General features: G+C 45.0%; 53 protein-coding genes, 2 tRNA genes and 1 riboswitch (2 of these 56 only partly in view). Of the genes, 27 read left to right on the top strand and 28 right to left on the bottom strand.

Annotated features, from left to right (window positions below; genetic code table 11):
• The 3 genes from ACYJZR_RS05165 to yfbV all read right to left on the bottom strand — a co-directional run.
• A protein-coding gene (locus tag ACYJZR_RS05165) for an ABC transporter permease (RefSeq protein ID WP_005461508.1) crosses the window boundary here: on the bottom strand, positions 1 to 349 show its start. Its footprint begins 587 nt before the window's first position; the window shows 349 of its 936 coding nt (coding positions 1–349); it begins with the start codon at positions 347 to 349; the stop codon falls past the left edge of the window.
• A 189-nt stretch (positions 350 to 538) separates the two neighbouring features.
• The gene (locus ACYJZR_RS05160; RefSeq protein WP_015297048.1) at positions 539 to 1504 is read right to left on the bottom strand and encodes an ABC transporter substrate-binding protein; all 966 of its coding nucleotides are present in this window, start codon (positions 1502 to 1504) and stop codon (positions 539 to 541) included.
• Positions 1505 to 1871: 367 nt separating this feature from the next.
• Positions 1872 to 2324 carry a terminus macrodomain insulation protein YfbV gene (gene yfbV, locus ACYJZR_RS05155; RefSeq protein ID WP_005461479.1) on the bottom strand — a complete coding sequence of 151 codons (453 nt, stop codon included), beginning with the start codon at positions 2322 to 2324 and terminating at the stop codon, positions 1872 to 1874.
• A gap of 345 nt (positions 2325 to 2669) precedes the next feature.
• Between yfbV and ACYJZR_RS05150 the strand changes: the two genes are divergently transcribed.
• Together ACYJZR_RS05150 and pta are read left to right on the top strand one after the other, a co-directional pair.
• Complete coding sequence (locus ACYJZR_RS05150; RefSeq protein WP_005461478.1) at positions 2670 to 3866, top strand: acetate kinase; 1197 nt, start codon at positions 2670 to 2672, stop codon at positions 3864 to 3866.
• Between the two features lie 135 nt (positions 3867 to 4001).
• A complete protein-coding gene (pta, locus tag ACYJZR_RS05145) occupies positions 4002 to 6146 on the top strand; it encodes a phosphate acetyltransferase (RefSeq protein ID WP_005461502.1) in 2145 nt (714 codons plus the stop codon).
• A 90-nt stretch (positions 6147 to 6236) separates the two neighbouring features.
• Here the strand turns inward: pta and ACYJZR_RS05140 are convergent, their stop codons facing one another.
• Positions 6237 to 7511, bottom strand: a complete 1275-nt coding sequence (locus tag ACYJZR_RS05140) for an MgtC/SapB family protein (RefSeq protein ID WP_025510080.1) — start codon at positions 7509 to 7511, stop codon at positions 6237 to 6239.
• 284 nt (positions 7512 to 7795) lie between these two features.
• On the opposite strand from ACYJZR_RS05140, the gene ACYJZR_RS05135 reads away from it, so the two are divergent.
• Positions 7796 to 8218, top strand: a complete 423-nt coding sequence (locus ACYJZR_RS05135; RefSeq protein WP_017447836.1) for a DUF7282 domain-containing protein — start codon at positions 7796 to 7798, stop codon at positions 8216 to 8218.
• A gap of 113 nt (positions 8219 to 8331) precedes the next feature.
• Here ACYJZR_RS05135 and ACYJZR_RS05130 read toward each other — a convergent pair whose 3' ends face one another.
• The 11 genes from ACYJZR_RS05130 to moaA form a co-directional block, all read right to left on the bottom strand.
• Entirely contained in the window at positions 8332 to 9279 is a 948-nt protein-coding gene (locus ACYJZR_RS05130; RefSeq protein WP_089203002.1) for a glutathione S-transferase family protein, read from the bottom strand.
• Between the two features lie 211 nt (positions 9280 to 9490).
• Positions 9491 to 10483 carry a murein tripeptide/oligopeptide ABC transporter ATP binding protein OppF gene (gene oppF, locus ACYJZR_RS05125; protein ID WP_017447834.1) on the bottom strand — a complete coding sequence of 331 codons (993 nt, stop codon included), beginning with the start codon at positions 10481 to 10483 and terminating at the stop codon, positions 9491 to 9493.
• Positions 10480 to 11451 carry an ABC transporter ATP-binding protein gene (gene oppD, locus ACYJZR_RS05120; RefSeq protein WP_015297053.1) on the bottom strand — a complete coding sequence of 324 codons (972 nt, stop codon included), beginning with the start codon at positions 11449 to 11451 and terminating at the stop codon, positions 10480 to 10482. Before oppD ends, oppF begins: the two co-directional genes overlap by 4 nt.
• Positions 11452 to 11478: 27 nt before the next feature.
• Positions 11479 to 12381, bottom strand: coding sequence for an oligopeptide ABC transporter permease OppC (gene oppC / locus ACYJZR_RS05115; protein ID WP_005482423.1), 903 nt, complete (start codon positions 12379 to 12381; stop codon positions 11479 to 11481).
• Between the two features lie 15 nt (positions 12382 to 12396).
• A complete protein-coding gene (gene oppB / locus ACYJZR_RS05110; protein WP_005461536.1) occupies positions 12397 to 13317 on the bottom strand; it encodes an oligopeptide ABC transporter permease OppB in 921 nt (306 codons plus the stop codon).
• Positions 13318 to 13449: 132 nt separating this feature from the next.
• Positions 13450 to 15123 carry an ABC transporter substrate-binding protein gene (locus ACYJZR_RS05105; protein WP_005461499.1) on the bottom strand — a complete coding sequence of 558 codons (1674 nt, stop codon included), beginning with the start codon at positions 15121 to 15123 and terminating at the stop codon, positions 13450 to 13452.
• 561 nt (positions 15124 to 15684) lie between these two features.
• Positions 15685 to 16140, bottom strand: a complete 456-nt coding sequence (moaE, locus tag ACYJZR_RS05100) for a molybdopterin synthase catalytic subunit MoaE (protein ID WP_025521919.1) — start codon at positions 16138 to 16140, stop codon at positions 15685 to 15687.
• Between the two features lies 1 nt (position 16141).
• Positions 16142 to 16399 carry a molybdopterin synthase sulfur carrier subunit gene (gene moaD / locus ACYJZR_RS05095; protein ID WP_005461535.1) on the bottom strand — a complete coding sequence of 86 codons (258 nt, stop codon included), beginning with the start codon at positions 16397 to 16399 and terminating at the stop codon, positions 16142 to 16144.
• Complete coding sequence (gene moaC / locus ACYJZR_RS05090; protein ID WP_005461493.1) at positions 16396 to 16875, bottom strand: cyclic pyranopterin monophosphate synthase MoaC; 480 nt, start codon at positions 16873 to 16875, stop codon at positions 16396 to 16398. Before moaC ends, moaD begins: the two co-directional genes overlap by 4 nt.
• Before the next feature lie 26 nt (positions 16876 to 16901).
• Positions 16902 to 17414, bottom strand: a complete 513-nt coding sequence (gene moaB / locus ACYJZR_RS05085) for a molybdenum cofactor biosynthesis protein B (protein WP_005461494.1) — start codon at positions 17412 to 17414, stop codon at positions 16902 to 16904.
• Between the two features lie 103 nt (positions 17415 to 17517).
• On the bottom strand, positions 17518 to 18507 hold the full coding sequence (moaA, locus tag ACYJZR_RS05080; protein ID WP_005461510.1) for a GTP 3',8-cyclase MoaA: 990 nt from the start codon (positions 18505 to 18507) through the stop codon (positions 17518 to 17520).
• Positions 18496 to 18629, bottom strand: a riboswitch (molybdenum cofactor riboswitch). Its footprint overlaps the gene before it by 12 nt.
• 173 nt (positions 18630 to 18802) lie before the next feature.
• On the opposite strand from moaA, the gene ACYJZR_RS05075 reads away from it, so the two are divergent.
• Positions 18803 to 19696 (top strand): YvcK family protein, encoded by an 894-nt coding sequence (locus ACYJZR_RS05075; protein WP_017447831.1) that lies wholly within the window; start codon positions 18803 to 18805, stop codon positions 19694 to 19696.
• 76 nt (positions 19697 to 19772) lie between these two features.
• Here ACYJZR_RS05075 and luxU read toward each other — a convergent pair whose 3' ends face one another.
• From luxU to uvrB, 3 genes are all read right to left on the bottom strand, one after another.
• Complete coding sequence (luxU, locus tag ACYJZR_RS05070) at positions 19773 to 20111, bottom strand: quorum-sensing phosphorelay protein LuxU (protein WP_025521817.1); 339 nt, start codon at positions 20109 to 20111, stop codon at positions 19773 to 19775.
• Between the two features lie 2 nt (positions 20112 to 20113).
• Complete coding sequence (gene luxO / locus ACYJZR_RS05065) at positions 20114 to 21517, bottom strand: quorum-sensing sigma-54 dependent transcriptional regulator LuxO (RefSeq protein ID WP_005461534.1); 1404 nt, start codon at positions 21515 to 21517, stop codon at positions 20114 to 20116.
• 288 nt (positions 21518 to 21805) lie between these two features.
• Entirely contained in the window at positions 21806 to 23836 is a 2031-nt protein-coding gene (gene uvrB, locus ACYJZR_RS05060; protein ID WP_005494496.1) for an excinuclease ABC subunit UvrB, read from the bottom strand.
• Between the two features lie 584 nt (positions 23837 to 24420).
• Between uvrB and ACYJZR_RS05055 the strand changes: the two genes are divergently transcribed.
• From ACYJZR_RS05055 to ACYJZR_RS05010, 10 genes are all read left to right on the top strand, one after another.
• Positions 24421 to 24496: transfer RNA gene (locus tag ACYJZR_RS05055), tRNA-Asn, on the top strand.
• 327 nt (positions 24497 to 24823) lie between these two features.
• Positions 24824 to 25402, top strand: a complete 579-nt coding sequence (gene rsxA / locus ACYJZR_RS05050) for an electron transport complex subunit RsxA (RefSeq protein WP_005380762.1) — start codon at positions 24824 to 24826, stop codon at positions 25400 to 25402.
• Positions 25403 to 25405: 3 nt separating this feature from the next.
• Positions 25406 to 26002: an electron transport complex subunit RsxB gene (gene rsxB / locus ACYJZR_RS05045; RefSeq protein WP_005494493.1), complete on the top strand. Its 597-nt coding sequence runs from the start codon at positions 25406 to 25408 to the stop codon at positions 26000 to 26002.
• Positions 26003 to 26010: 8 nt separating this feature from the next.
• Positions 26011 to 28620 carry an electron transport complex subunit RsxC gene (rsxC, locus tag ACYJZR_RS05040; RefSeq protein WP_406965992.1) on the top strand — a complete coding sequence of 870 codons (2610 nt, stop codon included), beginning with the start codon at positions 26011 to 26013 and terminating at the stop codon, positions 28618 to 28620.
• The gene (gene rsxD / locus ACYJZR_RS05035; RefSeq protein WP_005480820.1) at positions 28620 to 29666 is read left to right on the top strand and encodes an electron transport complex subunit RsxD; all 1047 of its coding nucleotides are present in this window, start codon (positions 28620 to 28622) and stop codon (positions 29664 to 29666) included. The genes rsxC and rsxD overlap by 1 nt, the downstream gene beginning before the upstream one ends.
• A gap of 7 nt (positions 29667 to 29673) precedes the next feature.
• Entirely contained in the window at positions 29674 to 30309 is a 636-nt protein-coding gene (gene rsxG, locus ACYJZR_RS05030; protein WP_005494487.1) for an electron transport complex subunit RsxG, read from the top strand.
• Positions 30306 to 30998, top strand: a complete 693-nt coding sequence (locus ACYJZR_RS05025; RefSeq protein WP_005480817.1) for an electron transport complex subunit E — start codon at positions 30306 to 30308, stop codon at positions 30996 to 30998. The genes rsxG and ACYJZR_RS05025 overlap by 4 nt, the downstream gene beginning before the upstream one ends.
• Before the next feature lie 79 nt (positions 30999 to 31077).
• Positions 31078 to 31719 carry an endonuclease III gene (gene nth / locus ACYJZR_RS05020; protein ID WP_021484873.1) on the top strand — a complete coding sequence of 214 codons (642 nt, stop codon included), beginning with the start codon at positions 31078 to 31080 and terminating at the stop codon, positions 31717 to 31719.
• Between the two features lie 32 nt (positions 31720 to 31751).
• Complete coding sequence (gloA, locus tag ACYJZR_RS05015; protein WP_005480812.1) at positions 31752 to 32168, top strand: lactoylglutathione lyase; 417 nt, start codon at positions 31752 to 31754, stop codon at positions 32166 to 32168.
• A 143-nt stretch (positions 32169 to 32311) separates the two neighbouring features.
• The gene (locus tag ACYJZR_RS05010) at positions 32312 to 32746 is read left to right on the top strand and encodes a DUF2753 domain-containing protein (protein WP_005490627.1); all 435 of its coding nucleotides are present in this window, start codon (positions 32312 to 32314) and stop codon (positions 32744 to 32746) included.
• Between the two features lie 212 nt (positions 32747 to 32958).
• On the opposite strand, the gene motY is transcribed toward ACYJZR_RS05010, so the two are convergent.
• Positions 32959 to 33840: a flagellar protein MotY gene (gene motY / locus ACYJZR_RS05005; protein WP_005494483.1), complete on the bottom strand. Its 882-nt coding sequence runs from the start codon at positions 33838 to 33840 to the stop codon at positions 32959 to 32961.
• A 348-nt stretch (positions 33841 to 34188) separates the two neighbouring features.
• Between motY and rnt the strand changes: the two genes are divergently transcribed.
• Positions 34189 to 34833: a ribonuclease T gene (rnt, locus tag ACYJZR_RS05000; protein ID WP_005490636.1), complete on the top strand. Its 645-nt coding sequence runs from the start codon at positions 34189 to 34191 to the stop codon at positions 34831 to 34833.
• A 28-nt stretch (positions 34834 to 34861) separates the two neighbouring features.
• Positions 34862 to 36187 (top strand): Na+/H+ antiporter family protein, encoded by a 1326-nt coding sequence (locus ACYJZR_RS04995; RefSeq protein ID WP_005490613.1) that lies wholly within the window; start codon positions 34862 to 34864, stop codon positions 36185 to 36187.
• A gap of 94 nt (positions 36188 to 36281) precedes the next feature.
• Here ACYJZR_RS04995 and ACYJZR_RS04990 read toward each other — a convergent pair whose 3' ends face one another.
• Together ACYJZR_RS04990 and ACYJZR_RS04985 are read right to left on the bottom strand one after the other, a co-directional pair.
• Positions 36282 to 36911: a DsbA family protein gene (locus tag ACYJZR_RS04990; RefSeq protein WP_005494474.1), complete on the bottom strand. Its 630-nt coding sequence runs from the start codon at positions 36909 to 36911 to the stop codon at positions 36282 to 36284.
• 75 nt (positions 36912 to 36986) lie between these two features.
• The gene (locus ACYJZR_RS04985; protein ID WP_005494473.1) at positions 36987 to 37322 is read right to left on the bottom strand and encodes a Grx4 family monothiol glutaredoxin; all 336 of its coding nucleotides are present in this window, start codon (positions 37320 to 37322) and stop codon (positions 36987 to 36989) included.
• Between the two features lie 317 nt (positions 37323 to 37639).
• On the opposite strand from ACYJZR_RS04985, the gene sodB reads away from it, so the two are divergent.
• From sodB to ACYJZR_RS04970, 3 genes are all read left to right on the top strand, one after another.
• Entirely contained in the window at positions 37640 to 38224 is a 585-nt protein-coding gene (gene sodB / locus ACYJZR_RS04980) for a superoxide dismutase [Fe] (protein WP_005485383.1), read from the top strand.
• A gap of 154 nt (positions 38225 to 38378) precedes the next feature.
• On the top strand, positions 38379 to 38882 hold the full coding sequence (locus tag ACYJZR_RS04975) for a VC2046/SO_2500 family protein (RefSeq protein WP_005494471.1): 504 nt from the start codon (positions 38379 to 38381) through the stop codon (positions 38880 to 38882).
• Between the two features lie 134 nt (positions 38883 to 39016).
• Positions 39017 to 39760: an SDR family oxidoreductase gene (locus ACYJZR_RS04970; RefSeq protein WP_005494469.1), complete on the top strand. Its 744-nt coding sequence runs from the start codon at positions 39017 to 39019 to the stop codon at positions 39758 to 39760.
• 149 nt (positions 39761 to 39909) lie between these two features.
• Here the strand turns inward: ACYJZR_RS04970 and adhE are convergent, their stop codons facing one another.
• The gene (gene adhE / locus ACYJZR_RS04965) at positions 39910 to 42612 is read right to left on the bottom strand and encodes a bifunctional acetaldehyde-CoA/alcohol dehydrogenase (RefSeq protein WP_005461748.1); all 2703 of its coding nucleotides are present in this window, start codon (positions 42610 to 42612) and stop codon (positions 39910 to 39912) included.
• Between the two features lie 803 nt (positions 42613 to 43415).
• Here adhE and ACYJZR_RS04960 point away from each other — a divergent pair.
• Positions 43416 to 44054: a YchE family NAAT transporter gene (locus ACYJZR_RS04960; protein ID WP_005461786.1), complete on the top strand. Its 639-nt coding sequence runs from the start codon at positions 43416 to 43418 to the stop codon at positions 44052 to 44054.
• 35 nt (positions 44055 to 44089) lie between these two features.
• Positions 44090 to 44947: an ion transporter gene (locus tag ACYJZR_RS04955; RefSeq protein ID WP_005461750.1), complete on the top strand. Its 858-nt coding sequence runs from the start codon at positions 44090 to 44092 to the stop codon at positions 44945 to 44947.
• A 62-nt stretch (positions 44948 to 45009) separates the two neighbouring features.
• On the opposite strand, the gene asd is transcribed toward ACYJZR_RS04955, so the two are convergent.
• Positions 45010 to 46125: an aspartate-semialdehyde dehydrogenase gene (asd, locus tag ACYJZR_RS04950; RefSeq protein ID WP_005479551.1), complete on the bottom strand. Its 1116-nt coding sequence runs from the start codon at positions 46123 to 46125 to the stop codon at positions 45010 to 45012.
• A 434-nt stretch (positions 46126 to 46559) separates the two neighbouring features.
• Between asd and nhaC the strand changes: the two genes are divergently transcribed.
• Positions 46560 to 47993, top strand: coding sequence for a Na+/H+ antiporter NhaC (gene nhaC, locus ACYJZR_RS04945; protein WP_406966003.1), 1434 nt, complete (start codon positions 46560 to 46562; stop codon positions 47991 to 47993).
• A gap of 87 nt (positions 47994 to 48080) precedes the next feature.
• On the opposite strand, the gene ACYJZR_RS04940 is transcribed toward nhaC, so the two are convergent.
• The 3 genes from ACYJZR_RS04940 to yejK all read right to left on the bottom strand — a co-directional run bounded on the left by ACYJZR_RS04940 (position 48081) and on the right by yejK (position 51749).
• Positions 48081 to 49244, bottom strand: coding sequence for a hypothetical protein (locus ACYJZR_RS04940; protein ID WP_021449865.1), 1164 nt, complete (start codon positions 49242 to 49244; stop codon positions 48081 to 48083).
• 108 nt (positions 49245 to 49352) lie between these two features.
• Positions 49353 to 50543, bottom strand: coding sequence for an Hpt domain-containing protein (locus ACYJZR_RS04935; RefSeq protein ID WP_021449866.1), 1191 nt, complete (start codon positions 50541 to 50543; stop codon positions 49353 to 49355).
• A gap of 207 nt (positions 50544 to 50750) precedes the next feature.
• Entirely contained in the window at positions 50751 to 51749 is a 999-nt protein-coding gene (yejK, locus tag ACYJZR_RS04930) for a nucleoid-associated protein YejK (RefSeq protein ID WP_017447825.1), read from the bottom strand.
• Between the two features lie 85 nt (positions 51750 to 51834).
• On the opposite strand from yejK, the gene ACYJZR_RS04925 reads away from it, so the two are divergent.
• The 3 genes from ACYJZR_RS04925 to ACYJZR_RS04915 all read left to right on the top strand — a co-directional run bounded on the left by ACYJZR_RS04925 (position 51835) and on the right by ACYJZR_RS04915 (position 54138).
• Entirely contained in the window at positions 51835 to 52062 is a 228-nt protein-coding gene (locus ACYJZR_RS04925; protein WP_005461743.1) for a YejL family protein, read from the top strand.
• 23 nt (positions 52063 to 52085) lie between these two features.
• The gene (locus ACYJZR_RS04920) at positions 52086 to 53894 is read left to right on the top strand and encodes a DUF3413 domain-containing protein (protein WP_140282825.1); all 1809 of its coding nucleotides are present in this window, start codon (positions 52086 to 52088) and stop codon (positions 53892 to 53894) included.
• 153 nt (positions 53895 to 54047) lie between these two features.
• Positions 54048 to 54138, top strand: a tRNA-Ser gene (locus ACYJZR_RS04915).
• A gap of 168 nt (positions 54139 to 54306) precedes the next feature.
• On the opposite strand, the gene ACYJZR_RS04910 is transcribed toward ACYJZR_RS04915, so the two are convergent.
• On the bottom strand, positions 54307 to 55215 hold the full coding sequence (locus ACYJZR_RS04910) for a histone deacetylase family protein (RefSeq protein ID WP_193288470.1): 909 nt from the start codon (positions 55213 to 55215) through the stop codon (positions 54307 to 54309).
• Positions 55216 to 55483: 268 nt separating this feature from the next.
• Here ACYJZR_RS04910 and ACYJZR_RS04905 point away from each other — a divergent pair, with 268 nt between their 5' ends.
• Positions 55484 to 56173: an SDR family oxidoreductase gene (locus ACYJZR_RS04905; protein WP_193288471.1), complete on the top strand. Its 690-nt coding sequence runs from the start codon at positions 55484 to 55486 to the stop codon at positions 56171 to 56173.
• 121 nt (positions 56174 to 56294) lie between these two features.
• Positions 56295 to 56501, top strand: coding sequence for a hypothetical protein (locus tag ACYJZR_RS04900; protein ID WP_005461782.1), 207 nt, complete (start codon positions 56295 to 56297; stop codon positions 56499 to 56501).
• A gap of 50 nt (positions 56502 to 56551) precedes the next feature.
• Here ACYJZR_RS04900 and ACYJZR_RS04895 read toward each other — a convergent pair whose 3' ends face one another.
• On the bottom strand, positions 56552 to 57671 hold the 3' portion of the coding sequence (locus tag ACYJZR_RS04895; protein ID WP_406966008.1) for a DNA topoisomerase III. 845 nt of this gene lie beyond the right edge of the window; the window shows 1120 of its 1965 coding nt (coding positions 846–1965); its start codon lies beyond the right edge, outside the window; the stop codon is at positions 56552 to 56554.

The raw sequence follows: 57671 nt of genomic DNA, 5'->3' as shown, positions 1-57671 counted from the left end.
CTTCACCCAAAAGAGCCATATTGGGTTTGCCCATGATACGAATGTTGATAGAAAACGCGGCAATCATAGTGAGGATGGACGCTAAGAGATGCAAAATTCCACAGCGTACAGCGAGAAATGCGGTGACCCAGCCTGTCATGCCACCAGCAATAATCGCCATACCGGTTGCAATCCAAGGGTTGATGCCTGCAACGATAGCTGTCGCAGCAACCGCGGCTCCCATAGGGAAACTACCATCAACACTTAAGTCAGGAAAATCAAGAACACGAAACGTAAGATAGACGCCCAAAGCAACCAAGCCATAAATCAAGCCGATCTCAAGCGCGCCAAAAAAAGCAAATGCAGACATAACTGCTCCTTTCTGCATGTTCAGATCGCTAGCAGCGATCTGACGTTACAACTTTCAACTTAGGTCGAGGTAAAGAGAGCAATCCGCTCAGAAAAAACTTTGCTCTCATAAACTTACGATTACGAGCCCATTTTTCTTGCTGAGACAAATGGGCCTGAGAGAAAGAGTCCTTACCTCAAGATAAGTGATTTACTGCATGCTAGTCGCACGTTGAACAACAGAACTCGGCAGTTGGATGCCCAACTTAGAAGCGGCGCTCTCATTGATGACCAAATCCGAACCCGTTGCGACTTTTACATCCAACTTTCCTGGCTCTTGACCATCAAGTATGGCTGCTACGTAATCTGCCGTTTGCACACCGACTTGGTAGTAGTCAAAACCAAGGCCAGCAATCGCACCTTTTTCAACATAAGATGTTGCACCGCCAAAGACTGGCTTTTTCGCTTGGTTCGCCGCGACAATCATGCCTTCGATCGCACTCGCTACAGTGTTATCTGTAGGCGCGTAAAGGATGTCTGATTTTGCTGCGATGGCTTGCGTAGCAGATTGAACATCGGCACTTTTCAAAGCAGTGGCTTCCACCACTGTAATGCCTTTCGCCTCTGCACTTTCTTTTAGAAGATTAACCAGCGTCACCGCATTCGCCTCGCCAGGGTTGAAGACGACACCAATGCTTTTGACTTGAGGAAGGATTTCTTGAATGAGCTCCACGTGCTGAGCCACTGGAGACAGGTCTGATAAACCTGTTACGTTTTTGCCCGGCTGCTTCATCGATTTAACCAACTTGGCTCCTACCGGGTCAGTCACCGCAGTAAACACAACAGGAATAGTACGAGTCGCAGAAACCAGTGCCTGCGCTGACGGCGTTGCAATACCGACTAGCACGTCTGGGCTCTCTCCCACGTATTGACGCGCAATTTGCACCGCAATTGCAGGGTTACCTTGTGCTGTTTTGTAGTCGAATTCTAGGTTTTTACCCTCTTCATACCCTTTTGCTTTCAATCCATCTAGCAAACCTTGGCGAGTGGCATCCAAAGCTGGATGCTCAACGATCTGAGAAACCGCAACTGTTGCGGTATTAGCAAATACATGGGTGGAAGAAAGAATAGCAGTAGCGGATAGAACGGCAGTGGCTAATAAACGTTTCGTTTTCATCATAACTCCTTGATGTGTCTTCGTCCTTGTTTCACGAGCTTCAGCAATATGTGGATACTCATGAGATCAAATGTGAGAAGGCGTAATGTTGTGTTTGCGTATCTGTGCACTTCTTGTGCATCTTATTTTTATTATTACTACTAAGTCTTAGTAAAGAAAAGAAACATTTAACACTAAGGCAACATTTGTGATCGCAAGATCGCATTCTATTACGCAACAATGTAATGCACTCAAACGTAGCTAGAGGATGGTTGCGGGCTAAAGGCTTAACCCCACTGCGCATACTGCGCGATGAGGATATAGACAAAACAAAAAATGGAGTGGCAATTGCACACTCCATTTAAAAATTGTTGAACGCTAAAATGAGTTAGAACCAGCGCTCTAGTGAGGATTTATCAAGCTGGCGGAAAGCACGATTTAAAATTATTGCGAGCTCTTTATAACGAGGTCGCGCTTTAACTGGCTCTAAGGCAAAGCCTGTTTCCACGATTTTTTGATGAAGTTCGCGATACCAAGAAGCCAATGATGGCGGTAATTTGGTGTTTGAGCGAGCACCGAGCCACCAGATACCTTGCAAAGGCAAGCTGATAGCAAACAGGGCTACGACGATAGATTGAGGTAACGCGTTGTAATTGTTGAACGCCATTTGAGTGAGAACACTGATAGCAGCGACAGCTGGCATGACTTTAATGCCAAAACGAGTCGCTTTGATAATACGTTGCTCAGGAAATATGGCACCCAGCTCTTTACGAACTGGCCAGATCTCCATGTAACTTTGGCCGTCTTTCAGGCTATGGATCAATCCGACTTTATTACTCATACCGCTCTCTCACTAAAAAATAGTTGAACATTTCAACTAAAGGTGCAAAAAATTGATGAAAGTTAATATTCTTTCAAATTTTTTTTGTTATCATTGCCTATTATCGCTATCCTTTGCAGACCCTCAATCTCATTGTTGCTGTTATTTACAATTTAAGCAACTCCGAGATATCTATCTGCACGGATCGCATCATAGTGATGGATGGGTTCATCACTATTTCTTTATATGGAATTAGAACGATTTTTGACCAAGATTAGTACGCAGCATTGCTGGTATCGGCTATTCTTGTGATTAATTTTTCATCCTTTAACTGATTTTGATCAGACGAATAACAGGTAGTCACACATGTCTAAGCTAGTTTTAGTTTTAAACTGCGGTAGTTCTTCTCTTAAATTTGCTGTTGTTGATGCCGAGAACGGCGAAGAGCATCTATCAGGTCTTGCTGAATGTCTTCACCTTCCTGAAGCACGTATCAAGTGGAAACTTGATGGCAAACACGAAGCTCAACTTGGTAACGGTGCAGCACACGAAGAAGCACTAGCGTTCATGGTAGAAACTATTCTTGCTTCTAAGCCAGAGCTTTCTGAGAACCTAGCTGCTATCGGTCACCGTGTAGTACACGGCGGCGAGCAATTCACTCAGTCTGCACTTATCACTGACGACGTACTAAAAGGTATCGAAGACTGTGCAACTCTAGCACCACTTCACAACCCTGCACACATCATCGGTATCAAAGCAGCTCAAAAATCTTTCCCAGCACTTAAAAACGTTGCTGTGTTCGATACTGCTTTCCACCAAACAATGCCTGAAGAGTCTTACCTATACGCTCTTCCATACAACCTATACAAAGAGCACGGTATCCGTCGTTACGGCATGCACGGTACTTCACACCTATTCATCACTCGTGAAGTTGCAGGCCTACTAAACAAACCAGTTGAAGAAGTAAACATCATCAACTGTCACCTAGGTAACGGTGCTTCTGTATGTGCAGTTAAGAACGGTCAATCTGTAGATACTTCAATGGGTCTAACGCCACTTGAAGGTCTAGTAATGGGTACTCGTTGTGGTGACATCGACCCTGCGATCATCTTCCACCTACACGACACACTTGGTTACTCTGTTGAGAAAATCAACACAATGCTAACTAAAGAGTCTGGCCTTCAAGGTCTAACTGAAGTGACTTCTGACTGTCGTTTCGTTGAAGACAACTACGGTGAGAAAGAAGAAGCAACTCGTGCAATGGACGTGTTCTGTCACCGTCTAGCTAAGTACGTTGCTGGTTACACTGCAACTCTAGATGGTCGTCTAGACGCAATCACTTTCACTGGCGGCATCGGCGAAAACTCTGCACCTATCCGTGAAATGGTTCTAAACCGTCTAGGTATCTTCGGTATCGAAGTAGACAGCGAAGCTAACCTTAAAGCTCGTTTCGGCGGCGAAGGCGTTATCACTACTGAAAACAGCCGTATCCCTGCAATGGTTATCTCTACTAACGAAGAGCTAGTTATTGCTGAAGACACTGCACGTCTAGCAGGTCTTTAATTGAATTTTCTGGCTAGCCACTCGGCTAGCCAGATTTTCATCCAACGAATTTCTTAGGGGCTCAACTCCTATTCTTCGAGCGTCATGGAATAAGAGTTGAGCTTTTATCCCCCAATAGCTAAAGGTACTCTACGAATGTCTCGTACTATTATGCTTATCCCTGCAAGTGCTGGTGTTGGTCTAACTAGCGTAAGCATGGGTGTTCTTCGCGCAATGGAGCGCAAAGGCGTTAAGGTTTCTTTCTACAAACCAATTTCTCAACCACGTTCTGGTGGTGATCAACCTGATCTGACTTCTACTATCGTTGGCCACAACAGCGATATGAAGATCGGTGAACCTATGGCGATGTCTGTTGCTGAGAGCCTAATCGGTAACGACAACATGGACGAGCTACTAGAAACTGTTGTTGAGCGTTACAACCAAATCAATAAAGATGCGGATGTAACACTTATCGAAGGTCTAGTACCAACTCGTAAGCACCCATTCGCTAACCAAGTGAACGCTGAAATCGCAGCAACACTTGGCGCAGAAATTGTTCTAGTGGCTACTCCAGGCACTGATAACCCAGCTCAACTTAAAGAGCGCATCGAAGTAGCATGTTCTAACTTCGGCGGTACTAAGAACAAAAACATCTCTGGCGTTATCATCAACAAGCTAAACGCACCTGTTGACGAAGCTGGCCGTACTCGCCCTGACCTATCTGAAATCTTTGACGATGCAGACAGCGCGAAGCAAAACGAAATGAAAGTGATGGAAATCTTCAACACTTCTCCAATTCGTGTACTAGGTTGCGTGCCATGGAGCATCGATCTTATTGCTACTCGTGCAATCGACATGGCGAAGCACCTGAAAGCAGATATCATCAACGAAGGTGACATCAACACTCGTCGCATCAAGAGCATCACGTTCTGTGCACGTTCTCTGCCAAACATGATTGAGCACTTCAAACCAGGTTCTCTACTTGTTACTTCTGCAGACCGTCCAGACGTAATCGTTGCAGCTTCTCTAGCGGCAATGAACGGCGTTGATATCGGTGCTGTACTGCTAACTGGCGGTTACGACATCCCACGTGAGATCGAAGGTCTATGTAAGCCAGCATTCGAAACTGGTCTACCTATCTTCAAAGCACAAGGTAACACTTGGCAGACTTCTCTAAACCTACAGAGCTTCAGCATTGAAGTACCTGCAGACGACAAAGAGCGTATCGAGTTCATTAACGAGCACGTTGCTGGTCACATCGACGGTAACTGGATCGAGTCAATGACGGAAGGTACTCAAAAATCTCGTCGTCTAAGCCCACCAGCATTCCGTTACCAGTTAACTGAACTTGCTCGTAAAGCTGGTAAGCGCATCGTTCTTCCTGAAGGTGATGAGCCACGTACAGTGAAAGCAGCGGCTATCTGTGCAGAGCGCGGCATTGCAGAATGTGTGCTTCTAGGTAACCCAGCAGAAATCAAACGCGTTGCAGCGCAGCAAGGTGTTGAGCTAGGTGCTGGCGTTCAAATCATCGACGCTGATGCTATTCGCGAAAACTACGTTGCTCGTCTGGTTGAGCTACGTGGCGCGAAAGGTATGACTGAAGTTGTAGCTCGTGAGAAACTACAAGATTCAGTATTCCTTGGCACAATGATGCTTGAGAACAACGAAGTTGACGGCCTAGTTTCTGGTGCTGTTCACACTACGGCGAACACTATCGTTCCTCCGTTCCAAATCATCAAGACTGCACCAAACGCGTCTATCGTATCTTCAGTATTCTTCATGCTTCTGCCTGATCAAGTACTAGTATACGGTGACTGTGCAATCAACCCAGATCCAACAGCTGAACAGCTTGCTGAAATCGCTATCCAATCTGCTGACTCTGCAGCAGCATTCGGTATCGAACCACGCGTTGCAATGATCTCTTACTCTACTGGTGAATCTGGTAAGGGTGCAGACGTTGATAAAGTACGTGAAGCAACAAAACTGGCTCAAGAGAAACGTCCTGATCTTATCATCGACGGTCCTCTACAGTACGACGCTGCGATCATGGAAAACGTTGCTGCTTCTAAAGCACCAAACTCTCCAGTTGCAGGTAAAGCGACAGTATTCGTATTCCCAGACCTAAACACTGGTAACACGACTTACAAAGCGGTACAACGTTCAGCAGACCTAGTATCTATCGGTCCAATGCTGCAAGGTATGCGCAAGCCAGTAAACGACTTGTCTCGTGGCGCGCTAGTAGACGATATCGTGTACACCATCGCTCTAACAGCAATCCAAGCAACTCAAGAACAGAAGTAATTCTTTTCTTTGCTTGAATGAATAGTCAAAGCCCTCGATTCGTCGAGGGCTTTTTTGTTGTTCAAGACATACGGTTTAGAAAACAGATACTCAATACAAGACAAAGAACATCAGTGCCCCAACGGCAACACATCCCACCATCACAGGCGTGACCCTAAGCCATAATTTTTTGTCTCCTATCGCGACAACCATACTCATCTTAACAATGGTATTGACCGATGCGGCAATTAAGATACCCAGCGCGGCGGTGGTTACGCTCAATATTTGGATGCTCTGACGACCGAGCGCCAAGGAAATCGCGTCTACATCCGTAATCCCTGAAAGGGCCGATAAAATTAAGACACCCGCATTACCGAACCACTCAGCAAGCGCATGTGACAGCAGCATAATCACCGCCAGCATCATCCCAAAAAACAGCGCCGATTGCAGTGCGAGTGGGTTGCTCTGTTTGTTCGATTGTTCGATCTGTTCCACTTCGCTCCGCCGCCATATCCACCAAGCAGGCAAATACAGCGCCGCCATCATGGCCATCACAATCGGCCATAGTAACGAGACAAGTTGAGGATTAATCACAAACAGAATAATCAACAGCCGAGGAAACATGGTGCCGCAACTCAAGAGTATGCCACTGGCGAGCAATGGGCTGATATTGGCTTGCTCCCGAGAAAGATGGGAAAACTGCAGCGTTAACGCCGTCGAAGAACTTAAACCTGCAAAAATGGAGGTGAACAATATGCCACGTTTCGCCCCACCGATTTTGATTGCGAAATAGCCCACAAACGAAATACTGGCAATCAATACGACCATCCACCAAATCTCGTAAGGATTAAGAGCGTTCCAAGGGCCATAGGATTGATTTGGAAGAAGCGGCAATAACACGATGGAGATAATCAGCAACCGGAGCGCTGCATCCAGCTCGTATTCCTGTAATTTTTGCAACGCTTGGTGAAGTTCTCGTTTGTTGTCGAGCACCACTGCGGTAATCACAGCTGCAGATGCCGCAAGCACCGCTTCTCCCGACACAGCTAAACTGCCCAACACAAACGTCACCAACAAGCTAACCACGCCAGTAATACTGATATCGCGACTCTTCTTCTGCTGCATGACAAACGCGATACACGCCAATATCACCAACGCAATCAAGGCAAAACCAAGCAATAAAGGAGAATAGAGATCCGCAAGAATCGCGACAAGACCACCAAGTAACCCGACAAGAGAGAACGTACGAATACCAGCAACACGACTACCTTCAACACTATTTCGCATCACCCAGCCGCGCTGTGTCCCGATAATCGCACCCAATAGCAAGGCAATAAGCAGATTCCAGATAAGATGCTCGCCAGTCGCAAACTCGTTGATATCCATGCATCACCCCGTTAAAAAGCGGTTGTCATATCATTAGTTTATTTGAATATTGGTAAGAAGCTGTGACGACAAGAAGATAATCTGAAACTGGCCACCGTCCTGCCTTACCAGCGGGTCTTGTCCTGGCTTTTAACTATCACCAGAGCTCAATAATACAGAGCGATTTCCCCGATCCCGTTCAATTTATCGGCATTATTTTCATATCATCTGAACTTTCTTACGAGAAACTACGTAACGAAGATGGAATGCAATTACGCAATCTCACACATAAGTAAGGAATACATATGAACAACTCCATCAACAACTCATTCCTAAAGTTTGGTTTAGCTGCATGTCTGTTCAGTTTTTCTGCGTTTAGTTTTTCCTCCCCAAGTATTGAAGGCGCAGATCAAGATATGTCCGCGGGCACGGTAACGGCAAAAATGGCTCATGCTGACGAAAACGGCTGGATGGTTGTACACCGAACAGATGAATCGATGAAGCCAGGCCCCGTGATCGGCTATGCTCCGCTTAAAATGGGACAAAATGAGAACGTGAATGCAATTTTGATGGAACCGGTTGAGTCTGGTGACATGCTGATGCTAATGGTCCACGGAGAAAAAGGTGGAATGAAGACGGGCGTATTTGAGTACTCACTCGGAGCCAAAGAAGATGGTCCAGTAAAGGTTGACGGTAAGTTGGTGATGGACATCGTCCGCGCTAAATAAGGCGAGCATATATTTAAAAATTGCCCCTCTATCTCCCAGTACTTAGCGTGAATAAAAGCCCTTAACAACGCAGTTCGTCGTTAAGGGCTTTGTATTGGATGAACCGTTACAAACTAACCGATCATTTCTCTTTGGTGAGGAGAACTAAAGTCTAAATCAGGCCCTTTAGGCACCACTTGCGTTGGATTAATCCCTGTGTGACTGAAGTAATAATGGCGCTTAATATGATAGAAATCGGTGGTATCGGCGATACCGTCAATCTGATACAGCTCTTTCAGATAACCCTGAATATTGACGTAATCGGCAATGCGTTGTTTATTACACTTGAAGTGCCCAACGTACACGGCATCAAAACGCACTAACGTGGTGAACAAACGCCAATCGGCTTCCGTAATTTTATTGCCTGCTAGATAGCGATGGGTCGCCAGATGAGCATTAATTTTATCTAAGGCCGAAAACAATGATTCAAAAGCCTCTTCATACGCTTCTTGCGAAGTAGCAAAACCGCAACGGTACACCCCATTATTCACGTTTGGATAGATGTAATCATTCCATTCATCAATCACACCGCGTAGTGGCTCGGGATAATAATCGTCATGATTGCCCGTGAGATCGTTAAATGTGGAGTTAAACATACGAATGATCTCTGACGATTCATTCGACACGATCGTGTTGGTCTTTTTGTCCCACAGAACTGGCACCGTAACACGCCCTGTGTAGTCAGGTTTCGCTTGAGTGTAGATTTGGTACATACGTGTATGACCAAACAGCGGCTCGGGTAAACCCATTTGCCAACCTTGACTGAGCATATCAGGGCAAACAACCGTCACATCAATGTGTGGCTCTAGACCTTTCAACTTACGGAAGATAAGCGTTCGATGGGCCCAAGGGCACGCGAGAGAAACATACAAATGGTAACGGCCAGATTCTGGTTGAAATACCGCCTCTGAATCATTTTTAATCCAGTCACGAAATCCAGCGTCTTCACGAACGAACTTCCCGCCATTCGCTTTTGTGTCATACCACACATCGTGCCATACGCCTTCGACCAACTTACCCATGATTGCTCTCCTATTTCTTATGTCTCCCTTTATATTAGAGATTCATAAGAAACAGAAAATCATCACGCTTAGGACATCTTGTTCAAGAAATTCGAATGAGCATTGAAATTCATGTTCAACGAAAGTGAGCATAAAAAAAGCGCGACCCTATTAAAAGGAATCGCGCTTAAGCCCGTCACAGGCTGAATTTACTTAACCTAACATTTGGTGGTTACACGCTCACGTGAATACAAGAAACCGCGTGAATGTCTGTACCTTCAATCGTAGGTTTGGTTTTTGCACACTCTTCTGTCGCTTGAGGGCAACGAGTACGGAACACACAACCTGAAGGAGGATTGATTGGTGATGGCAGATCCCCTTCCAACATTTGGATGGTTTTATTGCGTTCTAACTCTGGGTCTGGGATTGGAACCGCCGACATCAGCGCACGCGTATAAGGGTGCTTAGGGTCTGCAAATAGCGCATCCGCTTCGCCTAACTCTACCGCGTTACCCAAATACATCACGAGAACACGATCAGAGATATGTTTCACCACTGACAAATCGTGCGCAATAAACACCAAAGAAAGTCCTAGCTCTTTTTGCAGCTCTTTCAGAAGGTTAACGACTTGAGCCTGAATCGATACGTCTAGCGCCGAAACTGGTTCGTCACAGATGATCATTTTTGGCTTAAGGATAAGTGCGCGTGCGATACCGATACGCTGACACTGACCACCTGAGAATTCATGCGGGTAACGGTTGATTACGTTTGGCAATAGACCAACTTTCGCCATCATCTCTTTAACGCGGTCTTTCACTTCTTGCTTAGACAGTTCTGGATAGAACGTTTCTAGCGGCTCTGCGATGATGTCACCAACCGTCATACGCGGGTTAAGAGAAGCCAAAGGATCTTGGAAAATCATCTGGATTTCTTTACGTGTTTCACGGCGCTGTACATCTTTCATTTTTGTGAGGTCTTGGCCTAACCAAACCACTTCGCCATCGGTCGCTTCAACAAGTCCAATGATGGCACGTGCGAAGGTCGATTTACCACAACCTGACTCACCTACTACGCCAAGCGTTTCCCCTTCGTAGAGGCGCACATTTACGCCATCTACCGCTTTTAGGCTAGAAGGTTTTGACCAAGGCCACGCTGATTTCGATGCGATGCTGAAGTGAACTTTCAGATCAGATACATCCAGAATTAACTTTTTATCTGCGCTCATTTGTTCCAAGCCTCCCATTCAGAAAAACATGCACGCTGACGACCATCACCAAATGGCGTCAAGATTGGTGCTTCACGCTTACAGCGGTCCATCACACGATGACAACGCTCTTGGTAAGGGCAGCCCGGTGGTAGACGCAGTAAGTTTGGTGGATTGCCAGGAATGGTTGGCAGAATTTCACCTTCTGTATCCAGACGAGGGATCGCCTTTAAAAGACCTTCCGCATAAGGGTGGCTTGGGTTGTAGAAAATTTCGTTTACGTTGCCGTACTCCATCGTACGACCTGCGTACATCACAAGCACTTTGTCACATGAACCAGCAACAACACCTAGGTCGTGGGTGATCATAATGATTGCCGTGTTGAACTCGGATTTCAGCTCGTTCAACAAGTCCATGATCTGCGCTTGAACCGTTACGTCTAGTGCCGTGGTTGGTTCATCCGCAATCAGCAGTTTAGGACGGCACAATAGCGCCATCGCAATCATTACACGCTGACGCATACCGCCAGAGAACTCGTGCGGATACATGGTAATACGCTTACGTGCTTCAGGGATTTTTACTGCTTCCAGCATACGTACTGATTCTTCAAACGCTTCTGCTTTGCCCATGCCTTTGTGCAGCATTAGCACTTCCATCAACTGGTCACTGACTTTCATGTAAGGGTTCAGTGACGTCATTGGGTCTTGGAAGATCATCGCGATCTGTTCAGCACGAACTTTGTTCAGCTCTTTTTCTGGAAGGTTAAGAATTTCTCGACCTTCAAATTTCGCGCTGCCTGAGATCTTGCCGTTTTTCGCCAGTAGACCCATGATTGCGAATACAGTTTGTGATTTACCTGAACCAGATTCACCCACGATACCGAGAGTTTCGCCCTGCTTCAGAGAGAAGTTCAAATCGTTTACTGCGGTTACGATACCATCTTGGGTGGTAAATTCGACACGCAGATCTTTGACATCTAATAAGCTCATCATTGCTTCCTTAATCTTATCTTTTAATTATCTGTCTTTTGGATCCAGCGCGTCGCGCAGGCCGTCACCAACGTAGTTGAAGCAGAATAGAGTCACAACCATGAACGCCGCTGGGAATGCCAACTGCCAAATTGCTACTTCCATTGTCTGTGCACCTTCTTGTAGAAGTGCGCCCCAACTTGTCATTGGTTCCTGAACACCAAGACCAAGGAATGATAGGAATGATTCGGTCAGAATCATGCTCGGAATTAGAAGCGTAGAGTAAACCGCTACAATACCTAATACGTTCGGTACAATATGGCGAGTAATGATCTTCCAATTACTTACACCACAAACATGCGCCGCTTCGATGAACTCTTTACTACGTAGGCTGAGTGTCTGACCACGTACGATACGCGCCATATCCAACCAAGCGATTGCACCAATCGCAACGAAGATAAGAATGATGTTACGGCCGAAGAAGGTAACAAGTACGATAACTAGGAACATGAACGGTACAGCGTACAAGATTTCTAGAATACGCATCATAATGCGGTCAACTTTACCGCCAATGAAGCCAGAAGCCGCACCGTAAAGTGTACCAATCAATACCGCTACGAACGCACCCATCACGCCAACCATTAACGAGATACGGCCGCCGATTAGAGTACGCACGTACAAATCTCGGCCTAGACTGTCGGTACCAAACCAATGTTCAGAGTTTGGCGCAACGTGCATTGCATACCAGTCAGTATCGTCAAACGCGTAAGGAGCGATCATCGGCAGAACAATTACCGCCAACGTCATTAAAACAAGAATAAATAAGCTCACCATCGCCGCTTTGTTACGCATAAAGCGGATACGAGCATCTTGCCAAAGACTGCGACCTTCAATCTCTAGGTTCTCAGAGAATTTTTCAATCGCTTCTAGGTTTTCTTTTTTCGTCAACATAACCAAACTTCCCTGTTAGTAGCGAATTTTCGGGTCAATCATTGCAAGTAGAATATCTACAATCGCGTTGAATAAGATAAACAGGAAACCAATCAGAATGGTTACACCCATTACTAGCGAGTAGTCACGGTTAAATGCAGCGTTAACGAATAGCTTACCGATGCCCGGCAAACCAAAGATGGTTTCGATAACAACAGAACCCGTGATGATGCCTACGAAAGCAGGACCCATGTATGAAACAACAGGAAGAAGTGCTGGTTTAAGAGCATGTTTGATGATGATGTAACGGTAACTCAGACCTTTAGCACGAGCGGTGCGGATAAAGTTACTGTTTAGTGTCTCAATCATTGAACCGCGAGTAATACGGGCAAACGTTGCAACGTAAAGCAATGACATACCAATAACCGGCAACACTAAAAACTGCCAGCTACCATCTTGCCAACCACCCGCAGGGAAAATGTGCCAATGTAGAGAGAATAGGTAAATCAGAGCTGGCGCCAATACGAACGACGGCATAACCACACCAAGCATCGCGGTCGACATTATGGTGTAGTCAACCCACGTATTCTGCTTGAGAGCCGCTATCGTCCCGACCGTCACGCCCATGATCAACGTAAAGATGAAGGCGATAAAACCCACTTTCGCTGACACTGGCAGAGCAACGGCAATCAACTCGTTGACGGTGTAATCTAGGTATTTAAACGATGGACCAAAATCACCTTGCAGAACGTTGGTCAAATACGTTGTGTATTGCTCGAATACTGGCTTATCAAGGCCGTATTTCGCTTCAATGTTCGCCATAACTTCTGGCGGTAGTGGACGTTCTGTCGAGAAAGGGTTTCCCGGTGCAAAACGCATAAGAAAGAAAGATACGGTGATCAAAACCAACATTGTTGGGATCGCCTCAAATATCCTTTTTGCGATGAATTTAAGCATAAACTCACTCTTTCAGTCTGTGACAATTTAAATGAAAAAGAATAGTCCGATTTATTTTGGACTGAACATAGGCGCCACATGCAATTTCTCACATGCAGAGCCTAATTTTTATAGTTCTATCTGATTGAAGATTTACTCAGTGATGTAGAGATCTTTAGAGTAGATCTTTTCTTCCGCGTTGTTTGATGGGAAGCCACCCACTTTCGTAGATAGTAGACGTGATTTCACGTACTGGTAGATAGGTGCAATTGGCATATCCTTCGCCATTAGCTTCTCAGCTTCTAGGTAAAGCGCCTGACGCTCTTCGTTTGACGTAGAGCTGAACGCTTTATTCATAATTGCATCATATTCTTTGCTGTCGTAGTGAATACCACCAGTGGTGTTGTTGCTCATCATTAGAGTCAAGAATGACGAAGCTTCGTTGTAGTCACCACACCAACCAGCACGAGCAACTTCGAAGTTACCTGAGTCTTTTGTTGATAGGTATGTTTTCCACTCTTGGTTTTCTAGCGTTACATCTAGACCAAGTGTTTTCTTCCACATAGAGCCTAGAGCAACCGCAATTTTCTTGTGGTTCTCAGACGTGTTGTAAAGAAGGTTAAACTTAAGTGGATTATCTGCGCCGTAGCCTGCTTCTTCCAATAGACGAGCCGCTTCTGCGTTACGCTCTTCTTGCGTCATCTTGCCGTAAGCAGGAATTTCTGGGTTGAAACCTGCTGTGATTTCTGGCGTTAGGAAGTAAGCTGGTTTTTGACCTTGAGCTAAAATCGCATCAGTTACGATGTTACGGTCAATCGCGTAAGAGATAGCTTGACGAACACGTACATCATCAAACGGAGCTTTCTTCGTGTTGAAGATGTAGTAGTAAGTACATAGGTTACCCGTCACAGATACTTCTTGTGGGTGCTCTTTCTTCAGACGCTTGAAGTGCTCTGTTGGCAGTTCGTTCGTGAAGTCGATTTCACCCGCTAGGAAGCGGTTCATTTCTGCAACTTGGTTTTCAATCGGTAGGAAAGTAACTTTCTCTAGTGTGGTGTTTTCGTTGTCCCAGTATTGCTCGTTACGCTTCAATACTAGACGCTCGTTCACAACCCAGTTGTCAACAACATAAGCACCGTTACCAACAAAGTTCTCTGGCTTCGTCCATTGATCGCCGAACTTCTCTACTGTCGCTTGGTGAACAGGCTTCACTGTTGTGTGGCCCATCATCATCACGAAGTAAGGTACAGCTGTATCTAGCTCTACCACTAGAGTGTGGTCATCCACAGCTTTAACACCCAGCTCGCTCTTGTCTTTTTTGCCAGCAACGATGTCTTTCGCATTCTTCATCTTGGTGTATTCCATGTACCAAGCGTATGGAGAAGCCGTTGCAGGGTCGACAGCACGTTGGAAACTGTAAACGAAGTCACCTGCTGTTACAGGATCGCCGTTTGACCATTTCGCGTCTTTGCGCAGGTGGAAAGTGTATGTTTTGTTGTCTTCAGTTTCCCAAGACTCTGCAACACCTGGGATAGTGTTACCGTCTGCGTCTTGGTTTACTAGGCCTTCAAGTAGGTCGCGAATCACGTGAGATTCAGGAACACCTTGAGATTTGTGAGGGTCTATTGTCGCAACTTCTGTACCGTTACCACGCACCAATTCTTGAACTGCTGCTAGTTTCGGTTCTGAAGAATCAGTTTTTGCTTCTGGTGCAGGTGCCGGCTGAGCCGCCTGTTTTTCTTCTGGCTTATTGTCGCCACAACCCGCTAGGGCAAGAGAAAGACCAGCACCAATAAATAAAGCGCGCGTGATTTTATTCTTATACATGCGTAAAACTCCAAGTTTTTTCGTTAGCATCCATGACTTCTCTATAAGGGACTGGAACGGTCAGCGTTTTAGATTTTTTTAGTGCACTTTCTGAGCACAAAAGCCTAAAACCTTACAGAGACTGCGGCACACATTAGCAATCATTGAAGTAATTTGCCATAAAAATGTAGCAAAAAAACTAATAATTCTGTAATAACCGCACATATCTAGCAATAAACTCCAATACAAAAGCATTCACTAGTAAAATGAAGACTGTAACTGACATTTATCAGCCAAAACTTTCGATTGCTCTGAATTTAAACTATTTGATAGCATCTTATGCTAGATATTTGCATATCATTTAACATTTGTGACAAACGAAGTCTAACAAATAATCGTTTATATATTGCTCGATATTTTTTATTGTGAACAATGTCACCGAGATAAAACACGGGTGTTTTCGAAGATAAGAATCGCAGTATTGAACCGTTTCAATATGGTTGAACAAATCGCGAAATACAAAAAAAGCTAAGTGCGATTAACACTTAGCTTTTTATTTTTTGTCAAAACGAGTGGCTGGTTCTATTTTTCCCAGCGCTGCGCTGCTTGATGATCGGTGTCGCGCGATTCAATCCAACGATCTTCGTTAGTTGTGCGCTCTTTTTTCCAAAACGGTGCTTTGGTTTTCAGGTAGTCCATAATGAACTCGCACGCATCAAATGCCGCGCCGCGATGCGCACTAGAAACGCCCACAAATACAATTTGGTCGCCGCTGTCCATATCACCCACACGATGAATCACGCGCACGCCAAGCAGAGGCCAGCGAGCTTCAGCTTCCTCACAAATATCGCTCAAGCTCTTTTCCGTCATGCCCGGATAATGCTCTAGATGCAGGCCAATCACGTTGTCACCAAGGTTCATATCTCTGACTTTACCGATAAAGGTCACGACCGCACCAGCAGCAGTGCCTTCCGACAAGCGTTGATATTCTTGATCAACAGAAAAGTCTTCAACTTGTACAGAAACACGAGGATCCATCTTAGCCTCCCGTTACCGGTGGGAAAAACGCGACTTCGTCACCCGCTTTTACTTGTGTATCCAGTGGGACGATCGATTGGTTCACTGCTGCAAGAAGCTTGCCTGGCTCAAGCGCCAAATCCCACTTGCCTGCTTTTTCTGCGCCCGCTTCGACAAGATGTGCGCGAACGGCTTCGACCGTATCGAACTGGCCGTCCAAATCAACGCTGTCGATACCCACTAGCTCGCGGGTTTGAGCAAAGAAAAGTACTTTAATCATGATTCCGCCTTGAAATGTCCAGATTTGCCACCCGTCTTCTCTAATAGACGAACTTGACCAATGACCATGTCTTTTTGTACTGCTTTACACATATCGTAAATCGTTAGTGCAGCGACGGAAGCTGCAGTGAGCGCTTCCATTTCGACACCAGTTTTACCCGCAAGTTTACATACAGACTCGATGCGAACTTTGTTTTCTGCTTCGATAGCTTCCAGTTGAACTTCAACTTTAGAAAGCAGTAGCGGATGACAAAGCGGAATCAAATCCCATGTTTTCTTCGCTGCTTGAATACCAGCAATACGAGCCGTTGCGAACACATCACCTTTGTGGTGCTGGCCAGAGACAATAAGTTGCAAGGTTTCTGGAGCCATGTGTACAAATGCTTCAGCGCGAGCTTCACGCACGGTTTCTGCTTTTGCAGACACATCGACCATGTTCGCTTCGCCAGATGCATTAATGTGTGTAAATTGGGTCATTGTTTTTCCTTCGCTTTTAGGAAAGGTTATACAGATAGGTGTGGCATGAAGTTACAAGGGCGATGACTTGCATCCAACTGCTGTTTAATAATTTTTGTCCAACCTGTACGACACGCACCCGTTGAACCTGGCATTGCGAAGATCACGGTGTGGTTAGCAAAACCTGCAATCGCACGAGACTGAATGGTAGACGTACCGATCTCTTCATACGACACCATGCGGAACAACTCACCAAAGCCTTCAACTTCTTTATCAAATAGAGGCTTAAGTGCTTCTGGCGTGCTATCGCGTGAGGTAAAACCTGTACCGCCAGTGATCATGATCGCTTGGACGTTTTCATCGGCAATCCATTGAGAAACGATCGCGCGGATCTTGTACATGTCATCAATAACGATTTGTTTGTCTACCACGTTGTGCCCCGCTTCTTGAGCGTGTTCAACAAGGTAACGACCAGAGGTATCATTTTCTTCAGTACGCGTGTCAGATACCGTTAGAACGGCAATATTTGCAGGTTGAAATTTGCTTTCAGCGTGACCCATTTGTTCACCTATTCTCTAAATTTAGCTTTGATACGCTTGGTATCGATTCGGAAAAAGTTAGAGCCAGCTTAGCACTAAGCTCTCTCTAAAAATTTGAATAAAGTTAGCCGCCGATAGACGCAAGATGCGGCGTCATACCAGTATTGCCATCGTGTAAGAAGTGGCTTACGGACTTTGTTTGCAGCTGCGATTGGATACGTTCAATCAACTCGTTTTCTTGGTCATCACGTTCCAGCAAATCACGCAGTTCAACGCCATGTTCACCAAATAAGCAAAGGTGCAGCTTACCCAGCGCAGAAACACGCAGACGGTTGCAGCTTTCGCAAAAGTCTTTTTCATAAGGCATGATAAGACCGATTTCACCTTTATAATCTGGGTGAACAAACACCTGAGCGGGGCCATCATTGTGCGAACGCACTTTCAGTAACCAGCCGTTCGCAATCAGTTGATTACGAATCGCAACACCAGAAACATGATGCTTTGAAAACAGGTCATCCATCTCGCCCGTTTGCATTAGCTCAATAAAGCGCAATTGGATTGGACGGTCTTTGATCCAGTTAAGAAATGCGGGTAGCTCGTGATGGTTCAGATCTTTCATCAACACCACATTAACTTTGACCTGCTCATAACCGACTTCGAACGCACGCTCGATACCATTCATGACTTCAGTGAACTTATTTTCACCAGTAATCTGATGGAACATTCGAGGGTCGAGGCTATCTACACTCACGTTGATGTTTGTTAAACCGGCTTCACGCCAGTCTGCAACTTGCTTCGCCATTCTGTAGCCGTTAGTCGTCGTCGCCACCTTTTTGATGCCTGGCGTCGTTGCGACAGAATGAATGATGTCAGTGAAATCTTTGCGTAAGCTTGGCTCACCGCCAGTAATGCGCACTTTTGACGTGCCACAATCAGCAAACGCTTTTACGACCCGTTTGATTTCAGGAAGAGATAAAAAAGACGAGTTTTTGTTGCCCGATGGTTTATAACCATCAGGAAGGCAATAGGTACATTTGAAATTACATACGTCGGTCACAGACAGACGCAAGTAATAAAACTTACGATGAAATTTGTCTTCGAATTGTTGCGCCACGGAACACCTTTCCAAACACGGGAGGCATGGCCATTTCCAATCATGCCCTTGTGACAGTATGTCACTGGCTCAAAATGCTTATCCTCGGACTTAGCATAGTGAGCTCGGAGTTATGGCAACCAGAGGGATAACCCCTGATAGCTTTGCGGAGTAAAATACTTAATATTTGTAATGGAATCCAGACTTGAGTGATAAAAAACTCTCTAGAGACACAAATTACCGCTTAGTGAGTACCGTTAGGACACTCATTAAGTTAAATTGTAGCCGTTTTTTACAACATTATTAGAAGAACGTAATGAATATCTATACGGATAAGAAAGTGGTCGCAGTTGGCGGTGGTCATGGCTTAGGTCGAATGTTAGCCGCTTTAAAAGACTTTGGCAGCAATGCTACGGGCATTGTAGCCACAACCGACAATGGTGGTTCAACTGGACGTATTCGTCATTGCCAAGGTGGTATCGCTTGGGGAGACACTAGAAACTGCATCAACCAGCTAATCACTGAACCATCTATCAGTTCGATGATGTTCGAATACCGCTTTAAAGGTACGGGAGAGCTGGACGGCCACAACCTTGGCAATTTGATGCTAACAGCATTGGATAACTTGTCGGTTCGACCGCTGGATGCAATCAATCTGATCCGAAACATGCTTAAGGTTGATGTCAATATTCTGCCAATGTCAGAGCACCCTTCGGATTTGTCTGCGCTTTCAGTGAACGGTCAATGGGTCACAGGTGAAACCAATGTGGATGAGATGGAAACCGACTTACGTCGCTTAGATCTTTCACCAGAAGTTCCAGCCACTAAAGAAGCCGTTACTGCTCTGGCAGAAGCCGATGCAATCATTCTTGGCCCAGGCAGTTTCCTCACCAGCATTATGCCGCCATTGTTATTGCCAGAGCTGGGCAAAGCCATTGCAGCAAACCGAAAAGCGAAGGTGATATTCGTTGCTAACCTCAGCCCTGAATACGGCCCAGCAGGTCGAATGTCGATGGCGCAAAAGCTGGAATGGTGTGAACGTGCGTGCCAAGGACGAAGAATCGATGTCGTCCTTGCCGAAGAAACGGACCAGAAAGTGTTGGAACAATGGAACGTCGTTACCGAATCATTAGCCTCAACCAACCGAGATTGGCGTCACGACCGAGATAAGTTGAAAGCAGCGATAGAAAACCAACTACTCGCTAAGTAGCCACTTGAGACTGCCAACGTTGATACGACAAAGCCCTTCCAATATTGAAGGGCTTTGTGTTTAAAAAGTAAAGGCTTTATTGAGTCCAAGAGCGATACGCGTCGCGTGTTTCATTCAAGCGATCAAGCATAGTGTTAACCTCACTACCCTGTTCAACTAACTCACCAGATTTGGCTTTTTTATCGATAGACATCGCTAACTCACACAAACTGTCGGCTCCGAAACTCGCAGCACTGCTTTTTAGTGCGTGGCTGATCTCTTTCAAATACACTAACCGCTCTGAACCTTCTAACTGCAACAAGTTGTCGATGTACGTATCCATCTCACCCAAAAAAATATCGAGCAAAACAGGCACGTTATCACTGCCGATTTCCATCGACAGTTCATCTATTTTTTGTTGATTCAATATCGTCATGCTTACACCTTCTGCCGCTCTTCTTTACCATTCCATGCTTGTAGTTTGCGGTAAATCGTTGACGGACTGACATCAAGATACCCAGCGGCTCTTGGAATATTACCGTCACACGCCTCAATCGCTTGTTCAATCGCCATTTTCTCTGTCATCCATAGCGGCATGATCTCTGAAACAGTCATCGCTTTTGGCTCAATCAGTTTAGATACAGATGGCCTATCTAATGGTTGATTCAGCGGCGGTGGCAACATATCTAACGTAATTTCTTTGCCGTTGTTAAGCACCACGATATTACGCAATACGTTTTGTAGTTGTCGGACGTTACCCGGCCACTCATAACTGTTAAAGCGATCAATCACTTCTTGAGAAAAGCGGACAAAGTTTTTGCCCTCTTCATGAGACATGTAGCCTAACAGTGAGTACGCAATTTCAATCACATCTTCACCACGTTCGCGAAGAGGCGGAAGATGCAAAGGAATCACGTATAAACGGTAGTATAAGTCTTCGCGGAAACGCCCTTCTTGAACTTCTTTCCAAGGGTCTCGGTTGGTCGCACAAACGAAGCGCACGTCCACACTCTTCATTTTTGAAGAGCCCACTTTCTGGAACGTACCGGTTTGGATGAATCGCAATAATTTGGTTTGTAAGTCCAAATCCATTTCACACAATTCATCGAGGAACAACGTGCCACCATCGGCTAACTCAGCGGCACCTTGACGGTCATTTGCCGCACCAGTAAATGCCCCTTTTACGTGACCAAATAGTTCACTTTCAATTAAGTCTTTAGGTATGGCTGCACAGTTGATGGCAATAAACGGCTTATCACCACGCTTGCTTGCTGCGTGGATGGCTTCTGCGCATACCTCTTTACCCGTACCACTTTCACCAGTAATAAAGATACTCGCTTTACTGCTAGCGGCGGAGTCAATGGTGCGATAGACCTGCTGCATGGTTTGGCTGCTGCCGATAAAACCTTGGTAATTCTGATTACCCGGATTATCTGCTTCATTTTTTAGCTTAGTTGCTTTGCGAATTGCGTTGTTGACCGTAACACGCAGACGGTCTGCTTCACACGGTTTGATCAAAAAGTCTTGAGAGCCATGACGCATCGCCTCTACCGCTGTATCGATAGAGCCATGAGCCGTCATGAAAATGATCGGCACATCTGGATGACTCTTTTTAACGGCGTGCAAAACATCCATCCCCGTCATATCAGGCAGACGAAGATCGAGAAGAATAAGATCTGGAATTCGATGATTGAGACTTTCAATGGCATCTCTACCTGTACCGACAATATTAATGTCGATCCCTAACGGCGTGAGGTACGAGCGGTATAACGCCGCAACCGATGCTGTATCCTCAACCATCAGAAGGTAACGAGATTTTTGGCCTTCAGTTTTTTGTTGCATAACCTAGCTAATATTTTGTTGTGTTTTAAACAATAATCGCATTACGCTTTGCATTTTGCAAATAACATTAGCAAAGTTACGGTTAATGATAATAGAATCAAAAATGATATCAATAGGTTAAAAAGTGGCATAAAGCATGCTGATATATTAGCGACCCCTCGGGTCACCTAGCCAACTGACGTTGTTAGTGAACGATATGTTCACAAAACAAGCCAATAGACCCGACTGCCTATTGGCTTCTTTTTTGCCTATTCTAAGTATCTCTTTAGAAACAGCTTTTCGTGTTAACTAGCTATTCGCGATGAATTGCGCACGCAGTTTTTCTATTTCATCACGCTTCTCAGCCGCAAGCTCGAATTCCAGATCCTGAGCATGTTGGTACATCGCCGCTTCTAGTCGACTGATTTCCTTCTCCAATTGTTGTGGAGACATCACTTCGTAAGTTTGAGATGGTTCAGCCACTTTAGACAGTGGCACTTGCTTAGTATTGCGTTGACGTTTGGACTTAGTAATGTCGCCCAACTCCATAATATCCTTGATATTACGTTTTAACGCTTGCGGCGTAATGCCCATTTTCTCGTTGTACGCTTGCTGCTTCTCACGACGACGATTGGTTTCATCCATCGCTTTTTTCATCGATTTTGTAATACTATCCGCATAGAGAATCGCTTTACCCTCAATGTTTCGTGCAGCACGACCTATCGTCTGAATGAGTGAACGTTCTGAACGCAAGAAACCTTCTTTGTCGGCATCCAAAATTGCCACCAGCGAGACTTCCGGCATATCCAAACCTTCTCGAAGCAAGTTGATACCCACTAAGACATCGAACTCACCTAAGCGCAAATCTCGAATGATCTCGACGCGCTCTACCGTGTCGATGTCGGAGTGAAGATATCGAACACGAACATCATGTTCATGCAGATATTCCGTTAAATCTTCCGCCATTCGTTTGGTCAGAGTCGTAACAAGAACACGTTCCTCTTTGGCGGCACGAATACGAATTTCAGACAATAGATCATCGACCTGAGTCGCGACTGGTCGAACTTCGAGTATTGGATCCAGCAAGCCGGTAGGACGCACGACTTGATCCGCAATTTCACCTGCCGATTTCTCTAGCTCATAATTGCCCGGCGTCGCCGAGACGAAAATAGTTTGCGGAGCAAGAGATTCAAATTCTTCAAATTTTAGAGGACGGTTGTCCAACGCCGATGGTAAGCGGAAACCAAACTCAACCAGAGTTTCTTTACGTGAACGGTCACCTTTATACATCGCACCAATCTGCGGTACAGTCACGTGGGACTCATCGATGATAAGCAAACCATCATGAGGCAAGTAATCGAACAAGGTTGGAGGCGGCTCACCCTCAGAACGACCACTGAGATAACGTGAGTAGTTTTCGATACCAGAGCAGAAACCGAGCTCATTCATCATCTCGATATCAAACTGTGTACGCTGGCTAATGCGCTGCTCTTCTATTAGCTTGTTATTCTCTAGTAATTGTTTCTTGCGTACTTCGAGCTCAACTTTGATGCTTTCTATCGCTTCGAGAATACGGTCGCGGGGCGTCACGTAGTGCGTTTTCGGGTAAATCGTGTAACGGGGCAAATCTCTTTGTTTCACGACACCCGTCAATGGGTCAAACACACTGATACAATCCACTTCATCATCAAACATTTCAACACGGACAGCATCTTGGTCAGACTCAGCTGGGAATATGTCGATCACTTCGCCGCGAACACGGAACTGACCGCGTTCAAAAGCGACATCATTACGCGAGTATTGAAGTTCCGCTAAGCGACGAAGCATGTCACGCTGATCGATCACGTCACCACGGCGTAAGTGCAGCATCATCTGTAAATACGACTCGGGATCACCCAAACCATAAATGGCTGAGACCGAAGCGACGATGATGGCGTCTTTTCGTTCTAGTAAAGCTTTGGTGGCAGACAAACGCATTTGCTCAATGTGAGCGTTCACTGACGCATCTTTTTCAATAAAGGTGTCAGTTGTAGGCACGTACGCTTCTGGTTGATAGTAGTCGTAGTAAGACACAAAATACTCGACCGCATTGTTAGGAAAGAACGATTTCATTTCCCCATACAACTGAGCCGCGAGGGTTTTATTTGGCGCCAGTAAAATTGCAGGGCGCTGTGCTTGAGCAATCACATTCGCTAGCGTGAACGTTTTACCAGAACCCGTTACACCTAAAAGCGTCTGATGCGCCAACCCCGCATCTAAGCCTTCTAATAATTGCTTAATCGCGGTTGGCTGGTCACCTGATGGTTGATACTCAGAGACCAGTTCATAAACTTTACTCATACCCTTCCTCAATCTTTACTGCCTTTACTACGTTAGGCTGTGTTACCACTTCTGCGCTGTATATATACACCTTAGTAAACGAAATCTATGCCTAAATGATTTTTCTCACTCATTGTTAATAATTTTTGTACTTTGTCTATATGGCTATAGCCTTATTCGAGTCGCTCTGATATAGTACTTCGCCCTAGTTGATAAACACTCCTCTAATATCAACTTATAGTTTCCACAACTTTTCCCCAAAACTTCTCTAAAAAGCTCGTTATCCCCAAAAGCTCATCTTTTATCCACTTTGAATATTTTACCCACTCACTCAATAAATCACTGTTTCATTTGCCTATTTTGCGCATAAAACTGACTAAAAATGCACACAAAACAAACCACGTTGCATATAAAAGATCTTTACTCAGATCTCATCAACACACTTATCCACAATTTTAGTGGATAAGTAACTCTAGCCCTTTACTGGCAAGCACTACAAAAAAGTAAAGCGCTTTAAGCACAATTTTTTCAAAAAATGTATTTTTTTACTGTTGACACTAGTTTTAGTGCTCGGTAAGATTCGTCTCGCTTTCAAGCAAAGCAATTCCCCCTTAGTTCAGTCGGTAGAACGGCGGACTGTTAATCCGTATGTCGCAAGTTCAAGTCTTGCAGGGGGAGCCAAATTCAAGAAAAAAGCTCAGTTGAAAAACTGAGCTTTTTTCGTTTTTAATCGTCAAAAAATCGGCTTAAAACTTCTATCCACTTGCTAAGTATCGGAGGCCAACTCAATCGTTCGTATGGGCCACTCAGGACTCGCGCACTTTTCGTTAGCTCTCATTCCCCCAACAAATTATTCACCAAACTATTAATTCAGATACAAATTCATCTATCTAACTCACATTGACGGTTATTTTTCAGCCGTGTGTATAAAACCACATCGTTCACTGGTTGTTATTGGTGTCACAAAACACGATAATATTGGGATCGGATTTTAAGAACGTAATAACTATGACCGAATATGTTTTGTTGTTGGTCGGCACTGTGCTGGTGAACAACTTTGTACTGGTGAAGTTTTTGGGCTTGTGTCCATTTATGGGCGTGTCTAAAAAACTGGAAACAGCAATAGGCATGGGGTTAGCAACCACTTTTGTGCTAACCCTCGCATCTGTGTGTGCGTACTTAGTGGAAAGCTATATCTTGCGACCGCTCGGTATCGAGTACTTAAGAACCATGAGCTTTATTTTGGTGATCGCTGTCGTGGTACAGTTCACCGAGATGGTGGTACACAAAACTAGCCCGACCCTTTATCGCTTGCTTGGTATCTTCTTACCACTGATCACGACCAACTGTGCCGTATTGGGTGTTGCACTTCTCAACATCAATGAGAATCATAACTTCATCGAATCTATCATTTATGGTTTTGGTGCAGCAGTCGGTTTTTCACTTGTATTGATCCTTTTTGCTTCTATGCGTGAGCGTATCGCTGCGGCTGACGTGCCTGTTCCATTTAAAGGTGCATCGATTGCAATGATCACAGCGGGTTTAATGTCGCTTGCTTTCATGGGCTTTACAGGTTTGGTGAAGTAAACAATGAGTACGATTTTAATTGCGATCATCGCACTCGCTGTGCTTGCTGCGATTTTTGGTGCCATTCTTGGTTTTGCTTCAATTCGTTTTAAAGTTGAAGCGGATCCTATCGTGGATCAAATCGACGCGATTCTTCCACAAACACAATGTGGCCAATGTGGTTATCCAGGCTGTCGACCATACGCAGAAGCGATTGCGAATGGAGACAACATCAATAAGTGTCCTCCCGGCGGTCAAGCAACCATCGAAAAACTCGCAGACTTAATGGGTGTGGAACCTGAAGAGTCGGCACACGATCTAGACAGCAAAGTACCGACCGTTGCCTTCATTCACGAAGATATGTGTATCGGTTGTACTAAGTGTATTCAAGCTTGTCCTGTTGATGCGATTGTTGGTGGGACAAAAGCCGTTCACACGGTCATCAAAGACGAATGTACAGGCTGCGACTTGTGTGTCGCGCCATGTCCAACCGATTGTATTGAAATGATTCCTGTGGAAACCACCACAGATAGCTGGAAGTGGCAACTTAACGCCATCCCAGTGGTTAACATTACGGATGCTGCCCGCGATGCAGCGAACGTGAAAGATTCAATTAAGTAAGGTTTCGTATGTTGTCTTTGATTGAACAAATTCGTACTGGCTCGCTTTGGGACTTCCCAGGCGGTGTGCATCCGGCAGAAAACAAAAAACAATCCAATAAAGCCGACTTAGTGCGAGCATCCATTCCCGCTGAAATCATTCTTCCGCTGAAACAGCACATTGGTAAAGCGGGTAACTTGTTGGTCTCTGTTGGTGAGCACGTTTTAAAAGGACAAGCTTTAACCCAATCAGAAACGGGGTTTACAGTACCCGTACATGCGCCAACTTCTGGCACAATCACTGCCATCGAGCCTCGAACGGTGGCTCACCCTTCTGGTTTGAGCGAATTGTGCGCCGTCATCACTCCTGACGGCCAAGATACTTGGTGTGAAAAGTCACCTATCGCTGACTACACTCAAGAATCCGCCGATGCACTCATCGACATTATTCGCCTTGCTGGCATTTCAGGGATGGGTGGTGCTGGCTTCCCTACTGCGAAAAAGATCCAATCGGGCATTGCTCGTACAGAAATCCTGATTGTGAATGCAGCAGAATGTGAACCGTACATCACGGCCGATGACAAACTGATGCAGGAGCATGCCGAAGAGCTTATCCAGGGTATCGAAATCGTCGAACACATCCTTAAGCCAAAGCTGACGATCATTGGCATCGAAGATAACAAACCAGATGCCATTAAAGCGTTGGAAAGTGCCGCGCTGAACAAGGACATTGTTATTCGAGTAATCCCGACGAAATACCCGTCGGGCGGTGAAAAGCAGCTGATAAAGATTCTGACCAACAAGGAAGTTCCTAGCGGCTCTATCCCTGCAGATATTGGCATCTTGGTTCAAAACGTCGGTTCTTTATACTCGATTAAGCGCGCTATCATCGATGGCGAGCCAATAATCGAACGTGTCGTTACGTTAACCGGTAAAACCTTTAAACAGCCTCGAAACGTATGGGCGCTCTTGGGTACCCCAGTTCAAGCACTGCTCGACGAATTCGGGTACAAAGCCGATAAAAAACTTCAGCGTTTGATCATGGGCGGACCAATGATGGGCTTTACCCTACCCCACTCACAGGTTCCTATCACCAAAACGGCGAACTGTATTTTAGCTCCGACTCGTCACGAGATTTCAGCTCATCAATACGAGATGGAATGTATACGTTGTGGTCAATGTGCGGAAGCTTGTCCTGCATCTCTACTGCCACAGCAGCTTCAATGGCATGCTAAGGCCGAAGAATATGACAAGCTAGAAGAACTAAATCTAAAAGATTGTATCGAGTGTGGCGCTTGTGCGTTTGTTTGTCCAAGTGAAATTCCACTGGTGCAATATTACCGCCAAGCAAAAGCAGAAATTCGTACTCGAACTCAAGAAGCAGAAGCCGCAGAGCGTGCGAAACTGCGCTTCGAAGAGAAAAAAGCGCGTATGGAGCGCGAAAAAGCAGAACGTGAGAACCGCTTCAAGAAAGCCGCGGATGACCGTCGAAAAGAGATGAAGTCAACCGGTGGTGATGATGCGATCGCCGCAGCCATTGCTCGTGTTAAAGCACAAAAATCGAACGAAGAGAATAAAGCTGAGCCAGCAGTTAAACCTGCTGTCGCGGCAGCCATTGCCAAAGCAAAAGCGAAGCAAGCCGCAGCAGCAAAAGTTGGTGCAACTGAGCCTGACAACTCCGAAATGGCAAAACTGCGTGAAGAGCGCAAGCGTCTTGCTCGTGAACGTAAAGCAGAAAAAGAACAAAGCGAAACCCCTGCTAACAATGCTGATGACAAAAAGTCCGCAGTTGCTGCAGCAATCGCGCGCGCGAAAGCGAAAAAAGCTCAGCAGGAAGAAAACGCATCTGAAGAGCCAGAAGATAAAAAAGCTGCAGTAGCCGCTGCTATTGCTCGTGCAAAAGCGCGCAAAGCACAACAAGAAACTGAATCGCAACCTGTTGAAGAAACAGCTTCTCAAGAGCTAACCGAAGATCCGAAGAAAGCTGCAGTCACTGCTGCTATTGCTCGTGCAAAAGCGCGTAAAGCGCGACAAGAAACTGAATCTCAACCTGTTGAAGAAACCGCTTCTCAAGAGCCAACCGAAGATCCGAAGAAAGCCGCGGTCGCTGCTGCTATTGCTCGTGCAAAAGCGCGTAAAGCGCAACAAGAGACTGAATCTCAACCTGTTGCAGAAACAGCTTCTCAAGAGCCAACTGAAGATCCGAAGAAAGCCGCAGTTGCAGCCGCTATTGCTCGTGCAAAAGCGCGTAAAGCGCAACAAGAAACTGAATCTCAACCCGTTGAAGAAACAGCTTCTCAAAAGCCAGCCGAAGATCCAAAGAAAGCTGCAGTCGCTGCTGCTATTGCTCGTGCAAAAGCGCGTAAAGCGCAACAAGAGACTGAATCTCAACCTGTTGAAGAAACCGCTTCTCAAAAGCCAGCCGAAGATCCGAAGAAAGCCGCAGTCGCTGCTGCTATTGCTCGTGCAAAAGCGCGTAAAGCGCAACAAGAGACTGAATCTCAACCTGTTGAAGAAACCGCTTCTCAAGAGCCAGCTGAAGATCCGAAGAAAGCCGCGGTCGCTGCTGCTATTGCTCGTGCAAAAGCGCGAAAAGCTCAACAAGACGCGAATAAAAATAATACCGAGGAGAACGAGTAATGTCGTTTTTTATTGCCAGTTCACCGCATGCGCATAGTCGTCGCAGCACGCCTGACTTAATGAAATGGGTAGCCTTATGTGCTATCCCTGGCTTGGCAGCGCAAACTTACTACTTTGGTTGGGGCACATTAATCCAGCTGATTTTTGCTATCGCCGTTGCAGTATCACTTGAAGCACTCGTGATGATCTGTCGTAAACGCTCGCCAATGAGAGCATTACGAGACAACAGTGCAATTGTCACCGCATGGCTACTCGCCGTCGCTATTCCACCTTGGTCTCCGTGGTGGATCATAGTTATTGGTTTAATTTTTGCGATTGTGATTGCCAAACATCTTTATGGCGGCATTGGACAGAATCTATTCAACCCAGCAATGGTCGCTTACGTTGTACTTTTGATTTCCTTCCCGGTTCAAATGACCAGTTGGAGTGCACCAACACTGTTGATTCCAGACCATGTGAATTTCGCAGATACCCTCTCTTTGATTTTCACTGGTTTTGATTATGACGGTCTTTCATTGCAACAAGTTCGCGCTGGTGTTGATGGTGTAACAATGGCAACTCCACTGGATGCCTTTAAAACAGGTATTCACACGGGAGCAACCCCTAGTGAAGTGCTTTCACAGCCGATCTTTGGTGGCTTGGCTGGCATCGGCTGGCAGTGGGTGAACATAGCCTATCTGATTGGCGGCTTAGTGATGATCAAAAAACGCATCATTCAGTGGTACATTCCAGCAGGCTTTCTCGCGAGTTTGACTCTGTTTAGCCTTATTTTCAGCGTTATCACGCCGGGAGAGACGGCTTCGCCAATCTTCCACCTGCTGTCAGGCGCAACCATGCTAGGTGCGTTCTTTATTGCGACAGATCCAGTATCGGCATCTACCACAGTAAAAGGCCGCCTTATTTTTGGTGCGCTAATCGGTGCTCTTGTCTTTATTATTCGTAGTTGGGGCGGCTTCCCTGATGGGGTCGCCTTTGCGGTTCTTTTAGCCAACATGTGCGTTCCGCTTATCGACTACTACACCAAACCTAGAACTTACGGCCACTGAGGTAAACATGTTAACCGCAATTAGAAAAAATGGTCTGACACTGGCGATCTTTGCTTGCGCCACAACAGGTTTGGTCGCGTTGACTCAGTACTTAACCGAAGATCAAATCAAGCTTCAGGAACAAAAGCAGCTACTTTCAGTGCTTAATCAAGTGATTCCTGAAACGATGCACGACAACGCATTAACTCAATCATGCACGTTGGTGACGTCTCCAGAGCTTGGCACGATGCACGCGATGCCTACCTACATTGCAACCAAAAATGGCGAGCCAACAGCCATCGCCATTGAGTCGATTGCACCAGATGGCTATAACGGTGAAATCAAAGTCATCACAGGTATCGATAATCAAGGTAAGATTTTAGGTACGCGCGTACTTAGCCATCAAGAAACTCCGGGGCTAGGCGATAAAATAGATCTTCGCGTTACCAGTTGGATTCTTGGTTTCACGGGTAAGCAAGTCACCGAAGATAATTGGAATTCTTGGAAAGTTCGTAAAGATGGTGGAGACTTTGATCAGTTTACTGGCGCTACCATTACGCCTCGAGCTGTCGTCAAAGCAGTCAGAAACACCGTAAACTACGTAAATCAATCTCGTGATGAGATTCTCAGCCAGCCACTAAACTGCGCAGGAGACAATCAATGAGCGAAAACAAACAATTGATGAAGAACGGCATGTGGAGCAACAACCCAGCATTGGTTCAGCTGCTCGGTTTATGTCCTCTACTCGCCGTTTCATCGACGATCACCAACGCGCTGGGTCTTGGTATTGCCACATTACTGGTACTAGTGGGGTCTAACGTAACGGTTTCACTGATCCGTAACTATGTTCCTAAAGAGATCCGAATTCCGGTTTTCGTTATGATCATTGCGTCACTCGTAACCTGCGTCCAGCTACTAATGAATGCTTACGCTTACGGATTGTACCTATCACTGGGTATCTTTATCCCGTTGATCGTAACCAACTGTATCATCATCGGTCGCGCCGAAGCTTACGCTTCAAAAAATGATGTGCTTCCTGCCGCATTGGACGGCTTATGGATGGGACTGGGCATGACCAGTGTGCTAGTTGTGTTGGGCTCAATGCGCGAGCTTATCGGCAACGGCACATTGTTTGACGGCGCAGACTTGCTATTGGGTGACTGGGCTGCAGCGCTGCGCATTCAAGTATTCCAATTTGATAGCAGCTTCTTATTAGCACTATTACCACCAGGTGCTTTCATCGGTGTAGGACTTTTGATTGCGTTGAAAAATGTTATCGACAGCTCAATTCAGGCTCGTCAGCCGAAAGAAGAAAAACCGGCCATTGAGCGTGCTCGCGTAACTAACGCATAATATAAGAATTCTAAAATCAAGGCTCTACCACTCGTAGGGCCTTTTTCATAAACCGCAAAGACGGGTTTGGAAGTCAGCAATGAACAAAGAAAAAAGAATAGAAATTCTTGAACGATTAAGAGAAAACAACCCCAATCCTGAAACGGAACTGAACTGGAGCTCTCCATTTGAGTTACTCATCGCTGTGCTACTTTCAGCGCAAGCGACCGATGTTAGTGTCAACAAAGCCACTGACAAACTCTTCCCCGTTGCGAATACGCCACAAAGTATTCTCGATTTGGGTGTCGATGGTTTGAAGGAATACATCAAAACCATTGGCCTGTTTAACTCAAAAGCAGAAAACACCATCAAAACCTGTAAGATCTTATTAGAAAAGCATAATGGCGAAGTGCCAGAAGATCGCGCCGCTCTTGAAGCTCTTCCAGGAGTCGGCCGTAAGACCGCCAATGTCGTGCTCAACACCGCATTTGGTTGGCCAACCATTGCCGTCGATACGCACATTTATCGCGTTTCGAATCGTACTAAGTTTGCGATGGGAAAAACGGTAGATGATGTCGAGCAAAAGCTATTAAAAGTGGTACCAAAAGAGTTCAAACTCGATGTACACCACTGGTTAATTCTTCATGGTCGCTACACTTGTTTAGCGAGAAAGCCTCGCTGTGGAAGCTGCATTATTGAAGATTTGTGCGAATATAAAGAGAAAGTATACCCAGATAGTTAACGCTATCTAAAAACAGAAGCTAGGAGATAAAAATGTCAAACGGTCGAATTCTACACACTATGCTTCGCGTAGGTGATCTAGACAAATCAATCAAATTTTATACTGAAGTCATGGGCATGCAGTTGCTTCGTACCAACGAAAACAAAGAGTACGAATACACACTTGCCTTTGTTGGTTACGGTGATGAATCTCAAGGTGCCGTGATTGAACTGACTTACAACTGGGGTAAGACAGAATATGACCTAGGCACAGCATTTGGTCATATTGCAATTGGCGTAGACGACATCTACGCAACATGTGATGCAATCAAAGCCGCAGGCGGTAACGTTACTCGCGAAGCGGGCCCAGTGAAAGGTGGTACAACACACATCGCCTTTGTAAAAGATCCTGATGGTTACATGATTGAGCTTATCCAGAACAAACAAGCTTCTGCGGGTCTAGAAGGCTAGTTCATCTGATTCACTTGCATTGCAAGTCGAACCTCAATTACAGGCAGGTCTGCGATCTGCCTGTCCTTTTGTAAACAAACCACTTTACTTGATAATAATTATCGTTTAGATTCATCCCAAATTCGATACGTGGGACAACGATAATGATCAGTGAATGGGAAAAACACACACTCCTAGCCGATACTGCCCTGCAACTAGATGATCCTGTACGCAGCATTCTTCACTATCAACAAGCTTTAAGCTTAAGTGAAGACATTAGTGAATGCGTGGAAATTGAAGCAGACGAACGCCTTTTGATTTCTGTAATCTCTTGTCACAACCTCGCGCAATTTTGGCGCTGGGCTGGTGATACCGAATACGAACTCAAATATCTTCAGCTGGCATCTGAAAAAGTGCTCACACTTATTCCCCAATGCCCAAACCAGAATTGCGCAAGCTTTATTGACTCCATCGGCTGTTGCACAAAAGCACTTATCGATTTTATGAAGCGTCATCCAAACCCAGCAATTGCGAAACAAGTAGAGAAGATCGATACCGCAACCAATTGCGAAGTGATCGCTAAGTTTCGTTTAAATTAATGAGCAAAGGTCGAAAATAAGCTGACGCTCATCACTTGGAAATGACTCAACGAAAGTTAATCGACAGTAAGTAGATACTCACTAACATATACAAAGTAAGACTTGAGCGTTTTCGAGGCTCTTACTTAATTTACAAGCTAACAACGTCAATATACAAAAACGCCGGAGATTATTTCTCCGGCGTTTTTTATGTAAGCATGCTTTACTACGGCCTAAACTTGAGTTCGACCTAAAGAGATGACCACACGACGGTTCTTGTCTTTACCAATCGGCGTGCCATTATCAGCAATAGGTCGGCGCTTGCCATAACCTTGCACTTGAATACGATCCTCTGGCAAACCCAGTGATTCAAAGTAAGTACGTAGAGACTCTGCTCGTCGCTCCGATAGGCTCTGGCTTTCGCTCTTACCATCGGTTGAATCAGTGTATGTCGCCACCAGCACGAGGTCGATATCTTGATTGTGACGCACATAATCAGCAATCTGAGCAAGACGCTTTTTAGACGCTTTCGTCAGTTGGTCGCCCTGACGTTCGTAATGCAAAATCGTAAACGCAATATCTTCGAAACTGTACTTCAACAAATTGGCGATACAGTCACTAAACGCATTGTACTTACTTTGGAATAATACGGATGACAACGCGACTTCAATTCGTTGATCGCGACTTTGCCAATCTTGATAGCTGAATGTTGGGTAACGGCCTTTCTCTAATTCAGATAAAATACCCCAAGCAGTTTGACCACCGACATACCCATCAAACTGTTTGAAAAACTTCAGATTCGTGATGCGGTCAGCGTGCTCACCTGGTCGCCAAGGCGGTGGCATTGAGATCAAGCTGACATTGCGTGTTTCACCCATAGGGCGACGCATCTTAAGTTCAAAATCCAAATTGATTTTTTTACTCGCACGCGACGAAAACACCGCATCACCAAAGCTTGGAATTGGATGCACAAGCTGACATTCCAAAGGGGTATTTACCACCATTTCCCATTGTGATTGCTGCGGAGTAGCGACATAACGCTTGCCCATCACCGCGTAACTGTTTGCGCTAAGCAGTGAAAGCATGACACCACTGGTTATCAGCCATTTATTCATCTAGTACAATCTCTCAAACGGCAGTCTTTTGCCGTTAATTGGAATCATTAAAACTACAACGATTGTCATGCAAAAATCCCGCCAATGCTCTAACTTTCTTGGTGAGAGTATCAAAATGAACGATTCTAGCTCTGATTTCTCCCATAAATGCCGCTAAATCGTATCTATTCCCGAGTTAAATATGCACCTGCGTGATACAAAAATCGGTACTTGTGTTCTTTATCTCAAGCGCCGCGCGAGCTTATTGATTAGATGGAAAATAGAATTCCGTTTTTCTCCGAAATTGCGGTTTTTCTCATCGATATAATCTGCAATAATGCAGCCTTCGTCACACAAAAATAAGCCAACATGACAATAGAAAATGAAGCCCTAACCCTGAAAAAGCGTTTTCGTGGTTATTTCCCAGTGGTTGTTGACGTTGAGACCGCTGGTTTCAATGCTCAAACCGATGCACTTTTAGAAATCTGCGCCGTCACCCTTCGTATGGATGAAGAAGGCGTTCTGCATCCAGCCTCCACTATTCATTTTCATATTGAACCTTTTGAAGGCGCGAATTTAGAGAAAGAAGCGCTTGAGTTTAATGGTATTCGTGACCCTTTCAGCCCATTACGCGGTGCAGTTTCTGAACAAGAAGCATTAAAAGAAATTTATAAGCTGATTCGTAAAGAACAAAAAGCATCTGATTGCTCACGTGCAATAATGGTTGCACATAACGCCGCTTTCGACTTAAGTTTTGTTAATGCAGCGAACGAGCGCTGCAAGTTAAAAAGAGTCCCTTTTCATCCCTTTGCTACTTTTGACACCGCCACATTAAGCGGCCTTGCTTATGGTCAAACTGTTCTCGCTAAAGCATGCAAAACGGCAGGGATGGAATTCGACAATCGTGAAGCGCACTCTGCCCTTTACGATACACAAAAAACTGCAGAGTTATTCTGTGGCATCGTGAACAAATGGAAGGCCCTCGGCGGTTGGCCGCTTGTTAACGAAGAATAATAAGTAAACACAACATATTGGGAATAGTATGAATCCTGTCGTTATCTCAGTTTGCGTCATGCTCGTGTTAGCATTGATGCGTGTAAACGTGGTGGTCGCCCTCACGTTTAGTGCCATTGTTGGTGGCCTTGTTGCGGGAATGAGCTTAGGCGATACCGTAGCGGCCTTCGAAAGTGGCTTAGGTGGCGGTGCAACGATTGCACTTAGCTACGCTATGCTTGGCACATTCGCCGTTGCCATTTCTAAATCTGGTATCACTGACCTGCTCGCAAAAAGCGTGATTAAACGCCTAAACGGCAAAGAAAGTGCGGCATCGACTACTGGCCTTAAATACGCTGTATTAGTGGCGTTAGTGCTCGTAACCATGTCTTCTCAGAACGTAATTCCTGTTCATATCGCCTTTATTCCAATTTTGATTCCACCTCTTTTGGGCGTATTTGCGAAGCTTAAACTGGATCGTCGCTTAATTGCGTGTGTGCTGACTTTTGGTCTGATTACACCTTACATGGTGCTTCCTGTTGGTTTTGGCGGCATCTTCTTAAACAACATCTTGCTAAAAAACCTGCATGACAACGGTTTAGAGAACGTTGTCGCAAGCCAAGTACCAACCGCAATGTTGCTTCCTGGCGCGGGTATGATTTTTGGTTTGCTACTGGCCATTTTTGTTAGCTACCGAAAACCTCGCGAGTACAAAGAAACAGAGCTGACGGTGGTTCACGAAACCGACCACAGCATTAACAAACAGCACATCCTAGTGGCTGCACTTGGTATTATTGCCGCGCTTGGTGTTCAGCTTTACACCGGCTCAATGATCATCGGTGCTCTCGCTGGCTTTATGGTGTTCACGTTTGGTGGCGTTATCGCATGGAAAGAAACCCACGACGTATTCACCAAAGGCGTTCACATGATGGCGATGATCGGCTTTATTATGATCGCAGCCGCGGGTTTTGCAGCGGTAATGAAACAAACCGGTGGCGTAGAAACCCTAGTTCAGTCACTGTCTACAAGCATTGGTGACAACAAACCGCTTGCAGCGCTACTTATGCTGGTTGTTGGTCTGTTGGTAACCATGGGTATTGGTTCTTCATTCTCGACGATTCCAATTCTTGCAACCATCTACGTTCCGCTTTCTTTGGCGTTTGGTTTCTCACCAATGGCAACGATCGCATTAGTAGGTACAGCTGCAGCGCTAGGTGATGCAGGTTCTCCTGCATCCGACTCAACATTGGGCCCAACTTCTGGCCTAAATGCTGACGGCCAGCACGAACACATTTGGGAAACGGTTGTTCCAACCTTCATCCACTACAATATCCCACTGATCATCTTCGGTTGGATCGCTGCAATGGTGCTTTAGTATCAAGTTTTCTAACAGAAAAGACTGATACCTTTGCTAACAAAAAAACCGCTCGATATGAGCGGTTTTTTTAATTCAATCGAAAACGAAGCCACTATTGCGCTGGCATGTTTTCGATAATGCGTTCACGAATCAACTTAAGCGTTGGCTCGGTCGATAGGTAATCCACCTCAATTGGGAAATACGCATCGTTGATTTGCAGCACCAAACTAGGGTAAGAGTTAACACCCAAACTTTTCGCTAAACTCAGTTGGTCTTGGAATACACCTTCCAATAACGTGCCATCCATATCATTTTTAAACTGCTGCACATTCAAGCCAATCTCTTTCGCTAATTGAAGATGCGTTGCTTCTTCATGAGGCGGCATTGCACGTAGATAATAGGCGTGCTGAATCGCTTCGAGCATTTGCTCATACGAATCTTGAAATCCCGCGGCGATAACAGCGCGGCATGATTGATACGTACTTCTCACTGGTGTGCACAGTTTCCAGAAATCGTAATTAAACTTGGTGCCTAGCTGAGTTTCGATTTGCTTCCAAATCCCCTCAAGCTTTTGTTGCATTTCTGGCGGCATTGGCAAATTAGTATCTGGTGCAAGCCCACCCACCACATACTCAAACTGAATCACACCTGGCAGTTGTTGTTTTAGTTTTTCGATGGTTGGTTTGTATCCCCAGCACCAACTGCACATAGGGTCATGTACGTAGTAAAGCTTTATGTTCATTCCACTAACCTAAAAAAGAAAAAGGAGCCAATGCGGCTCCCTCGTATTCTATCGCCAAATGTAAGTATTTACGAATTACTCAGCTTGACCTTCAGCGCGTGCTGCAGCTTCTTTGATTAGAGGCTGAAGTTCACCCTTCTGGAACATTTCCAGAATGATGTCACAACCACCAATTAGCTCACCTTCAACCCATAGTTGTGGGAACGTTGGCCATTGTGCGTATTTTGGTAGCTCAGCGCGGATGTCTGGGTTTTGTAGAATGTCTACGTAAGCGAACTTCTCGCCACATGCCATTAGCGCTTGTGATGCTTGAGAAGAGAAACCACAGCTTGGCAGTTTCGGTGAGCCTTTCATGTACAGCAGGATTGAGTTTTCAGAGATCTGCTGTTTGATTTTGTCGATAGTTTCCATCGCTTCCTCATTCATGGATGTGAACTTGTTTATTTGCCACATTCTACTCAATAACGACAGAATAAAAACCATATAATTGATGCGGTTTATACTGAGATGATTTAAAAGCAAAAAGTTTGACCGCTTACTACCACTTCGTTGGTAAGTGGAGGAGCATGAACAACACTTAGCATCTCAAAATATTTTCATATCGGGGTTTTAATAAAGTAAAAACTTGCTAAAATACCTAGCAAGTCAGCCGTAAAGGCTACATAGCTATAAAAAAACACTGGAAGCAATCGAAAGGTTAACCTTTCATATCAATGGAGAATCGAGTAATGGCATTTGAACTACCAGCTCTTCCTTACGCGAAAGACGCACTAGAACCACACATCTCAGCAGAGACTCTAGACTACCACCACGGTAAGCACCACAACACTTACGTTGTTAAGCTTAACGGTCTTATCCCTGGTACTGAGTTCGAAGGCAAAACTCTAGAAGAGATCATCAAGACTTCTACTGGTGGCGTATTCAACAACGCAGCGCAAATCTGGAACCACACGTTCTACTGGCACTGTCTTGCTCCAAACGCGGGCGGCGAACCAACTGGCGCAGTTGCAGACGCAATCAACGCAGCATTCGGTTCTTTCGAAGAATTCAAAGCGAAGTTCACTGACGCAGCAATCAACAACTTCGGTTCTTCATGGACTTGGCTAGTTAAGAAAGCTGACGGTTCTCTAGAAATCGTTAACACTTCTAACGCAGCAACGCCACTAACAGAAGAAGGTACTACTCCACTTCTAACTGTTGACCTATGGGAACACGCGTACTACATCGATTACCGCAACGTACGTCCTGATTACATGAACGGCTTCTGGGCTCTTGTAAACTGGGACTTCGTAGCTGAGAACTTAGCGAAGTAATTGACTTCCCCCTAGTTCAATTTAGTCTTATTTTAAAAGCTCGCTGAATCAGCGAGCTTTTTCTTTTCTCGCTTAAAAATACCCATTTAATCTCTTCTTTTTCCTAAAGTTCTTCTTTGATGCGCCGTTATAAAAGCATCTCAAGAGGAACATCATGCAAATTCATACGTTAGACAAAGCAGCAATTATCAACGAAATTCAGTTCGGCAACGGTATCAACCATGCTGTTCACGAAGGTCGTCGTGCCGATTTTTCGCTGATTTTGTCTATGTTCTCAAACGATGTTCGAGATGTCGTACCGGTTGAAGAAATTAAAGAAACGGCCACAAGCGACGAGATTCTTCGTCAACAGTTTGGGCTCTCTCAGCCTCAAGCTTTGCGCTCCGATAGCAGCAGCTACGAACTCGCCGCATTACAAGCGAAACAATTCCATAATGCGGGTCTGCCATCTGCAAAGTTAAGCCACTACCTAAAACCAGACGCCCTAACCTACTTGCCAGAAGATACGTTCGATCTTCCTGAAGACGTTTATCATAATTTGTCAGGCCATGAGCGCCGCACTTTAGGTGAGCGCAACAAGAGCCTTATCCCTGATGCGGGCCTCTACAATCAGCTAGTGACGGCTCAACGTCAGTATCAGATCCAAGCTCAAGCATAGAGATCAGCTTTTCATCCAACAGCTTGCAGTATCAACACGTCAGAAATGTGACGCCTTACAAATTACCGCACAATAGTCCTTACTCGAAAGCGTTAGTTTGAGGCCTTTCACACTGAGCTCAACGATTTTCAACCATGCTGATAGCACAAACCACTGGTGTATTGTTTTTCACACATGGATACAGTGAAGGTGTTATGGATATTAAAGAGTCAATCATTCTCGTCACATCTGCGGGTTCGGTCATCGGAAGAACGTGCTCCAGCCATTTCGCTCACCTCGGAGCGACGTTGATCCTGTGTGACCAAAATTCAAGCGCCCTAAAGGCGAGTTATGATCAGATCCGCGCATTTACCGACAAAGTCTATGCAATGAATGTGTGTAGTGATAACCCCACATCCATAAATCTATTGTTTGATCAGATAGAATCGCAGCTAAGAGCAACGCCAGATGTTATCGTTAATTGCTGGACGAGCTCACCGATGCCAAGCCTAATGGCGCCAGAACCAATGAGTATCTATATCGACCACCTATCTTCCGCGGCACGTTTTCTCTATACCTACGGGCAAGTCGGCGCGGAACGATTTAGAGCGCGCAATAAAAAAGGCGTGATCGTGAATGTCATTTCGCACGATAACCACGAAGATCTGACTGGTGTTGAAAGCATGGCGGCTTTGGTGTCTGGCTTTACGCACAGCTGGGCAAAAGAGCTCACCCCTTTCAATATCCGCGTCGGCGGCGTCATTCCCTCTGTCAGTCATACACGAGAGGATCTTGACGAAAGGCACTGGGCAGAGATCCAAGACGAACTGGTCCGTAACACAGCGTACATCGTCGCGAATGAATACTTCAGTGGCCGAGTAGTTGCGACCGAAGTGTAAACATACACCATTACTCTGTGTTTCCCGGCTCCGATGTAAGCAACCTCCAGCTCCTAAACAAAAAAAGCCCCAGTCATTTGACTGGGGCTTTAACCTTTTCCCGATTAAGGTTTCGTGCTAGCGAAAACCTTACTCAAAGCGACTCTTAATTACGCGTCAGCTTTTTCTTTTTTAGCTTTAGGAGCAGATTTCGCTGCTTCTTGGTCTGCTTTCTTCTTGATTACTGTAGTACCTTCGAAAGTTTCACCTTCAACGAAAGCTTTACCGTAGTAAGAAGCTAGTAGAACGTCTTTTAGCTCGCTAATTAGAGGGTAGCGAGGGTTCGCACCAGTACATTGGTCATCGAACGCTTCAACCGCTAGCTCGTCTAGTTTCGCTACGAAGTCAGCTTCAGCAACACCTGCCGCTTGGATAGACATTGGGATGTCTAGGTTAACTTTTAGTTCATCCAACCATGCTAGTAGACGTTCAATCTTCTGAGCAGTGCGGTCACCAGCTTGGCTTAGGCCTAGGTGGTCTGCAACTTCAGCGTAACGACGACGTGCTTGTGGACGGTCGTATTGAGAGAACGCAGTTTGTTTAGTTGGGTTGTCGTTCGCGTTGTAACGTACCACGTTAGAGATTAGTAGTGCGTTAGCTAGGCCGTGTGGCAAGTGGAACTCTGCACCTAGTTTGTGCGCCATTGAGTGACAAACACCTAGGAATGCGTTCGCAAATGCCACACCAGCGATAGTTGCTGCGTTGTGTACTTTTTCACGAGCGATTGGGTCGTTTGCACCGTTCGCGTAGCTTGATGGTAGGTATTCTTTTAGCATCTTAAGTGCTTGAAGAGCCTGACCGTCAGAGTATTCGTTCGCAAGAACAGATACGTAAGCTTCTAGAGCGTGAGTTACTGCATCGTAACCACCGAATGCTGTTAGAGACTTAGGCATGTTCATTACTAGGTTCGCATCAACGATAGCCATGTTTGGCGTGATTTCGTAGTCAGCTAGTGGGTACTTAGCACCAGTCTTGTCGTCAGTAACAACTGCGAATGGAGTAACTTCTGAACCAGTACCTGAAGTTGTAGTGATACATACAAGCTCAGCTTTTTTACCCATTTTAGGGAACTTGTAGATACGTTTACGGATGTCCATAAAGCGCATTGCTAGTTCTTCAAAGTGAGTTTCTGGGTGCTCGTACATTACCCACATGATTTTCGCTGCATCCATTGGAGAACCACCGCCTAGCGCTAGGATAACGTCAGGTTGGTAGCTAGCCATTTGAGCCGCACCTTTTTCTACTACAGATAGTGTTGGGTCAGCTTCAACATCGAAGAATGTTTGAACTTCCATGCCTTGAGCTTTCAGTAGGCTTACTACGTCATCTGCGTAACCGTTGTTGAATAGGAAACGGTCAGTTACTAGGAATGCGCGTTTCTTGCCTTCTAGGTCGCCAAGTGCGATTGGAAGGCTGCCACGACGGAAGTAGATTGACTTAGGTAGTTTATGCCACAACATGTTTTCAGCTCGCTTCGCTACAGTTTTCTTGTTGATTAGGTGCTTAGGACCTACGTTCTCAGAGATAGAGTTACCACCCCATGAACCACAACCTAGAGTTAGAGAAGGTGCAACGTTGAAGTTGTACAAGTCACCGATACCACCGTGTGTAGTCGGGATATTGATTAGGATACGAGCAGTCTTCATCTTGTCACCGAAGTAACGGATGCGGTCTGCATTCACGTCTTGGTTAGTGTATAGACCAGATGTGTGACCGATACCGCCGATCTCTACCATTGTTACTGCTTGAGCAACTGCATCTTCGAAGTTGTCAGCACGGAACATACCTAGAGTTGGAGACAGTTTCTCGTGAGCAAATGCGTCATCGTAAGATACTTTGCCTAGGCCTTCACCGATAAGCACTTTAGTATCTGCAGGAACTTTAACACCCGCCATTTCAGCGATAGCTGTAGCTGGTTGACCAACGATTTTCGCGTTTAGCGCGCCGTCGATTAGAAGCACTTTACGTACTTTGTCAGCATCTGTTTTAGATAGAACGTGAGCTTTATGAGAAGCAAAGCGCTCTTTTACTTCGTCGTAAACTTCGTCAACTACGATTACAGCCTGCTCAGAAGCACATACTACGCCGTTATCGAAAGTTTTAGACATTAGTACAGAAGCAACTGCACGTTTGATGTCTGCTGTTTCATCGATAACTACAGGAACGTTACCTGCACCTACACCGATTGCTGGCTTACCAGAAGAGTAAGCTGCTTTAACCATGCCTGGACCACCAGTCGCAAGGATAAGAGCGATGTCATCGTGTTTCATTAGAGCGTTTGATAGCTCAACTGAAGGTTGGTCGATCCAACCGATGATGTCTTTTGGTGCACCTGCTGCTACTGCTGCATCTAGAACAAGTTTAGCTGCATCGTTAGTAGAGTTTTTCGCACGTGGGTGTGGTGAGAAGATGATACCGTTACGAGTCTTCAGAGAGATTAGAGATTTGAAGATCGCTGTAGATGTAGGGTTAGTTGTTGGTACGATACCGCAGATGATACCAACAGGTTCAGCGATAGTCATAGTACCTAGGTTGTCATCCTCTTCTAGGATGCCACACGTTTGTTCGTCTTTGTATTTGTTGTAGATAAACTCAGAAGCAAAGTGGTTCTTGATTACTTTATCTTCAACAATACCCATACCAGATTCTTCTACCGCTTGTTGCGCTAGAGGGATACGAGCTTGGTTAGCTGCAAGAGACGCTGCACGGAAGATTTTGTCTACTTGCTCTTGAGAGTAAGTAGCGAACTCTTCTTGCGCTTTCTTAACGCGAGCAATCATTGCATCTAGTTCAGCCATATTAGTTACAGGCATAGGGATTCTCCTAAAATTAACAAATATTAAAAACTTTTTATTAAGGCAATTGTCTTTCGTTTTTACTGTTTATCAGTCACTTAGAGAACAAACGTCTTAGTAAATTGCTTTCAGGACTGAGTATAATATTTCAGAGTGTGAAAAAAATTGACTTGGATCAGTTCTCACACTCGAAATACCACCAAAGTAGTGGTTAACCACAACAATTTAATGTAACTATTTGATAAACAAATAAATTAAACCAACTTATTTATTGCATAAAAAACAAGCAAACAGACAAAAAAATAAAAGAAACAACAACAACCTGTAAAAAAGTTTCATTTTTAGCCAACAAAATTACATGTAGGCCTAATTTTTTGTGCTACTGAGAGTATATCGAATCAAATACATCTCTCTACAAACCACCTTTGTTTTTATCAAAAATGTGCGAATGTTAACGTTTGTGTAAAACAGCACAATTTCACAGCAACATCCTATGTAACATTTCACCCTCACATTAGATACATTTTATTAAAAAATTAGTTTTTCTCACAAATAGTGGGGTCAATACGTTAGTTTTTTTCATTTCTTCCTAATGCACTTTTGCCTTACATTTAGCGCCGAAAACCAATCTGGAATCTGGTAAGTAGATGTTCCAATAATTGCGCAGAAATTCGATAAGAACAAAGGTGCGTATCGCAGTTATCCATCCCTTTCTAACTGTAGTCACCTCCCACGAATTTACTTAGCAACAAAACCCGATAGATTGGTGTAAATTTACCCTTTCCGTTTTTCACTAATGTGAACATTTACGAGTACGCAATATGCAGACTTTAGAGCTAGCCATTTTCCTGCAGTTTTTCTTGGGGTTGGTTGCCGCCGTTAACCCTGTAGGCATCATGCCTGTTTTCGTGTCTTTAAGCGGACATATGACACCAGAAGAAAAGATCAAAACCGCGACAACAGCCAATGTGGCAGTGGCCGTGATCCTGATCATTTCCCTGCTTGCAGGTCAGTTACTGTTGGATATGTTCAGTATTTCACTGGATTCATTCCGAGTGGCGGGTGGCTTGCTGCTGTTAAGCATCGCCTTTTCGATGATGAGCGGTAAGCTCGGTGAGGATAAGCAGAACAAACAAGAAAAATCTGAGTACGTTAGCCGCGAACAGATCGGCGTTGTACCACTAGCGATGCCTCTAATGGCTGGTCCTGGTGCAATCAGCTCAACAATCGTTTATGGCGCGCGTTACCCAAGTATGTTCGATACCGTGGGCATCGTTATCACGATTGGTCTGTTTTGCCTTTGTTCTTGGTTGCTATTTCGTTCGGCACCTTTGATCGTTCGTTTCTTGGGTCAAACAGGCATCAACGTGATCACACGTATCATGGGTTTGATTCTTGGTGCGCTAGGCATCGAGTTTATTGCAAACGGCTTACGTAACTTGTTCCCTGGATTAGCCTGATTTTATTAATGACGTTATGATAGAGCGATTCAACAATGGATCGCTTTGTCATGACGACTCACTCTCTAAAAAATACACTTTACGTCACTATATTTGGCACCCACACCAAAGCCGGCCGTGCTTTTGATATCGCGCTTATTATTGCCATCATCAGCTCGTTAGCTGTTCTCGTTCTAGATTCCATTCCCTCGGTACGTGCTGAGTGGGCAAAAGAACTGAAGTACCTTGAATACACCTTCACCGGCCTGTTTACCATTGAGTACTTGCTACGTCTGTATTGCTCGCCAAAACCGGTGGCGTACGCAAAAAGTTTCTACGGTATTGTCGATCTGTTGGCGATTATCCCAACTTACTTAGTATTGTTCTTCCCATCCGCCTCTTTCATGGGCGTGATCAGAGCACTACGTGTGATGCGTATTTTTCGTATCTTGAAGTTGGTGAGGTACCTGCAAGAGTCCAACATTTTGTTGCGCTCATTACTAATGGCTCGCAGAAAGATCTTCATCTTCTTCACAACCGTCGCCATTTTGGTCACGATTTTCGGTTCATTGATTTTTATTGTTGAAGGGCCAGAAAACGGGTTTACCAGTATTCCGAAAAGTATTTATTGGGCTATTGTGACCATAACCACCGTGGGATATGGAGATTTGGTTCCGCAAACTAACTTAGGTAAAGCGCTGGCATCTATAACCATGCTCTTGGGTTACTCGATTCTCGCGGTTCCGACAGGGATATTTACAGCTGAGCTACATCAAGAGATGCAATCCCACAAAGTACTGGTGAAGTGCCCTAACTGCTCTCAAGCTGGACATGACTCGGACGCTATCTACTGTAAACATTGTGGAAGTGAGTTGGCCGACCCGGACAAAAGAGTGGTTCGAGGTGAAGGTTAAAATAGAAGGTTAAAAAAAGAGCTCCTACTAAAATAGGAGCTCTTTTTACGAAGTTTTGTCGATTACGCTTTTTCAGAAAGGATAATACGAAGCGTACGACGCAGTGGCTCGGCAGCACCCCAAAGTAATTGGTCACCAACAGTGAACGCGTTTAGGAAATCATCACCCATTGCCATCTTGCGTAGACGACCAACAGGAACTGACATAGTGCCGGTGACCTTCGCTGGCGTTAGCTCTTGAGCCGTGATGTCACGATCGTTTGGAATCACCTTCACCCAGTCATTGTGAGTTGCAATGATTTCTTCGATTTCATCCATCGGCACATTTTGCTTAAGCTTAATAGTTAATGCTTGAGAGTGACAACGCATCGCACCGATACGCACACATGTACCATCGATAGGAACTGGAGCGCCTTGAGAACCAAGGATCTTGTTCGCTTCAACACCCGCTTTCCACTCTTCTTTGCTCTGACCATTATCGCGCTTCACATCGATCCACGGGATCAACGAGCCAGCTAGTGGTACGCCGAACTTGTCGGTAGGGAATGACGCGCTGCGCATTGTGTCTGCAACTTTCTTGTCAATATCAAGAATTGAGCTTGCTGGATTTGCCAGTTCTGAACTTACTGCATCGTTGATAACGCCCATTTGAGAGATCAACTCACGCATGTTTTGCGCGCCAGCGCCAGAAGCGGCTTGGTAAGTCATCGCACTGGTCCATTCCACCAACCCTTTTTCAAACAGGCCACCAAGACCCATCAGCATCAGGCTAACGGTACAGTTACCACCTACAAAGGTGTTCGTGCCGCCATGAATACCATGTTGAATTTGTTTTAGGTTCACAGGGTCTAGCGTGATGATCGAATCTTCCGCCATACGCAGTGTTGAAGCTGCATCAATCCAGTAACCTTTCCAGCCTGCTTGACGAAGTGCTGGGTACACTTTTTCAGTGTAGCTGCCACCTTGACACGTAATGATCGCATCAAGCTGTTTTAAACTTTCGATATCAAAGGCATCTTGAAGCATACCTGCATCTTTTCCTAGATTAGGCGCAGGGATACCTACTTGAGAAGTGCTGTAGAAAACTGGTTCAATCAAGTCAAAGTCTTTTTCTTCGACCATACGCTGCATTAGAACCGAACCGACCATGCCGCGCCAACCAACTAAACCTACTCTCATCGCATAACTCTCCATGTAATAAATTAAACCTACCCCATAGTTCATTTTTCGCAGAAAAATCTCAAGCCCTAATTTGTAAATGAGGTCAATTTTTACCCTTTTACCGAGAAAATTCACGTTAGCCGTAATTTCGAACTATTTGTGCTGCCTTTACTCCTCGATTAACAAGTAGGGAAATCCCCTACTCCGAGCGTATTGGTCTTACCACTCAGTGAGAAAACAACAACTGAAGCACAATAAATTCACATCACACAACATTTAAATACATAGATTTTAAAATTAATTGGCAGTTAATTTTACAAGCAAACGTTTTAGCCGACGAACATCAAGATAAAACACCAAATATTCGAAATATAATTTTTGTTAATGTATGTTATGCGCCATTACAACAAGGAGCGCCTTCCTCTATTGCTCCAAGATTGACAGAGGCACATATGAAGCAAGTTACAACACGCCTTCCTAGCTTGATACAGGTATTTATCTCGCTAGGTTTATTTCTACTTCTGGCATTTTCCTTTACTGCCAAGCTAGACCTGCCAATTCAGCTCGCGCTGTACATCGGCTGGTTTATCATCATGCTATTGGGTCTTAAACTTGGTCATCAGTACAAAGACTTAGAAAAAGCCGCGCTAAACGGTATTTCTAATGGTCTGGGTGCAGTATTGATTCTCCTTGCCGTTGGTGCACTTGTCGGCACTTGGATTTCAGGCGGAATCGTACCAACCATCATCTACTACGGTCTTAAAGCCATCCACCCTTCTATCTTTTTGCTAGCAACAATGATCATCTGTTCATTGACCGCGTTGGCAACCGGCACATCTTGGGGTGCAGCAGGTACCGCAGGTATCGCAATGATGGGGATTGGCCAAGGTCTTGGCGTTCCTGCCCCAATTACAGCGGGTGCAGTACTTTCAGGTTGTTACTTCGGTGACAAGATGTCGCCTCTATCAGATTCAGTGATTCTTGCTTCATCAATGTCTAACGTTGAAGTGATGGAGCACATCAAAGGCATGCTGCCTATCGCGCTGATCAGCTACGTGATCACTGGCATTATGTTTACTGCTTTTGGTTTCCACTACGCAGGTCAAGTAGACATGAGCCAAGTGGCCTCAGTGATTAAAGCGATGGAACAGCAGTTCTACATCACGCCTTACTCATTTGTTCCGGTGATCATCGTATTGTCACTTCTAGCAATGCGTATGCCTTCATTCCCAGTGATCAGTTTTGGTTCTCTGCTAGGTATTATTTGGGCAGTAATGATTCAAGATGTGGACTTCCTGACTGCGTTCAACACTGCTTGGGCTCCGTTTGCAATCTCATCTGGCGTAGATTTCATCGACTCGATTCTTAACCGTGGCGGCATGTCTTCAATGCTTGGTTCGGTAGCGGTTATCGTGTTCGGCCTTGGTTTTGGTGGCCTGCTAGACAAAGTGGGCGTGCTTGAAACTATCGCGAAACTGTTTGAAAAACGCGTTCAAAGCGCAGGTTCACTGGCAACAAGCACAATCGGTACGGCCTTTATGGGTAACGTATTTGGTTCGGCGATGTACGTTTCACTTATCCTGACACCAAAAATCTGTGCGAAGAATTACGACCGTCTAGGCTACAAACGTAAGAACTTATCTCGTAACGCAGAATTTGGTGGCACGCTAACATCAGGTATGGTTCCTTGGAGTGACAACGGTATCTACATGGCAAGTATTTTGGGTGTTGCTACGCTGTCTTACGCCCCATTCATGTGGCTAAGCTTTGTATGTATTATTGTGACTATCTTCACGTCTTACATGGGTTGGTTTGTTGATAAATGCGAACCAACAGCAGAAGCAGTTGAACAAGCTGAAGGCGAATTAAAGCAGCAAACGGCTTAACTTCGCAGAGTTAGGAAGAACCTCCCTTCCGAATGAAAGACAAAGAAAAGAGCGCATTCGCGCTCTTTTTTGTATCTAAACTACACGTTAGCTTTGTTTTACTTTTGTTTTCACCGCCGCTCGCTTGCCAAGCACATAACCTAAACCAAGCGGAGCGAAGAATATCGCAGCAATGAACAGAATAAAGTAGACAATTGTGCTCTTCACTAATTCTATCAACTTGGTCATGGCGAGATTCACAACCTCTTGAGACACTCTATCCATATCCTGAGCAAACTTCTCACGTTCATGAGTGATGATCAGAGCGATCTCTTGGCGCTCTCTTGCCACCATTTCTTCTAATGCTTGTCGCTCTTCACCTAACTGAGACAAACGCGCTTCGGTTTTTTGATCAATGTCGTCCACTAAAGGCTGCAGTTCAACCGCCATTTGTTCAGCCAAATAACGCATATACTCAGGGTTGTTATCGATGAAATCTCTCATTGAGTCAGCAGTCACTTGCAGACTGTTCAAAGCGGCATTAACCTTCTCAATACTTGCCGAACTGTTCAACGCTAATAACTGCGCCTTCCAAGTCATGATCTTTGGCGTTTGTTCAGAGACCAAACTCAATCTATCGGATACATCTCCCAGTGCTTCCGGCATCGTACCCAACGTTGTTACCGCGTCTTCCTCACTGATTTGATTGGCTTCTAACCAAGCACGGTAAGCTGGCGTTCTAATCATGCTTAAATCAGCGAACGGATACTGTTTAACAAAGTCAGCAACAAAGAGCTTCGTTTTATCGTAAACCTCTTTTTTCAACAGTGATTGAGCGAGCTGGTCTACCTCGTTGGCTAAGTGTGCCGAAACTTGTTTGGCTTCATCCGTAGCAAAAATGTCACGGCCAGCGCCCGTTGCATAAAACTGGTTCATTTGATGAGTGAACACCCACGTATCAATCAATGCAGCCATTGGTGAGACTTGATATGCTGCAGCTTGCAAGCCTTCTTCTGCATTGATCTTCCACAGCAGGACGTAAGACTGGTTCACTTTATCATTGGGGTCATACTGCTCTTGAAGCACATCGGCGGCTTGCTCAACTTGAGCAAAAAATTGAAGTGCATATTCGCGCGTTAAAATGCGCATATTAAGCTCTTGCTTGGTGAGAGGAACGGTCTGGCTGTCAATTTTCACTTCTAACAGGGAACACCCTGAAAGAGTGGTAACCAACCACAAAACCATTAGTGACGATATTCGACGAATGGACATGAAGCTACCTTTATCAAATTGTATAGAACAGGAATTAAGCGGAACCCAAGTGTAGGTTCGAACGCGCCTTTAATACCTCAACCGCCAACATTTTAAGTCAGAGGAATATCAATCTGTTAGCACTTCTCGTATCTTTTCACTGTTGAGAACTTTCTCTGCGAAAAGTGTTGTTTGTTGTAATACATCCCTTAATTGACAGAGCTTATTATCCGGTACCTCTTTGCCCTGTTTTATCAATAATTCTATCTCACCTGAGATGTAATGCAGGGGCATTGCACCTAAACTTCCTGACACCCCTTTCAGGCTGTGCGCCGCGCGCTGTGCGTTGTCTATATCTTCGTTTAGAAGTTTATGTAATTTAGAACCATCTTCAGCATGATCTTGAATAAAGACCTCGAGCAACATTCGGACAGCGCCTTCATCGCCAGAAAGCGAATCCAGCATTCTGTTTATATCGATAAACGGTTCTTGCGGAGCCAGCAATTCTTGTCGCGAATCAGGGGTTAGCTCTTGCGTTTTATTCGCTTGAGCATCACTTGCCAACTCACGCGCTTTGTTCTCGTGTTCTAAAGAACTGGATGCGTTTTCAGTTTGAGAAACGGCAGGATCTGATGAACTTGAATTCGCCACCGCATTTTTAGAGAAGACAGCCCATGAGACCAACGCCAACAGGCAACCGCTCACGACAATGAGCCAAAAGATGAAAGAAACCAGTTTTTGTTCGAGCGTAGCCTTCATCGACACCAACTGATTAGGAAAATCTGGCTTTAATAACTGATTCGCCAAATAACTGCCCTGCGCATTCGCCGCAAGAACACTTGAGGTTTGTGCGAGTCGACGTTGAAATGCAGAACGCTCCCCTGTCGACAGTGAATCCGATTCGATGAACAGTAAATCCAGTTCGCGATAGGTATCCGTATTGGTGTTGGAATCGCTAAAAATCGATTCAAGAACCAAGGCTCCCAAGCGGTAATACATGTTTTCAATTTGCTGCGAGTTGTTTTCCGCACCTCGGCTGATGTGCAGTTGCTCCGCCAACGATACCAACTCGCCATCACTACCAATAAAAGCGCGCGCACTTTCCAAAAATCGGTCAGTTGAATAAAGCAATTGCGTGACGTCTGGCCCATTCGCATCAGAAACTTCACTTTCTAATTGAAGGCGAACCGCGTACACAAGCTGAAGTTTGAGTGAGACTTGATCGACATGCTTAACTCGATACGGCAACTCAAAATTAAAGAAGTTACGTACTTCCTCAACTTTACTGCCGAGTTCATTCAATGTGGAAAGCGTTTGCATCGTCTGCTTTGCTTGAAACCAAAGAGTTGCAGAAAATACACACCACAAAATGAATAAGAACCAAATAATCCGCTTAATCCCTGCTCTTAATTGATGCAACGCTCAGTCCTCATATAATCCATTAATTACAAGCATATACCATGTTCTGAGCTCTGGCTGTGCTTGCTTCACATAAAAAAAGAGAGCCTAGGGCTCTCTTCATAAGAATTAGTTACGACTTAACTGATCTTTCAAGTTTGGCGGTGTCCCTTTGATCGTCAGCGTATCTGTTTCTGGGTCGTAGAAAATACGCTCGCCCAATAACAAGCTGTCAAAGCTGATATTTAAACCACCGCCAGCACCCACATATTTAGTCAGCTTACGAACCGTTGAGCGATCACCAGGGAATGATTCTTCAAGCTCGTAACCTTGCTCTTTGGTGAAGTCCATAAAGCTCGTACCATCTTGGCTTGGCGGTAACTCACCAGAAAGTTCAGAAATTTGAACCTCTTCGCCAGATTTGATCTGCTCGTTACAGTAGTTATAGACCTGCTTTTTGTACTCGTTAACTTCTTGCTTTTCCAACTTAGAATCCGCACAGAAGTCATCCACCGCTTGCATCAACACAAGGTTTTGCTGTTTCGTGTCTAAGCCAATATCGGCTTGCAGAAAATCAAGGAAGAAGTCAGCGACTTTACGACCAACACGCCCTTTGATGTATTGTAGGTAACGGTTAGATTCTTTATCCGTCTCGTAACTCGAAAGGTCAATGCGCGCCGCGATGTCCATCTTCGTGATATCGAGGTAGTCCGTCGCGCTGATGTCCAAACCCTCAGTCACTTTCAGGCTTTGGTTCATCGGCAAGATACCAATGAAAAGATAATCTGTTGCTAAACTTTGGTACTCAGCAAAAACCAAAATGCCTTCATCCGCAAATGGGTACTTAATCAGTTCTTCTTTCAGGCGATTTGCACTAATTTGTGAGAAGTCGTAAAAATCTCGCTCTCCTTTGCGCATTTCTTGAAGCCAAAATTGAAATTCGCTGTCTGACTGGAAAGAGCCAAAACCTTTACCAGCTTTAGAATGGAATACTCGATGGAGCTCTGCGACGAGATTTTCAGTTGAAGCATCGTTTTCTAGTGATGCTGAACGAAGTTTAACAACCAGTTCGTCCTGATCGTTTTTGCACAGTTGATGCAGAATAACGTTTGAAAGATGAAGGCTCATAGTGATTTTATCTTGCTACAAGGTTTTAGTTGATGGGCATTGTAGGTTATCATAAGCCGCTTTTACTATCATTATTAGAGTCTTTATGCCGATTACATCTAAATATACTGACGAACAAGTAGAGAAAATTCTTGCTGAAGTCGCTTTGGTTCTTGAAAAACATGCCGCTTCTCCTGAATTGACGCTAATGATTGCCGGAAATATCGCAACGAATGTCTTAAATCAACGTGTTGCAGCTTCACAACGCAAACTGATTGCTGAAAAATTTGCTCAGGCGCTGATGTCTTCATTAGAAACACCAAAAACACATTAATAACGGATAAATAGAACACATACATGGTAGACAGCGGAAACTCATACGGCGAACGTGTATCTCGACTGGTTGGTTGGGGTCATTGGTTTGCATTCTTCAACATCGTAGCTTCGATGTTGATAGGCACACGCTACATTGTTCAGTCGCCTTGGCCCGAGACGTTGCTGGGTCAGTTCTATCTTGCGGTTTCGTGGGTTGGCCATTTTGGCTTCCTTGTTTTCGCTCTCTACTTATTGGTTCTGTTCCCGTTGACGTTTGTCCTGCCATCACGGAAGTTATTCCGTTTGGTGGCAGTGATCTTTGCCACTGTTGGACAAACAATCTTATTGATTGATACCCAGGCGTACCAATCAATAAACCTGCACCTAACCCCTGTGGTTTGGGAGCTGTTATTCAGCGATGATAAAAGTGCGTTAAGCTCGGATCTACAACACCTGTTTGTTGTGATGCCGCTGATATTCCTTGTTCAGCTCGCCTTATCAGAATGGGTTTGGCGTAAACAGCGCAAACTGTCTCACAAACACGTTGGTCGTCCACTGGCTGCCGTGTTCTTTTTGAGCTTTATGACCAGCCATTTGGTCTACATTTGGGCTGATGCCTATTTCTATAATCCGATCACGAGCCAACGCTCAAACTTCCCGCTTTCTTACCCAATGACGGCGAAAAGCTTTATGGAAAAACATGGTCTGCTTGACCGTGAAGAGTACCTAAAACGCTTAGCGGAGAATGAAAATAACGTTGAACTGGTGAACTACCCACTAGAAAAACTTGAATTCAGCCGCCGTGTAAACAAGTTGAACGTGTTGATGATCAGCGTAAATAACCTTCGTGCCGACGCGCTGAATCAAGAAGAAATGCCAAACCTCTACGAGTTTGCACAGCAAAACCAAAACTTCCGTAAACACTACAGCTCAAGCAATGACACCTACGGTGCATTTGGCTTGTTCTATGGTTTACCAACGAGTTACGCCTCTAGCATCAAGGCACAAGGTGCCTCGCCTGTACTTCTTGATGTACTTAAAGATCAAGGCTACAACTTCGGTTTGTTTAGCGGCAGTGGTTTTGAAGATGACCTTTATTCAGAAATCGTCTTCCGAGGTGTAAACCTAGCTGAAAAACTGGATGGTACTCAAGCCCATACCGATAAACAATCTATCGCCGATTGGAACATGTGGCTAACGGAAAAAGCGAACCAGCCTTGGTTCAGCTACATCGAAGTTACTACGGTAGATAATTTTGAATCTATCCCGTCGAACTCGAAAGAAGATATGTCGGCGAGTGAACGCTTCAAAAATGCTTATGAGTTTGCCGTAAAATCTGCGGATGACAAAGTCGGCGGTATTATCAAAACACTTGAAGACGCTCAATTATTGGCAAACACCGTTGTTATCGTCACTTCCAACCATGGCAGTGAGTTTAACGAAACCAATACCAATAGCTGGGGCGCAAACAGTAACTACAGTCGTTACCAATTGCAGGTGCCTATGGTAATCCATTGGCCTGGTATGATGGCTGGTGAGTTTAATCACAGCACGAGCCATTTAGACCTTTCAGTTACGCTACTGCAAGATATGCTTGGTGTATCGTCCAATCCATACGATTACAGCAGTGGTCGTAACTTATTTGACGAAAGCCGTCGCCGTTGGATTCTTGCTGGTGATACTCGAGAACTTGCTCTCATCACAAATAACCAAACTACCGTGATCGATAAGTTCGGGAACTACAAGCTATACGATGAGAACTACAAACGCATGCGTGATGAAACGCCTAAACTGCCGGTTCTTATGCAAGGCTTAACCGAGTTACAGCGTTTTTACTCTAAAAGTGAATAGTTGAACACTCAAAGTTGATAGAAAAGCTCTCCAAACGGAGGGCTTTTTGTTTATTTAAGCAACAAATAACACAAAATCGAACAGGAAACACTCAAACGAATAATTTAGGGGTTTACAAGGTTTTCAAAGCCTTATATTATTCGCGTCAACAACGGAGAGATGGCTGAGTGGTTGAAAGCACCGGTCTTGAAAACCGGCATACGTTAATAGCGTATCTAGGGTTCAAATCCCTATCTCTCCGCCACATTTAGAAAAAGCCCGCTAAGAAATTAGTGGGCTTTTTCGTATATTCAGATTTGAAAGGACTTGGACAAATCCCTCCTTGAATACAAGCCCAACACTCCGCCACATTTAGCAAAAGACCACTAATAAGTTAGTGATCTTTGTTCTGCCTAATTACCTTCTTCAACTATCAAGAGGCAAAGACTTCTGTCGCCGCTTTTATTAACTGCATGTGAATAGGTACAAGGTCTGCGTGGTTTGTTCTATATCCACCACCCACAACGGCGGCAACAGGAATCCCTCTGTTTTTCATCAGTTGAAAAAGAAACCGATCACGCTCAAAAATTGCTTGAGTCGATACGTCAAAGTAACCAAGCTCATCATCTTGATGAATATCTACCCCAGCGTCGTAAATCACCATATCTGGACGATGGAGATTCAACGCCATCTCGACCACCTCTTTAAACGTCATCAAAAATGTTTCATCGTCTGTTCCTTTTGCTAACGGAACATCCAAATCAGACTGTGGTTTTCTCGCAGGAAAGTTTTTATCGCAATGAAAAGAGAGCGTCACGATGTCCGGCTCTTCTTGGCATAAGGTGGCGGTTCCATCACCATGATGAACATCACTATCAATAATTAAAATCTTATCAACGTGCTCGTTATCCAACATGTGTTTAGCCGCAATCACTAAATCGTTGAACAAACAGAATCCGCTACCAAAATCTTTGTGCGCATGGTGGTAACCACCACTTAAGTGCAGTGCGATACCGTGCTCAAACGCTTTTTCGGCTGTCAGAAGCGTACCAGCCGCTGACGTCAGTGTTCGATTGATCAGAGCTTCACTCCAAGGAAAGCCTATTCGACGCATTTTAGCTGCTGGCATATTACCTTGTGCCAGTAAGTCAACATACTCCGCATCATGCACGCGCTTGATCGCTTCAATTGACAGAGCTTGTGGTTCAAAAAACTGTACCCACTCAGCTTGCACATCGCGACGTACCTCTTCATAGAGATATTGATACTTCATGATTGGGTAACGGTGCCCTTCAGGCAATTCAAGTTTTGAGTATATAGGGTGGTATATCAGTGGCAACATGAGACATTCTTTTCATACAACGTTGTGAAATATTACCAACTACAAAGGTTGAATAGAAATCAATTTAATTGATAATGATTTTCATTAAAATTAAATTTCATACTCCAACGATGAAGAAAACGACATTTACGGTCCTAGGCGCTTTTTTGGTTCCTTCTGTGCTATCTCTGTATTTATATCCCTGTTGTTTAGTGCATGGTGGTTAGTTGATTTTGTCGCACTCAGCTAACACAATAGTTCGATAACGTGTCTTACCAGAGAGTTAAAAATGGCCCATAGTGTTTTTATCACAGGCGCAAATCGTGGTATTGGTTTGAGTCTGACTGAACTTTATCTTGAACTCGGGTGGAACGTCCACGCCACTAGCCGTAACGTTATAGACAGTGACGAACTGCAAGCTTTGAGAGCACGTTACTCCTCTTTGATCTTGCATGAACTGGATGTTACTGATCTCCCACAAATTGCGTTACTTGCTCAGAGCCTGCCACCTATCGATCTTTTGATTAACAACGCTGGTTACTACGGCCCTAAAGGTTATGGGTTTGGAAACACCGATGTGGATGAATGGCGTAAAGTACTTGAGATTAATACGATAGCGCCACTTAAACTGGTCGAAACGCTCTATCCACAACTGCAACAAGGACAGTTGAAAAAAATCGCCTGCATCTCTTCAAAAGTCGGGAGTATGACGGAGAATACATCGGGTGGCGGCTATATTTATCGCTCGTCAAAGGCGGCACTCAATTCCGTAGTCAAAAGCTTAAGCAATGACTTAACGCCTGACGGTTTTACTGTCCTTGCTTTGCACCCTGGTTGGGTACGCACCACAATGGGTGGGCCAAATGCACTTATAGATGCAGAGACATCAGCTCAAGGGCTGGCACAAGTTATTGACCAAAGCACCGTTGAACACTCTGGTCAATTCATCAATTACGACGGAACTTCGCTTCCTTGGTAAGTATTTTATGAAAAGATGAGAGGTAGGTTAGCTTTATGCTTTCTACTTCTCTGACAACCTTGAATTTCTGCGTTTCCTTTCCAGACTTAGTAAGACTATCAAACAAATAAGGAGAGTGAGCATGGCTGCGGATAGAGATCTGGTGAATTTTAGTGAAGATCACGAACTCAACTACTGCTTAAGAAGCGCAGGGAAACGTCAGACACAAGCGAATCGCGATGCGTTGGTCGATTTAGGTAAGCAAGTCAAACAAGTCTCGGGCAAACGAGTTCTTACGCAAGATGATGTAAGAGGTGCCATTCAAAATCACGGAGATCTGTTTGAGTAACACCACCACAAACAACAAGCAAAAGCGGCGCTATCATGCGCCGCTTTTGTTTAAGAGTTCTTTCGCTTTGAGGCTCCCGCTTTCGATGCCCCACTCTTTGGGTAGCTTCGCTTTTTACGCTTGAACGCCGGACGTTCGACTTTAGGTAAGTGGCGCAGAGAATCCGGTATTGGCCCCGATTTTACTTGGCTCATCAACCCATCAATACGCTGTTCAAGTGCCTGCATGAAAGGTTGATAAGCTTGATTTCTTTCTGCCATCCCCTGAAGTTGGTGCTCCCAATGAGCGGTCATGTCAGGATACGTCGCATCTTGTGGTAATGCGTTGATTAACCCTCGTCCAGCTTGCGAGCTGAGTATGGATTTACCTTGCCTTGTCAATAACTGACGCTTAAAGAGCGTATCCAAAATACCCGCACGAGTCGCTTCCGTACCTAATCCATCTGTGTCGCGCAGAATTTTTTTCAACTCTTTATCGGCAACATAACGAGCAATTCCCGTCATCGCTTGCAGCAGAGTGGCTTCAGTAAAGTGTTTTGGTGGCTCAGTTTTTCGGTCTTTAATTTCACCTTCACGACATGTTAACACCGTGCCTTCACTTAACGGTGGCACCGCATCAATACCTTCGTCTTCTTTATCCGTTTTTCCCATCAGTGCTTTCCACCCCGGCGAAACAAGTTGACGGCCTTTAGCGATGAAAATGCCACCAGCGATGTCGAATACCAATTTCGCTTCGGCATAGACAGCCGCAGGATAAAACTGCATTAAATATTGGCGCGCAACGAGCTGATACACTCTCATTTCGTTGCCAGACAGCGCATTAACGTTGGCTTGCTTAGGCGTTGGAATGATGGCGTGGTGAGCATCGACTTTTTTGTCATTCCACGCTTTCGACTTAATCGATAAATCGGCACCATTCACTGCACTTTGCAGTTCTTTGGCGTTGTTTGCAATAGCGGATGTAACCGTTCCAGCTTGAGAATAATGCTCCAACGGCAAGTAGCGACAATCAGAACGCGGATAAGTGATCAGTTTGTGCTTTTCGTATAGTGCCTGACAAGTATCTAGCACCTGCTGCGCACTCATGCCATAACGCTTTGCTGCATCAATCTGCAAAGCAGACAATGAATATGGCAATGGTGCAGATTGCTTGGTTTGCTTCTGCTCTGAT

This window comes from Vibrio sp. RC2502 (assembly GCF_054850435.1).
Note: the sequence above shows the minus strand (reverse complement) of the source record. Positions and strands in the feature narration are given on the sequence as shown.

Coding starts and splice junctions, on each gene's coding strand:
- ACYJZR_RS05160 (WP_015297048.1), bottom strand. CDS start 1,504: ATGAAAACGAAACGTTTATTAGCCACTGCCGTTCTATCCGCTACTGCT.
- yfbV (WP_005461479.1), bottom strand. CDS start 2,324: ATGAGTAATAAAGTCGGATTGATCCATAGCCTGAAAGACGGCCAAAGT.
- ACYJZR_RS05150 (WP_005461478.1), top strand. CDS start 2,670: ATGTCTAAGCTAGTTTTAGTTTTAAACTGCGGTAGTTCTTCTCTTAAA.
- pta (WP_005461502.1), top strand. CDS start 4,002: ATGTCTCGTACTATTATGCTTATCCCTGCAAGTGCTGGTGTTGGTCTA.
- ACYJZR_RS05140 (WP_025510080.1), bottom strand. CDS start 7,511: ATGGATATCAACGAGTTTGCGACTGGCGAGCATCTTATCTGGAATCTG.
- ACYJZR_RS05135 (WP_017447836.1), top strand. CDS start 7,796: ATGAACAACTCCATCAACAACTCATTCCTAAAGTTTGGTTTAGCTGCA.
- ACYJZR_RS05130 (WP_089203002.1), bottom strand. CDS start 9,279: ATGGGTAAGTTGGTCGAAGGCGTATGGCACGATGTGTGGTATGACACA.
- oppF (WP_017447834.1), bottom strand. CDS start 10,483: ATGAGCGCAGATAAAAAGTTAATTCTGGATGTATCTGATCTGAAAGTT.
- oppD (WP_015297053.1), bottom strand. CDS start 11,451: ATGAGCTTATTAGATGTCAAAGATCTGCGTGTCGAATTTACCACCCAA.
- oppC (WP_005482423.1), bottom strand. CDS start 12,381: ATGTTGACGAAAAAAGAAAACCTAGAAGCGATTGAAAAATTCTCTGAG.
- oppB (WP_005461536.1), bottom strand. CDS start 13,317: ATGCTTAAATTCATCGCAAAAAGGATATTTGAGGCGATCCCAACAATG.
- ACYJZR_RS05105 (WP_005461499.1), bottom strand. CDS start 15,123: ATGTATAAGAATAAAATCACGCGCGCTTTATTTATTGGTGCTGGTCTT.
- moaE (WP_025521919.1), bottom strand. CDS start 16,140: ATGGATCCTCGTGTTTCTGTACAAGTTGAAGACTTTTCTGTTGATCAA.
- moaD (WP_005461535.1), bottom strand. CDS start 16,399: ATGATTAAAGTACTTTTCTTTGCTCAAACCCGCGAGCTAGTGGGTATC.
- moaC (WP_005461493.1), bottom strand. CDS start 16,875: ATGACCCAATTTACACACATTAATGCATCTGGCGAAGCGAACATGGTC.
- moaB (WP_005461494.1), bottom strand. CDS start 17,414: ATGGGTCACGCTGAAAGCAAATTTCAACCTGCAAATATTGCCGTTCTA.
- ACYJZR_RS05075 (WP_017447831.1), top strand. CDS start 18,803: ATGAATATCTATACGGATAAGAAAGTGGTCGCAGTTGGCGGTGGTCAT.
- luxU (WP_025521817.1), bottom strand. CDS start 20,111: ATGACGATATTGAATCAACAAAAAATAGATGAACTGTCGATGGAAATC.
- luxO (WP_005461534.1), bottom strand. CDS start 21,517: ATGCAACAAAAAACTGAAGGCCAAAAATCTCGTTACCTTCTGATGGTT.
- uvrB (WP_005494496.1), bottom strand. CDS start 23,836: ATGAGTAAAGTTTATGAACTGGTCTCTGAGTATCAACCATCAGGTGAC.
- rsxA (WP_005380762.1), top strand. CDS start 24,824: ATGACCGAATATGTTTTGTTGTTGGTCGGCACTGTGCTGGTGAACAAC.
- rsxB (WP_005494493.1), top strand. CDS start 25,406: ATGAGTACGATTTTAATTGCGATCATCGCACTCGCTGTGCTTGCTGCG.
- rsxC (WP_406965992.1), top strand. CDS start 26,011: ATGTTGTCTTTGATTGAACAAATTCGTACTGGCTCGCTTTGGGACTTC.
- rsxD (WP_005480820.1), top strand. CDS start 28,620: ATGTCGTTTTTTATTGCCAGTTCACCGCATGCGCATAGTCGTCGCAGC.
- rsxG (WP_005494487.1), top strand. CDS start 29,674: ATGTTAACCGCAATTAGAAAAAATGGTCTGACACTGGCGATCTTTGCT.
- ACYJZR_RS05025 (WP_005480817.1), top strand. CDS start 30,306: ATGAGCGAAAACAAACAATTGATGAAGAACGGCATGTGGAGCAACAAC.
- nth (WP_021484873.1), top strand. CDS start 31,078: ATGAACAAAGAAAAAAGAATAGAAATTCTTGAACGATTAAGAGAAAAC.
- gloA (WP_005480812.1), top strand. CDS start 31,752: ATGTCAAACGGTCGAATTCTACACACTATGCTTCGCGTAGGTGATCTA.
- ACYJZR_RS05010 (WP_005490627.1), top strand. CDS start 32,312: ATGATCAGTGAATGGGAAAAACACACACTCCTAGCCGATACTGCCCTG.
- motY (WP_005494483.1), bottom strand. CDS start 33,840: ATGAATAAATGGCTGATAACCAGTGGTGTCATGCTTTCACTGCTTAGC.
- rnt (WP_005490636.1), top strand. CDS start 34,189: ATGACAATAGAAAATGAAGCCCTAACCCTGAAAAAGCGTTTTCGTGGT.
- ACYJZR_RS04995 (WP_005490613.1), top strand. CDS start 34,862: ATGAATCCTGTCGTTATCTCAGTTTGCGTCATGCTCGTGTTAGCATTG.
- ACYJZR_RS04990 (WP_005494474.1), bottom strand. CDS start 36,911: ATGAACATAAAGCTTTACTACGTACATGACCCTATGTGCAGTTGGTGC.
- ACYJZR_RS04985 (WP_005494473.1), bottom strand. CDS start 37,322: ATGGAAACTATCGACAAAATCAAACAGCAGATCTCTGAAAACTCAATC.
- sodB (WP_005485383.1), top strand. CDS start 37,640: ATGGCATTTGAACTACCAGCTCTTCCTTACGCGAAAGACGCACTAGAA.
- ACYJZR_RS04975 (WP_005494471.1), top strand. CDS start 38,379: ATGCAAATTCATACGTTAGACAAAGCAGCAATTATCAACGAAATTCAG.
- ACYJZR_RS04970 (WP_005494469.1), top strand. CDS start 39,017: ATGCTGATAGCACAAACCACTGGTGTATTGTTTTTCACACATGGATAC.
- adhE (WP_005461748.1), bottom strand. CDS start 42,612: ATGCCTGTAACTAATATGGCTGAACTAGATGCAATGATTGCTCGCGTT.
- ACYJZR_RS04960 (WP_005461786.1), top strand. CDS start 43,416: ATGCAGACTTTAGAGCTAGCCATTTTCCTGCAGTTTTTCTTGGGGTTG.
- ACYJZR_RS04955 (WP_005461750.1), top strand. CDS start 44,090: ATGGATCGCTTTGTCATGACGACTCACTCTCTAAAAAATACACTTTAC.
- asd (WP_005479551.1), bottom strand. CDS start 46,125: ATGAGAGTAGGTTTAGTTGGTTGGCGCGGCATGGTCGGTTCGGTTCTA.
- nhaC (WP_406966003.1), top strand. CDS start 46,560: ATGAAGCAAGTTACAACACGCCTTCCTAGCTTGATACAGGTATTTATC.
- ACYJZR_RS04940 (WP_021449865.1), bottom strand. CDS start 49,244: ATGTCCATTCGTCGAATATCGTCACTAATGGTTTTGTGGTTGGTTACC.
- ACYJZR_RS04935 (WP_021449866.1), bottom strand. CDS start 50,543: ATGCAAACGCTTTCCACATTGAATGAACTCGGCAGTAAAGTTGAGGAA.
- yejK (WP_017447825.1), bottom strand. CDS start 51,749: ATGAGCCTTCATCTTTCAAACGTTATTCTGCATCAACTGTGCAAAAAC.
- ACYJZR_RS04925 (WP_005461743.1), top strand. CDS start 51,835: ATGCCGATTACATCTAAATATACTGACGAACAAGTAGAGAAAATTCTT.
- ACYJZR_RS04920 (WP_140282825.1), top strand. CDS start 52,086: ATGGTAGACAGCGGAAACTCATACGGCGAACGTGTATCTCGACTGGTT.
- ACYJZR_RS04910 (WP_193288470.1), bottom strand. CDS start 55,215: ATGTTGCCACTGATATACCACCCTATATACTCAAAACTTGAATTGCCT.
- ACYJZR_RS04905 (WP_193288471.1), top strand. CDS start 55,484: ATGGCCCATAGTGTTTTTATCACAGGCGCAAATCGTGGTATTGGTTTG.
- ACYJZR_RS04900 (WP_005461782.1), top strand. CDS start 56,295: ATGGCTGCGGATAGAGATCTGGTGAATTTTAGTGAAGATCACGAACTC.